This window comes from Agilicoccus flavus, assembly GCF_014857905.1.
Lineage (GTDB): Bacteria > Actinomycetota > Actinomycetes > Actinomycetales > Dermatophilaceae > Agilicoccus > Agilicoccus flavus.
In genome coordinates this window covers 57203-114873 of the sequence record NZ_JACYXE010000001.1, presented here as the reverse complement: position 1 = coordinate 114873, position 57671 = coordinate 57203, and the positions used below count along the sequence as shown (strand labels likewise).

The following is a 57671-nucleotide window of genomic DNA, read 5'->3' as shown; positions in this document are numbered from 1 at the left end:
GCCCAGTGGTGGCGGGTCTTCTTGGAGTGGTGCCGTCGGCAGAGGCTTTGGAGGTTGTTCGCGCAGGTGGGTCCGCCGTGTCGGCGTTCGTTCACGTGGTCGAGGTCGGTGTCGTGGGCGGGTCGGTCGCAGCCGGGGGCGCGGCAGCGGCCGTCGCGGGCGCGGACGACGCGGGCCATGTCGGCCGGGGCCCGGTAGGTGTTGACGACCGCGTTCATCGCGTAGCCGGTGGCGGGGTCGGTGACGATGCGCCGCCAGCGGGAGTCGCGGCCGTGGGCGAGGGCGCGGATGGTCTCGGCGGCGACGGGGATGCCTTCGACGAGGCCGGGTTCGTCGTTCGCGCCGAGCAGGGCGGCGGCGGAGATGACGACGTCGACGACGGCGACCGGCCAGCCGGCGGCCGGGTGGTCGGGGTGGTCGGTGCTGGTGGGGGCGCCGGGGGCGGGGCGACCGAACAGGAGCAGGTCGAGGGCGATGTCGGAGCGCAGTTGGTCGAGGGTGCGCCGGTCGCCGCCGCCGCGCAGGGCGCGGGCGATGGCGTCGATGCGGCGGTAGGCGCCGGCGCAGCGGGCGTCGCCGCCGCGGATGCCGAGGGAGGCAGCGCCGTCGTGCTCGGTGCGGATCCACACGGCCCGCCGGGCCGCGGCGGCGGAGCGGCGGGTGCGGCTGCTCGCGTGCCTGATCGTCTGTCGACGCAGGCAGGCGCGGAACTCCCGCTGCCCCGCCGGGGCGCCGGTCCGACTCCGGCGACGGGCCGCGTACGCGGCGACCGCGGCAGCGATGGCCGCCCGCACCTCGGCCGGCACCTCCAGGGCGTCCACTTCCTCGACGACGGTGCACGCCTGCTCGAAGGTCAGCTCCCCGGCTGTCACGGCCGCGGTCAGCGGCTCGGCCACCGTCGGTGCCGCTTGGGCGAGGCCGGCGCGGCCCAGCCAGGGCCCCCGCCGACCCCCGCACGACGCGACCGCGGAATCCACGACCGCGGACCGCGCCTGCGCCGCGACCTCCCGCCGCCGTGCCGGCCCCGCCTCGGGCTCGCCCGCGAGGTCCGTCGCGGTCTGCGCCGCGATGAGTCGGCCCAGGACCTCCGCGCGGCGCAGCTCGATCCGCGCCGATTCCGCCTCCAGCTCCCGCAGCTCTTCGAACAGGCCGGCGACGCCTTTCTCGTGCCCGGGCGCGTGCTCGCACCCGGTGTCTCGAGGCGTGTCGTCGCGAGAGGCGGACTCCGCGGGCGCCTCGCACGCCTGGGGTGCGGTGGGTGCGGTGGGCGCACCCGACCCGCCGCGCTCCGGTTGCGCGGGGGCCGCCGCGTCCATCGGCGGCTCGGCCCGGCGCCGGACGCTCCTGCTCCTCGAGGCCGAGGAGGTCGCGCAGCCGCTCGACGTCGATGCCCAGAAGCTCGTAGTGGTCCGCGACCAAAGCCGACTCCCACGGTGCCCCGGCGGGGACGAGGGAGTCGGTGACATGTGGAACGTGCTCGGCGATGAGGAAAGGCGTCTCGATCGTGGGAGTCATGGTCTCTTCGCCCCGCGATGCCGCCTACCCGGCGCACGGTGGGACGAGTCATTCGCTACGCGTGGATCGCTCGTCGACGCCCGCGGCCCGGTGGCCCGAGGCCCCGCGCCAGGGATGCCGGACCCCAAGACCCGCCGTCCCGCGGCCAGACCCGCCCCCGTCGCGCACGGGTGGGAGCACATCTTGACCTTCTTCTCCTGCTCAGTACCGTTCTGTCGTGCCGGCGATCGACCGGCCGGCCCCGCGTGGCCGAGCTCGGTCGGACGCCACCGAGCGGCCCGACCACGGTCATGGCCGCCGACCGGTCGACGAATGCCCGGCTGATGTCGGCGCACATCCGCACCACTCCCAGCTGCACCTTCATCGGGAACTCGCGGCACGAAACGCCCCCTCGGACATTGAAGGACCCTTGAGGGCGGGGGATGGTTCCATCCTCCTCGGATCGCCGACCGGACGATGACTGCGTCGACGATCACGTCCCACGTACGTCGATGATTGTCCTGCGGCACGAATTTCCCGGCATCACGTCGTAGGAGAGCTATTGCGTGGTGTGTCGAAGTCGGGGGAGATCCTGGAATGCGCATGGGTCCGGAAACCGTGGAGGGGCGGGGCTGTGCATCCTCCGTGGTGAACGCCTCGCGACAGGCGTACCCGCGGGCAACCTGGCCGGTGCATACGTCGCCGTCCACGCGGGCCGGGCGTCCAGGGGTGCGCCGTTCGACCCCGACCGCCGCGATCGCGTGGTGGCCGGGGCTCGCCGGGCGTAGATTGTCCGCCGACGCACGGGGGAGGGGTGGTGGCGGTGGAGGAGATCGAGCGGCGCTCCGCGCTCGCGCACGCCGACCTCCTCGTCGACCTCGGCCGACCCGACGAGGCACTGGAGACGCTCGGTCCCCTCCTGGCCGCCGACCCCGACGACACCCGCGCCCTGTCCCTCGCCGCGCTCTGCCACCTCGGGCCGGACGGCGACGCGGTCGCGGCCCTGTCGCTCGCGCGCCGGGCCTGTGAGGTGGCCGGTGACGCCGAGCTACCGCGGCGCCTCGCCGCCCTCGCCTACCTGCGGCTCAACCAACCCGCCCGGGCGCAGGAGGCGGCGACGCGGGCGGTCGAGCTCGCCCCCGAGTCCTGGGGCGCCCACTTCGTCCTCGGCACGGCCCGCCTCGGGGACCGGCGCACCCGCCGCGGGGCCCGCGACGCCGCGCGCCGGGCCGTCGAGCTCGCCCCGCAGCGGTGGGAGTGTCACCAACTCCTCGCCCGCACCTACCTCGACGGGGGACTCGACCCGGCGTCGGCCGAGGTCGACGCCGCGCTCGCCGCCCTCGAGCGGGCCCGCCGGCTCAACCCCTACTCGACCGAGATCGCCCACGACCTCGCCCGGGCGCACCTGCTGCGCGGTCGGGCGGCGGCGGCCATCGGGGGCTTCTCGGCGGCGGCCGCCCGGGAGCCGGGGCGGGCGGCGTCGGTCCGGGCCGTGCACGCGGCCCTGGTCCTGCTCGTCCGGTACGCGGCCTACGCGTGCCTGCTCGCGCTCGCTCTGCTGTGGCTGCTCGTCCCGGGGGCCGTCGTCGGCACCGACCTGCCCGGCGACACCGCGCCTCATCCGCTCCTGCGCGTCGTCGGCCCCGGCTGGCCGGAGTGGGCGGCCGTCGTCGCCATCGCCCTGGTCGCGGCCCTCGGCCTCGGCGGGGCCTGGGTCGTCGGCGCCCTGCGGATGGGTCCGGCGGGGGCGCTGCGACGCTTCGTCCGCGCCGAGCCGCTCGCCGCGTCCTCCACCGTGATCCTCTTCGGCCAGGCCGCCGCGTCGGTGGCGGCGGTCCTCGCGCCCCCGCCGCTCGGCCGGCTCGTGCTCTGGGGGTGCCTCGGCGCGCAGGTCGCCGCGACGGCCTTGATCGCCGGGGGCCGGAAGCGCGGTGCACATCGCGCCCGGCGGCGCGGCGAGCGACGGGCGCACGCCGGCTGAGCGACCGGCCTCGCCGACTGGAACGACGGGGGCCCGTGCGCGGCTCACGACCGGCCCGCGCCGCCCGGAACGACGGGCCGTGCCGGCCCGCGACGGGCCCGCGCCCGGCTAGCGGCCGAGATCCCCCAGGCCCCCGGCGAGGACGTCGAAGCAGTGCTCGAACCGCTCGTGGGCCTCGTCCGCCGAGAGTCCGCCGCCCACGAGGACGGCGCGCACGGCCACGAGCGCCGTGCCCGCGAGCAGGACGGCGTCGGGGTCGTCGGCGTCGCGGCCCATCCGCGCCGCGACGGCGGCGCGCAACCGGCGTTCGAGTCCGGCCGTCGCGCCGAGGAGCGCGTCGGTCATCGACGGGTTCTGCTGGAGGACCGCGCGGCGGGTCGCGCGGAGCTCCGGGTCGGACAGCAGCGGGGTGAGCGTCTCGCGCAGCGCGGCCCGGAGGGAGGCCAGGGGCGGCTCGTCGGCCGGCCGGGTCGCGAGTCGGTCGATGATCCGGTCGACGCTCTCGGGCGTCGTCCCGAGGACGGCCGCCTCCTTGGTGGGGAAGTAGTTGAAGAACGTCCGGGGCGAGACGTCCGCCTCCGCCGCGATCCGCTCGACGGTCACGCCGGCGAGGCCCTCCTGGGCGACGAGCTGGAGCGCCGCCCGGTGCAGCAGTCCACGGGTCCGTCGCTTCTTCCGTTCCCGCAGGCCGCACGCGTCGGCGTCCTGCTCCTCGGTCAGGATCCCCCCGGTGGGGGCGCTCGCGTCGCTCATCGGCTCTCCGTCCTCTGCACGTATGCAGTCTACGCAACTTTGCAGGCACTGCAAAAAGGCGTACGCTGGTCGTCGATCCGCACGCGCCAGGGGTGTCGCGTGCGCCCCGCCCGACGCTCGGCTCGACGACTGCTCCACCCGAAAGAGGCCACATGACCGCCACCGACGACACCGTCTCGTCCGCTCCACCCACGTCCCGCACGGCGCGCCGTCGGCCCGCCCCGGCCGCGACGGCGCCCACCGGCCCTGACGGCGCGGACAGCGCCGCCCCGGTCGGCCTCGACCGCGACGGTCGCCGCGTCTTCATCGGCCTCATGCTCGGCATGTTCGTGGCGTCGGTGAGCCAGACGATCGTCTCGCCGGCCATGCCGCGGATCGTCGCCGAGCTCGGCGGGATGGAGCACTACTCCTGGATCGCCACGGCCGCGATGCTCGTCTCGGCCGTGTCCGTGCCGATCGTCGGCAAGCTCTCGGACCTGTACGGACGCCGGCCGTTCTACCTCGCCGGGCTGCTCGTGTTCATGCTCGGCTCCGTCCTCGCCGGCTTCGCGCAGGGCTTCTGGTTCCTCGTCGTGGCCCGCGCCGTGCAGGGCCTCGGCATGGGCACGCTCATGCCGCTGTCGCAGACGATCATCGGCGACATCATCCCGCCGCGGCAGCGCGGCAAGTACCAGGGCCTCATGGGCGGCGTCTTCGGCCTCACCTCGATCGCGGGCCCGCTGCTCGGCGGCTTCATCACCGACCACTTCGGGTGGCGCTGGCTGTTCTTCGTCAGCCTGCCCATCGGCATCGGCGCGTTCTTCGTCATCTACCGGTTCCTGCACCTGCAGCACACGCCGCGCAAGGCGAAGATCGACGTCCTCGGCATCATCACCCTGACGATCGCGCTCGTGTCGCTGCTCCTCGCGACGTCGCTGGGCGGCACGACCTACGCCTGGGACTCCGCGCAGATCATCTCGATGTACGTCGTCGGCACCCTGTTCCTCGTCGCGTTCGTCGCGGCCGAGACGCGGGCGGAGGAGCCGGTCATCCCACTGCGCCTGTTCCGCAGCTCCATCGTCACGTTCTCGAACATCGCCAGCTTCGCCGTCGCGATGCTCATGTTCGGTGCGCTCATCTACATCCCCGTCTACGCGCAGGGCGTGCTCGGCGTCGACGCGACGAACTCCGGCCTCATCCTCATGCCGATGAGCGTGGCGATGATCGGCCTGAGCATCCTCTCCGGCCTGTTCATCACCCGGACCGGGCACTACAAGTCGCTCGTCGTCGTCGGCCCCGTGGTCATGGGGCTGGGCGTGTGGCTGCTCACGCGCCTCGACTACTCCGCCGGCCAGGCCGACCTGACCATCGCGATGATCGTCTTCGGCATCGGCCTCGGTATGTGCATGCAGGTGTACACCCTCGTCGTGCAGAACGTCGTGCCGCGCCGCGACCTGGGGGTCGCCACCGCCGCCTCCCAGTTCTTCCGCAACGTCGGCTCGACGGTCGGCATCGCGATCTTCGGCACGATCATGACGAGCCGGCTCGCGACCGCCATCCCGGAGCACCTGCCCGCGGCGGCCCGGGCGCGGATGCCCGCGGGCGGCATCGACGCGGGCGCGGTCCTCGACCCGGCCGCCCTCGCGACCCTGCCGCCGGTGGTCGCGACCGCGGTGCGCCAGGGCCTCGCCGACGCACTCCACGACGTGTTCGTCGCCGCCCTGCCGCTCGCGGGCGTCGCGCTGCTCTTCTCGCTGCTCATCAAGGTCGTCCCGCTGCGCGACACCGTGCACACCGCGGAGGAGGGGGGCCGCGAGATGCTCGACACGATGAGCCACAGCGCCCCCGCGGGCGACGACGTCGTGCCGCCGCTCGGGCGCGCCGGCGACAGCAGCCGGACCGAGGAGCGCCTGCTCGGCCTGCAGCTCTCGCTCCTGTGCGACCAGGCGGTGCGCCCCGACCGGCCCCTGCTGCGCCGGGCCGTCACGGGGGTCGGCGGCGGCGACTTCGACCGGGGCCTCGCGCTGCTCTCGCGTACCGCGGTCATGCTCACCACCGAGGACCACGCCGTCGCGGCGCGCTCCGAGAAGTACGCCGTGGAGGTCGCCGACGCCGGGCGCCGTTCGGGCGGGGCGCTCGACCCGGCCCTGCGCCTCGAGCTGGCCACGGCCGCCGCGGCGGTCGAGGAGTCGGTCGTGCTCTCGGTCGTCGAGCCGACCGTGACCGACCGGTACGCGGCCGTCGACCTCGCCGGGGTCCGCTCGGTGAGCGCCGACGTCACGTCCGCCCTCCTCGTCGACCTGCGCGGGCACGGCCCGGCCGACGGTCCGCGCGCCTCCGACGCGGTCCCGTCCGCCCGGTCCGCCGACGCCTGACCGGCAACCGCCCGCGACACCACCCGAGCCGGCCCCGCGAGTTCCCTTCTCGCGGGGACGGACCGCGTCCACCTGCCCGTACCCTTGACAGGGTGACCGACGCGGATCCCCTCATCTCGAGCATGCTGGCGGCCGTGCAGGCGGCGCCCGGGGACGTTCCGCTGCGCGTCCATCTCGCGGGTCTTCTCGCCGACGCCGGCCGTGACGTCGACGCCGTCCGGCACGCCGCCGCCGCTCTGCACGCCGCGCCCGACGACGAGCACGCCCGGGCGCTCATGGCCCGCCTTCTCGGCGCCGACCGCGGCGTCTCCTCGCCCGCGCGGCGCTCGTACGCCGACCCCGGGCTGCGGCCCCCGCCCGGTCTCGCGCGCCGGACGCCCGAACCGGGCCTCAGGTCGGGTTCCGCGCCGGGTCCAGCGTCGGCTCCCACGTCGGCTCCCACACCGGCTCCCACCGCGACTCCCGCCCGCGACGCCGGCGCGACGTCCCCGCTCGACCCGCCGGCCGCACCCGCCCCGCCGGCCACTCCGGCCCCGCCCAGCGCGTCGTCGGCGGCGGCTCCGAGCGCCACGTCGTTCGCGGCGGAGCCCACCGACGCCCCCGATCCGTGGCCGCACGAGCCCGGCACCACCCCCCGCAGTCGCCGCGAGCGCCGCGAGGCGCTGGAACGGCAGGCCGTCGCGGCCCAGGACGCGGCCCGCGCCGAGCGCATCGCGCGACTGCTCTCCCAGCCCGACGACGGCTCCGGCGGATGGGCGGGGCGGGCGCCGCAGAGCGGCGGCGACACCGCACCGCCCCGGGTCCACCCCCCGGCGCAGGCCGCGGACTTCGTCCCGTTCGCGGGGTCGCTCCCGGCGCGGCAGCCCCAGCCGCGGGTCCCGGTGCCGCAGGCGTCGCCCGCCCCCGCGGCCACCGCGAGTCCGGCCGAGGCGGTCACCCTCGCCGACGTCGCCGGGATGGAGTTCGCCAAGGAGCGGCTCGAGTCCACGGTCATCCGCCCGCTCCAGCACCCGGAGGTGCGGGGCCTGTACCGCCGCGGCGTCCAGGGCGGCGTGCTGTTCTACGGTCCGCCGGGGGCGGGGAAGAGCTTCCTCGCCGACGCGATCGCGGGTGAGCTCGACGCGGCGTTCCTCCCGATCGACCTCCGACGGCTCGTCCAGGACGGCGCGCCGGGGGCGCTCGCCGCGGCTCTGCATCTCGCCCGGTCGATCCAGCCTGTGCTCGTGTGCCTCGACGACATCGACGCCCTGGGCGCCGGATCTGGTCGGCGCGGGCGGGCGGCGCTCGAGGTTGTGGACCAGTTCCTCGCCGGACTGCACTCCGAGGGGGCGGACCGGCCGAGGGTCGAGGTCGTCGCGACGAGCTCCCGCCCGTGGGACGTCGACCCCGCGCTGCGCCGCCACGGCCGGTTCGAGCGGACGATGTTCGTCACGACCCCCGACCAGGCGGCGCGCGAGACGATCCTGCGCCGCCTCGCCCGCAGGGCGGGTGTCACCCCCGACGGCCTGCGCGAGCTCGCCATGCGCACGCCGGGTTTCACGGCCTCCGACCTCGCCGACGTCGTCGACCTCGCCGTGCGCCGCAAGGTCGAGAACGAGGGGGTCGAGCGGGCGCAGGCCGCGACCCGGGTCGGCACCGACGACCTCGACCGGGCCCGCACGGCCATCCGCCCGCGCTCCGACGCCTGGTTCACCGCGGCCCGCGAGATCGTCGGGGACGACGGCGACGACCCCACGTACGTCGGCCTGCGGGAGTATCTGCGCGGGCAGCGCTGAGCATCCGGCGAGGGCGCCGCTGAGCGTCCGGCGACGGTGCCGCGGCCGGGTTGCGGCCACAGCGCGGTGGGGCGGGAGTCGGGGCGGGAGCCCTCAGCTCGGACGCGGGGTGCCGAGCTCGTCGGCCAGGTGGTCGCGGAACATCGCGGCGATGTGGAGGCGCTGGTGGAGGTCGGCCCAGCGCTGGTCGACGTCCTCGCTGACGGACGCGAGCCGCCGGCGCGCCGCCGCGACGTCACCGACGTCGGCGACGCCCTCGCTGTCCTCGATGTCCTCGCCGTGCCGACCCGCTCGTTCCGAGGGGGACGGGTTCCCCGCGACGTCGAGGTCGGCGAGCACCTGGCGCATCTCGTCGAGCGCGAAGCCCAGCGGCTTCATCTGCATGATGAGCAGCAGCCGCTGGACGTCGAGCTCGGAGTAGAGCCGGAACCCGCCCGTCGTGCGGGCGCTGGGGGTGACGAGGCCGACGTCCTCGTAGTGCCGGATGCTGCGCAGGCTGAGCCCCAGCCGGTCCGAGACCTCGCCGATCCGCATCCGTACGGCGGGGTCGACGCGCTCCCGTTCCGCGCGCCGCAGGGCGCGCTCGGGTGGAGTTCGCAGCTGCGTGTTCGCGCCGCCCACCGCGCCGTCCGCGGCATCGACCACCGCGTCGCGGGCCGTCTCGTCGGTCGTGTCGGTGGCCCCGGCCGCCGGGTCGCCCGGGGCCTCGGAGGCCGGAGCGGCCTGACGGCCGGCGCCGGTCGGGTCGTCGGTCGCGGCGAGGTCGGACGTCACGGGGGCTGGCCTTTCGTCGCGGGCCGGGGGGCGGGATCGACCTTCGATGCTACGCCCGCCCACGGTGCCACCTGGGAACGCCATGAACGCCGGCCCACCGCGAGAGTCCGGATGCCGAGACCAGGCCGTCTCTGCGATCGGAACGGCCAGCGACCGAACGGCCGGTGGACTCCTGATGGCGGGTGGGCGGCGGGCCCGCCGACCGTGACCGGATCCGGCTGGCCCGGCGGTCGATTCGTGCGGCCGGGGAAGGGCGGCCCGTCGGCGCCGACGCGCGCAGACCCGCAGGTGCGGGCGGGCAGCGGGATCGCCGACCAGGACGAGCGTCCAGTTCTGGCCTAGGTTGACGGGGCGGTCCCGTCCGGTCGACCGCGGGTCGCCGATCCCCGGCTGTCCACGCCCTGTGCCACCGAAGAGGTCCCTCCATGCACATCGCGCGCCCTGCCGCGGCTGCTCGCCGCCGCGTCGCCCCCACTCTCGTCGCGGTCCTCACCGCCGCCACGCTCGTCGGCGCGGCCGTCCCCGCGTCCGCCTCGCCCGTCGCCGCGGCCCCCGCCGAGCCGGCGGCGTCGCCGGCGTCCCCCGGCGCGCTGCCGGCCGCGGGCGGCAAGCGCCGGTGGCTCTCGGGCGCGTGGACCGGCGGACGGTTGTCCGCGGCCCGCACCACCCGCTTCGGCACCTGGCGCGGCACCCCCACGAGCGTCGCGCAGACCTACCCCGAGCGGGGATCGTGGCGTGAGCTGCGGAACTCGACGTGGCACATCGACACCTACCGCGGGTTCCGCGGGCGCCTCATGTACGGCCTGCCCCTGCTGCCGTCGGACGGCTCGTCGTCGCTGCGGGACGTCGCCGCCGGGCGCCACGACGCCGACTTCCGCAAGGTCGCCCGCGACCTCGCCTCCCGAGGGCGCGGCGACGCCATCGTGCGCATCGGCTGGGAGGCCAACGGCGACTGGTACCCGTGGCAGACCACCGCCGACCGTGCGGGGGAGTACCGGGCCGCCTTCCGCCGGGTCGCGAAGATCTTCAAGGGCACGTCGCGGCGGTTCGTCGTCGAGTTCGACGTGAGCGCCGGCTTCCCGCTGCGTGGGCAGTCGAACCGGCTCGACGCGCTGACCAAGCTCTACCCGGGCGACGACGTCGTCGACGCGATCGGCGTCGACGTCTACGACTGGAACGCGACGAAGGCCCGCTCGAACGCCGATTGGCGGCGCGCGGTCGCCCCCGCGACGACCGTCGGCATCCACGACGTCGCCGGTTTCGCGCGGGCGCACCGCAAGAAGCTGACCGTGCCCGAGTGGGGCGTCGTCAAGACCGGCGCGGGCGGCTACGGCGACAACCCGTTCTTCGTCACGGCGATGCACCGCTTCTTCAGCGTCAACCGCGGCCTGCTCCTCGCCGAGAACTACTTCAACGAGCCCGCCGACTACCTGCGCAGCAGCCTGTGGTCCGAGGCCCCGCAGAACCCGAAGGCGGCCGCCGCGTACCGCCGCCTCTGGTGAGTCAGGCGGCCGCCCGCCACGCCGGGCGGCCGCGGCGGCCGATCGCCTCGGCGTAGATCGCCTCGAACTCGGCCAGCGTCGCGCCGAGGGCGTGCTCCCCGACGAGCTGGGCGCTGCGGGCTCCGAGGCGTTCGCGCAGCGCGGGGTCGCGCAACAGCGTGGCAAGGTGGTCGCGCAGGGCGGCGACGTCGCCCGGCGGGTAGAGGAACCCGTTCTCGCCGGGGTGGACGAGGTGGGGCAGGGCCATGGCGTCCGCCGCGACGACCGGGGTGTGCGCCGACATCGCCTCGAGGGTGACGAGGCTCTGCAGCTCCGCGATGCTCGGCATGACGAAGACGTCCGCGCGGCCGTAGGCCTGGGCCAGCTCCGCCTCGGAGACGAACCCCCGGAACGTCACGCGCTCGCCGACGCCGAGCCCGCGGGCCAGATCGCGCCACGTCGACCCCTGCATGCCGTCGCCGACGATCTCGAGGCGGGCGGCGCAGTCGGCCGGCAGGGCGGCGAAGGCCCGGATGAGGTCGCCCACCCGCTTCTCGGGGTCGAGCCGCCCGACGAAGAGCACGGTGGGCACGGGGGCCGGGTGGCGCCGGGCGCGGGCGGCCGCCCGCGCGTAGGGGGTCGGGTCGATCCCGCACGACACGGCGCGTGCGTGCGTGAGCCCGGCGCGGTCGACGAGCAGCTGGACCGCCCGCGGCGTCGGCGCGGTGACCACGTCGGCGCCGGAGACGACCCGGGCGAGGTCGCGCCACATCCACCGCGCCGCGGCCGGCCGGAGGGCGTGCGGGACGCGCCCCTGGTCGAGCAGGTTCTCGGGCATGAGGTGGTTCGTCGCGACGAACGGCAAGCCCGCCCGCGCCACCGGCCCGGCGAGGCAGCGGCCGAGCACGAGGTGCGCTTGGGTGTGGACGACGTCGGGCCCGACCCGGGTGACGATGCGCGCGACGTCGCGGGCGACGAGCGGGGGCAGACACACCCGGAACGTGTCGTGCCCCGGGAGGCGGTGCGACCGCAGCCGGTGGACCGTCACCCCGTCGAGGCGCTCCACGCGCGGGGCCCCGATCGGGGACGGTGCGACGACGTGGACGTCGTGCCCCCGCCAATGGAGCCCGGCCGCGAGCCGCTGCGTGAAGCGGGCCGCTCCGTTGACGTCGGGGGCATACGTGTCGGCGCCGATGAGGATCTTCACGAGGGCGGACCTTCCGGGACGAGGGGGAGGGCACGGGCGTCGGGGTGGTGGCGGGCGAGCAGGACCACCCCGAGGGCGGCTACCGCCCCGGCGGCGGCCATGACGGTCACGGCGACGGAGCCGTTGCGGTCACCCTCCCCGAGGAAGGTGAGCCCGAAGAGAACGGCGACGATCGGGTCGATGACGGTCAGGGCGCCGAGGATGACCTCCGGCGGCCCGTGGGCGAAGGCCTGCTGGATCATCCAGCCGCCCACCGCGATGCACGCGACCCCGCCGGCGAGCAGGCTCCACAGAGGGCCCTCGAAGCCGCGAGCGGCCGCGACGAGCAGCGTGATCGTACGGACGAGCGCCGACGCGAGACCGTAGAGGACGGCCCCGGCGGCGGCGTAGGCGACGCAGACGAGCCAGTCGGGCCCGCGGCCGGCCACGAGCGCCAGCGCCACCGCGCCGCCCATCAGGCCCAGCGTCGTCAGACCCACGTCCTGCGTGTGCACCTCGTTCGTGCTGTGGGCGCCGAACGCGGCGACGACGACGAACACGGCCACCCCGGTGACGGTCAGCGCCGCGGCGGCGAGGACGCGCCCGGCCGCCCGCCGGCCCGAGCGGCGGGCCTGGACGAGCACGCCGAACGGGACCGCGAGCACGCCGACGGGCTGGACGATCATGACCGGCGCCAGGGCGAGGGCCACCACGTGCAGCGCCGACCCGACGCCGCCGAGCCCGATCCCCGACAGCCACGCCCGGGAGGTCAGCAGCGTGCCCACCCGGCGCGGCCCCAGCAGGCGCGTGCCCCCGGCGGCGTGCGCGTCGTCGGCGTCCAGGGTGCCCTGCACCACCGCGTGCTGCTCGGACGCCGCGAACGCGAACACCACCGCCGCGGCGACGGCGAGGAGGATCGCGGCCGCGACGGTGGTGGGCGCCCCGGACGTCACGGCGTTCCCGCAGGCGCCGGCGGGGTGGGGTCCATGACCCCAGTCAAGCGGGCCGCCCGCGAAAAGACCTGGCGACAGGAACATCCGGCGGTGAAGTTCGGGTGAACGCGGCTGCGCCCGACCGGTCCCTCGCGGCACTGCCACGGCTCGGCAGGGCTCCGCCACGGCGCTGCCACGGCTCGTGCCGCCGCGCTGCGACGGCGTCCGGGCGGCGACGCGCGGGCGGCCCGGTCGACGTGTGGTGGGCCGGCGCTGCGGGAGAATGGGAGGGTCAGCCCCTCGCCGCTTCTGCCGAAAGGTCACGCATGGATCTGCTCGACGCGGCCGTCCAGCCGTACGCGTGGGGCTCTCACGAGGTCATCGCCCGTCTCCAGGGTCGCCCCGCTCCCACCCCGGAGCCGGAGGCCGAGCTGTGGATGGGGGCGCATCCGTCGGCGCCGTCGGGGCTGACCCGCGACGGCGCGGCCACCGACCTGCGGCGCGTCGTCGACGCCGACCCGGAGGGCGAGCTCGGGGCCGACTGCGCCCGCGCCCACGGCGGGCGGCTCCCGTTCCTGCTCAAGGTCCTCGCCGCGGACCAGGCGCTCTCGATCCAGGTCCACCCCGACGCCGACCGGGCCGCCGCCGGGTACGCCGCGGAACGCGCGGGAGGACTCGACGCCGGCGCCTCGCCCACGTACGCCGACGACTGGCCGAAGCCCGAGGTGCTGTGCGCGCTCACCGAGTTCGAGGTCCTCGCCGGCCTGCGCGACCCGGACGACGCCCGCGCCCTGCTCGACGCGCTCGACGTGCCGGCGCTCGCCGCGGTGCGCGCCGCGCTGACCACCGGCGAGGGCGCCGGCAGCCGCGACGTCGCGATGCTCGCGGCCCTGCGGGCGGTCCTCACGCATCCCGACCCCGCGCGCCTGGCCGCGGACGTCGTCGCCGCGTGCGCCCGGCTCGCGCAGGCGCCGGACGGTGCCTCCGCGGCGAGCACCGCGCACCGCGAGGCGGCCGAGGCCGTGACGTGCATCGCGCGCGATCACCCCGACGACATCGGGCTCGTGGCCGCCCTGCTGCTGCGCCACCGGGTGCTCGCACCGGGGGAGGCGATCTACATGGCGGCCGGGGGGCTGCACGCGTACGTGCGTGGCGCCGGCATCGAGATCCTCGCCAACTCCGACAACGTGCTGCGGGCGGGGTTGACCGGCAAGAAGATCGACGTCGAGGAGCTGCTGCGCATCGTCGACCCGGGCGTCGGCGTGCCCGACCTCACCCCGAGCGACGACGGTGACGGCGGGCAGACCTACGCGGCCCCCGTCCCGCACTTCCGGCTCCACCGGGTGATCCGGCCGGCCGGGGCCGGCCCGATCCCGCTGCCGGGCCGGGGCCCGCGGATCGTGCTGAGCGTCGAGGGCACCGCGACCCTGACCCGTCCGGACGGCGCCCGGCTCGACGTGGCCACCGGGGCCTCGGCGTTCGTGCCCGCCCGGGAGGACGACGTGCGTCTCGAGCCGGGGGGCTCCGGCGCCCTCGACGCGTTCGTGGCCTGCCCCGGGGCCTGAACCCGGGGCGGGGCGTCGCCCGCCGACGCTCCGGGCGGGCCATGATGGCGTCCATGAGACGCTGCGCCCCTCTGACAGCCGTCGCGGTGGGACTGGGTCTCGCGGGGTGCGGCAACGCCGTCACCACGGAGGTGACCGGTCGCGTCGGCCTGCAGCGGGACGACCGCGGAGACATCACCGTGGTGATCGACACGTGTCGGTCGAGGGTCAGCGAGATCATCGTCTCGGCGGGCCGCGACGGGTTGTCTGCCGACCAGCCGAACCCGACGCTCGGCGCGTTGAGGGCCGCGACACCGCAGTCGGGGCGTCTGTCCGTCTCGCTGGCGTCCCCGGCTCACCCGTGGTCCGTCACCCGGCCCCTCGCCCTCCTGCAGGATCCGAATGCCCTCGTGCTCGTCGACGCAGGCGACCGGGAGGACGACACGGCGACGTCGCCGGTGGGCACGACGGTCGCACGGATCGGCGAACTGACGAAGGATCAGGTCATCGTCGGGAACGACTCGGAGGTCGTGTCGGTGGACCGGTTCCATGCCGCCGCCTGCCCGTGATCCCGTCGGAAGCGGAGTGCCCACGTCGGAATGGTCGCGCGCGAGAGTGCGACCAGAAGCCCACCCGGAGAACGGAGACGCCATGCCCCTGCTGCTCGAGGACGAGCGCACCCAGATCGTCGACGTGTGCCGCCGCCTGACCCCCGACGGGCTCGTCATCGGCACCGCCGGGAACGTGTCGCTGCGGCGCGACGACCTGCTCGCGGTCACGCCCAGCGGACTGCCGTACGACGACCTCAGGCCCGACCTCGTGTGCGTCGTGCGGGTCGCCGACGGGGAGGTCGTCGACGGGCCCCTGGCGCCGGCGAGCGAGCTCGGCCTGCACCTGGCGGCGCTGCGGGCCACGCGAAAGGCGGGGGCGAACGCCGTCGTCCACACCCACTCCCGCGCGGCCACCGCCCTCGCGAGCCTGCAGGGCGTGGACGAGTTGCCGGCCATGCACTACTACGTGGCCATGTTCGGCGGGCCGGTGCGGGTGACGCCCTACCACCGGTACGGCACCCCGGAACTCGCCGCCGCCGTCGAGGCGGCCCTGGCGGGGCGCACCGCCGCCCTCATGGGCAACCACGGCGCGGTCGTCGTCGCCGCGGACCTGCCGACCGCCTACGAGAAGGCCCTCCAGCTCGAGGGGCTGTGCGACAGCTACCTGCGGGCGCTCGCGGCGGGCACGCCGCGGATCCTGACCCAGGACGATATCGCGCAGGTCGTGCAGGGGCTGAAGTCCTACGGTCAGAGCGCGCCGCCCGCGCAGGGCTGAGCCACGCCGGTCAGCGCCGGCGCCGGGCCGTCCCGAAGAGCGACCGGGTGATCTCGCGGCCGATCTGCGTGCCCGCGGACCGCAGCATCGACCGGAACGCCGACGATCGGACGACCTTCTCGATCATCCCGGGCTCCTCCTTCTCGGCCTTCCGCTCGGGCTTCTCGGGCGCCGGCGCGTCGCCGGTCGGCCCGGGATCGGCGGGCGGGGTCTGCCCCGCCGCCCCGGGGGCGGGCGCCTTCTCGAGCCGCGCGGTGAGCACCTCGTAGGCGGACTCGCGGTCGATCGCCTCGGCGTAGGTGGCCTTGAGCGGCGAGGCGTCGACGAGCGCGGTCATGGCCGCGGCGTCGATCGGCCCCATGAGCGACTGCGGCGCCCGCATCCGTGTCCAGGCCACGGGCGTCGGCGCGCCGCGCTCGGAGAGCACGGTGACGACGGCCTCGCCGGTGCCGAGGCCGGTGAGCAGCTCCTCGAGGTCGTACCCGCTCTTGGGGAACGTCTTCACCGTGGCGCTCAGGGCCTTCGCGTCCTCGGGGGTGAACGCGCGCAGCGCGTGCTGCACGCGGTTGCCGAGCTGCCCGAGCACGCCGCTCGGCACGTCGCGCGGGGTCTGGGTGACGAAGAAGACACCGACCCCCTTGGACCGGATGAGCCGGACCGTCTGCTCGATCTGGTCGAGGAACTCCTTGCTCGCGTCGTCGAAGAGGAGGTGGGCCTCGTCGAAGAAGAAGACGAGCTTCGGCTTCTCGACGTCGCCCACCTCGGGCAGGTCGTGGAAGAGGTCGGCGAGCAGCCACATGAGGAACGTCGAGAAGACGGCAGGCCGGTCCTGGACCGCGGGCAGCTCGAGGCACGAGATGATCCCCAGGCCCTCCGGCGAGGTGCGCAGCAGGTGGGCCGTGTCGAGCTCGGGCTCGCCGAAGAACACGTCGGCGCCCTGGTCTGAGAAGCCGATGAGCTCGCGCAGGATGACCCCCGCCGTCGCCGACGAGAGGCCGCCGAGCTCCTTGAGGTCGGCCTTGCCCTCGGCGGACGTGAGGTGCTGGACGACGGCCCGCAGGTCGGCGAGGTCGAGCAGGGCGAGGCCCCGCTTGTCGGCGTAGTGGAAGACGAGGCCGAGGCTGCTCTCCTGGGTGGCGTTGAGCCCCAACACCTTCGCGAGCAGCGTAGGCCCGAACGAGGTGATCGTCGCGCGCACGGGGATGCCCGTGCCCTGGCCGCCGAGGGAGTACAGCTCGACCGGGAAGCCCATGGCCTCCCAGCTCTGGCCGACGTCGCTCGCCCGGGCGCGCACCTTCTCGTTGTCGGCGCCCGGCGCCGACAGCCCCGACAGGTCGCCCTTGATGTCGGCGAGGAAGACGGGGACACCGTTCGCGGCGAGCTGCTCGGCCATGAGCTGCAGGGTCTTCGTCTTGCCCGTGCCGGTCGCGCCGGCCACGAGGCCGTGCCGGTTCATCACCGACAGGGGGAGGGCGACGGGGGCGTCGGCGTGCGCCTGCCCTCCGGGGGAGACGGCCGCGCCCAGTTGCATGGCGGGCCCGTCGAAGCGGTATCCGGTGCGGACGGCGTCGAGTTGCGCGGTGGGGTCGCTCACGCGGGCCAGCGTAGCCCGGCGGGCCCGCTTGGTCCGGGCCCGTGCAGCGGGCATGATCGGCGCTCATGGAGGACAACGACGAGGGGTACGTCCGCGTCGCCGGGCGCACCACGGAGCAGCGGCGGCGCCGCCGGGCGGCGCTCGTGCTCGGGTCGCTGGTCGCCTTCCTCGTGCTCGCGCTCGCCGTCGCCCTGCTGTGGAACCAGCGCTCCGGGGACGCCGGCCGCGCCCCCGCGGCACCGGCCGCCACGTGCACACCCCCGCCCGCCCCGGCGCGCGTGAGCGTGAACGTCTACAACGCCACGGACCGGGCCGGGCTCGCGGCGCGCGCCGCCACGGGCATGAAGGCCCAGGGCTTCGCGGTGGCCGCGGTGAAGAACGACCCCCTCGAACGCACGGTGAAGGGCCCCGCCGAGGTGCGCCACGGCCCGGCCGGCGCCGCCGCGGCCGCCGTCGTCGCCGCGCGGGTGCCCGGCGCGAAGCTCGTCGCCGACCGGCGCACCGACGCCGGCGTGGACCTCGTCCTCGGCTCGGCGTTCACGACCGTCTCGAAGACGCCCGCGACCCCCGCTCCCGTCTGCTGACCCTCGGGGCGGGCCGGTGGTCGCGCTCACTCCGGCTCGCGCGCTCGCGGGCGTTCGCCGCTCGGCGTCGTAGGGCGGGCCGGGACCTAGGGCACTGTGTGGACGGGCCGCCGCGGAACTAAGGTGTGTCTGTCCTACCCACCGGCCCGCCGCCCGCGGACCGTCCCGCGCCGCAGGGGGCCCGCCGTGTTCGCGAACTACCTCATCGGCCTGCGCGAGGGGCTCGAGGCGTCGCTCGTCGTCGTCATCCTCGTCGCCTACCTCGTCCGCACCGGCCGCACCCGGCACCTGCCCGCGATCTGGGGCGGCGTCGCCATCGCCGTCGCCGTCTCGCTCGGGTTCGGCGCGCTGCTCACGTACGGTCCCAAGGGACTGACGTTCGAGGCGCAGGAGGCGATCGGCGGCGGGCTGTCGATCGTCGCCGTCGGCTTCGTCACGTGGATGATCTTCTGGATGGCCCGCACGGCCCGGACGCTGTCCGGCCAGCTCAAGGGCCGGGTCGACGCGGCCGCGGAGGCCGGGTGGGGCGCGCTCGTCGGGGTCGCCGTGCTCGCGGTGGGCCGCGAGGGCCTCGAGACGGCCCTCTTCCTGTGGGCCGCCACCCAGGCCGCCGCGCGCGACAACGCCTCGACGACCGCCCCGCTCGTGGGCGCCCTCCTCGGCCTCGCCACCGCGGTCGCCCTCGGCGTCGGCGTCTACAAGGGCGCCGTCCGCCTCGACCTGGGCCGGTTCTTCACGTGGACCGGAGCCTTCCTCGTGCTCGTCGCCGCCGGCGTGCTCGCCTACGGCGTCCACGACTTGCAGGAGGCGGGCCTGCTGCCCGGCCTCGACACCCTCGCCTTCGACGTCAGCGGCGCCATCCCGCCGACCTCGGTGGTCGGCACCCTCGTCAAGGGCGTCTTCAACCTCTCGCCCGCCATGACCGTGCTCGAGGTGGCCGTCTGGTTCGCCTACGTCGTCCCGGTCATGGCCCTGTTCGTCCGCTCCGTCGCCCGGCCCCGCCGGACCGACGCCGGCGCCACCCCCACCTCCGGCGCGTCGGCGCGCCCGGCCCAGCAAGGAGCCTCGTCATGACGTCCCCCACCCGCGGCCTCGCCCTCACCGCCGCCGGCACGGCCGCGCTCATCGCCCTGGCCGGGTGCACCGACAACCCGCCGTCGTCGTCGTCCGGGGGCGGCGCCTCCTCCGGCGCGGCGGGCCCGATGACCGTGACGTCCACCGACGCCGAGTGCACGGTGTCGACGAACACCGCCGGTTCCGGCAACCTCGTCTTCGACGTGACGAACGGCGGCAGCAAGGTCACCGAGTTCTACCTGCTCGCCCAGGACGGCCTCCGGATCGTCGGGGAGGTCGAGAACATCGGCCCGGGCCTGTCGCGCGAGCTCGTCGTGCGGGCGGTGCCCGGGACGTACTACACCGCGTGCAAGCCGGGCATGGTCGGCTCCGGCATCCGTCACCCCTTCACGGTCACCGACTCGGGAGCGGACCTCGCCGCGACCGGCGCCGACGCCGAGCTGGTCAAGCAGGCCAACGCGCAGTACGCGTCGTACGTCAAGGACCAGACCGAGCAGCTCAAGGCCGAGACGGCCCGGTTCGTCGCCCTGTACAAGGCGGGTCAGGACGACCGCGCCCGCGCCCTCTACGCCCCGGCGCGCGTCCACTGGGAGCGCATCGAGCCCGTCGCCGAGAGCTTCGGCGACCTCGACCCCCGGATGGACCTGCGGGAGGCCGACCTCGAGCCGGGGCAGAAGTGGACCGGCTGGCACGCCATCGAGAAGGACCTGTGGCCGCCGAAGACGGGTTACACCGCCTTCACGCCCGCCCAGCGCGCGGCCATGGCCGACCAGCTCACGAAGGACACCGACGAGCTGTACCGCCGCACCCGGTCGATGACGTTCACCGTCGACCAGATCGGCAACGGCGCGAAGGGCCTGCTCGACGAGGTCGCCAAGGGCAAGGTCACCGGCGAGGAGGAGATCTGGAGCCACACCGACCTCTACGACTTCCAGGCCAACGTCGACGGCGCGCGCGTCGCGTGGGAGGGGCTGCGGCCCATCCTGTCGAAGCGGGACGCCGCCCTCGATGCGCAGCTGCAGCTCCGCTTCTCGGCGCTGCAGAAGCTGCTCGACACCCACAAGGAGGGCAAGGACGGCTTCGTCGGGTACACCGAGCTGTCCAAGGCCGAGGTCAAGGCGCTCTCCGACGCCGTCAACGCCCTGTCCGAGCCGCTGAGCAAGCTGACCGCCGCGGTGGTCTGAGAGCCGTGATCGCATGACCGAGTCCATCCCGCACGCCGTCTCCGACGACGCCGCCGCCTCGACGGCGCCCGTCGCCGACGGCTCCACCGGCTCCACCGGCCGCTCGGGGATGAGCCGGCGGGGTCTGCTCGGCTGGGCCGGGGCGGGCGCCGCCGCGATGGGGGTCGCGGGGTTCGCGGGTGGGCGGGCCAGCGCGCAGGAGCCGCCCCCGCCGCCGCCCGCGGCGCCCGACGCCTACCCGTTCCACGGCGAGCGGCAGGCCGGCATCGTCACGCCGGCGCAGGACCGGTTGCACTTCGCGAGCTTCGACCTGACGACGACCTCGCGGGAGGACGTCGTGGCCCTGCTCACGGCGTGGACGGCCGCGGCGGCCGAGCTGACCGCGGGCCGGCCGGTGGGCGGCGACCCGGCCTCCTACGATGCGCCGCCGAACGACACGGGCGAGGCGTCCGGGCTGGCCGCGTCCCGGCTCACGCTGACGTTCGGGTTCGGCCCCACCCTGTTCCGCGACGCGGCCGGGAAGGACCGGTTCGGGCTCGCGGCCCGGCAGCCGGCCGCCCTGCGCCGCCTGCCGCACTTCCCCGCCGACAACCTCGACCCCCGCCGCAGCGACGGAGACCTGTGCGTCCAGGCGTGCGCCGACGACCCGCAGGTCGCGGTCCACGCGATCCGGAACCTCTCGCGGATCGCCTTCGGGACGGCCGCGCTGCGCTGGAGCCAGCTCGGCTTCGGACGCACCAGCTCGACGTCGACGTCGCAGGCCACCCCGCGCAACCTCTTCGGGTTCAAGGACGGCACGGCCAACCTCAAGGCCGAGGACCCGGACGCCGTGTCGCGGCACGTCTGGGTGGGCGCCGGGGACGACCCCCGCGCCGGGTGGCTCGCCGGGGGCAGCTACCTCGTCGCCCGCCGCATCAACATGACGATCGAGACGTGGGACCGGACGTCGCTGAGCGAGCAGGAGTCGCTCGTCGGGCGCGACCGCAAGGAGGGGGCGCCGCTGTCGGGGGGCACGGAGTTCACCGAACCCGATTTCGCGCTCACCGGCCGCGGGGGAGCGCCCCTGGTGGCGATGAACTCCCACGTCCGTCTCGCGCACCCGAGCCAGAACGGCGGGGTGCAGATGCTGCGCCGCGGCTACAACTTCACCGACGGCAACGACGAGTTGGGCCGCCTCGACGCGGGCCTCTTCTTCATCGCTTACGTCCGCGACCCCCGCACGCAGTACGTGCCCATGCAGACCCGCATGTCGCGCCAGGACGGCCTCATGGAGTACCTGCAGCACCGCGGATCGGCCCTGTTCGCCGTCCCGCCGGGCGCCCGGCCGGGGGAGCACATCGGGCGTGCCCTCTTCGCCTGAACCGCGCCGAACATCGGCGTCGAGCAGTGGTGATCCAGGGCGAGTCTCACGCCGTGGACGCCGCCCGCTCCCGGGCTTCGCGTTCCACCTCGGCGAGGCGGTCCGCGCGCGCGATGTCGGCGTTGCGGCTCTCGCCGGCGCGATCGGCGGCCGCGTCCCGGCTCGGCCGGACGGACCGCGACACCCTCGCGTCGGGGGACGGTCCGGCCGGGGCTAGCGTGGATGTCGACGCACAGTCCACGCGAAAGGGACACCACATGCAGGTCAATGCCATTGCCGCCGTCGCCCCCGACCAGCCGCTCGAGCGCACGACGATCGAGCGCCGGGACGTCGGCGAGCACGAGGTGCGCATCGCCATCAAGTTCGCCGGCATCTGCCACTCCGACATCCACACCGTCCGCAGCGAATGGGGCCAGATCGAGTACCCCATGGTCGTCGGGCACGAGATCGCCGGCGTCGTCGACGAGGTCGGCTCGGGCGTGAGCCGGTACAAGGTCGGCGACCACGTCGGCGTCGGCTGCTTCGTCGACTCCTGCCGCGAGTGCGAGAACTGCAAGGCGGGCCTCGACAACTACTGCCTCAAGGGCAACGTCGGCACGTACAACGCGACGGGCCGCGACGGGAAGCCCACCGCGGGCGGGTACTCGACGCACATCGTCGTCGACGAGAACTACGTGCTGCGCATCCCCAAGAACCTCGGCCTCGACGTGGCCGCGCCGCTGCTGTGCGCGGGCATCACGACGTACTCCCCGCTCGCGCACTGGAACGCCGGCCCCGGCAAGAAGGTCGCCGTCATCGGCCTCGGCGGGCTCGGCCACATGGCGGTCAAGATCGCCCACGCGATGGGCGCCGAGGTCAGCGTGCTCTCGCAGTCGCTGAAGAAGAAGGAGGACGGCGAGCGGCTCGGCGCCGACCATTACTACGCCACCTCCGACGAGTCCACCTTCGAGGACCTCGCCGGCAGCTTCGACCTCATCGTCAACACGGTCTCGGCGAACCTCGACCTCGCGCAGTACCTCGGGCTGCTGCGGACCGACGGCGCGCTCGTGCAGGTCGGCGCCCCCGAGAAGCCGATAGAGATCCCGGCCTTCGCGCTCATCCCGGGCCGCAAGACCCTGGCCGGCTCGATGATCGGTTCGATCGCCGAGACGCAGGAGATGCTCGACTTCTGCGGGAAGCACGACCTCGGCGCCGAGGTCGAGGTCATCTCGGCCGACCAGGTCAACGAGGCCTACGACCGCGTCGTCAACTCCGACGTGCGCTACCGCTTCGTCATCGACACGGCGACGCTCGACTGATCCGTCCCGCGCCCCGACGGGCGCCCGTCCCGACCCGGGGCGGGCGCCCGTCGGGCGTTCGGAGGGCGCGTCGGGTCACCCGGTTGCTCAGCCCCGCAGTCGGATCGAGAGGCAGGTGACGCACCCCTCGAGCTTCTCGAACTCGGTCATGTCGACCGCGACGACCCGCAGCCCTCGCTCGCGCAGCAGGCGGGCGGTCCGGGGCGCGGAGGTCGACATGAGCACGGTGTCGTCGCCGAGCAGGACGACGTGGGCGCCGGCCTCCTCGGGCACCGCGAGGAAGGGGTCCCACAGGGAGGCGTCGTCGACGAGCGGTGCGTAGCCGACGACCGTGCCGTCGGGCAGGGCCGTCACCGCCGACTTGAGGTGGAGCACCGTGGTCAGGGGCACGGCCACGACACGGGCGCCGAGCGGTTCGAGCAGGGCCCGCAGCGAGGAGACGCCGGCTTTGTTCGTGCGGCCACCGAGCCCCACCCAGACCGTGCCGCCGTGCTTGAGGACGTCGCCGCCGTCGAGGGTGCCGGGCGCGGTGATCTCCGCGACGCGGTACCCCTGCCCCTGCAGGGCCTCGCGCATCCCGGCGGCCTCGGCCCGCCGCTCCGGTGCGCCGGAGCGGGCGAGGACCGCGAGGTCGCCGTAGACGACCGCGGTGTCCTCGACGAAGACGCCGTCGGGGCAGTCGGGCACCGGCGTGACCTCGACGGTCTCCCAGCCGTGTGCCGCCAGGGCGTCGACGTAGCCCTGCCACTGCCGCAGGGCGAGGTCGGGGTCGACGTCGTCGCTGCGCTCGATGTGCGTGACGAGACCGTCGGCGAGCCGGGGGCCGGGGCGGCGGACGAGCGCGAGGCGGCGGTGCATGCGTCCCACCCTGCCACGACCGCCCGCGCCGCCCGGCCCGTCGTCTCGGCCCGCGCTGCGGCGTCCCGTGCGGCGTCCCCGTGTGGCCTCACGTCGCGACACCCCGGGCCGATGGGCGGGGCAGGGCAGCACGTCGTCGCGCCGCCGCAGCGGGCACCGCGCTCCTGCGGGATCGGCGGGCGGCACGGGCCGCGACCGGTGCCGTCGGGCGGCGTCGGGCGCCGGCGAGGACGAGCGGGACGTGAGGGAGCGATGCACGGGATCGGGAGCGGGCCGGGCGCCGCGCCGAGCCCACCCGCACCCGGAGCCGGTCCACGACGCCTCCTCGCGCCCGGTCGGCTCCTGCGCCCCGGCGAGGCCGCCGCCGACGGCGAGGCCGTCCACCGCGGGCCGTACGCCGTCGTCTCGCTCGCGACGAGCGGGTTCACCCCGATGCGCGACCGGGTCGTCGAGATCGCCGTCGTGCGCCTCGACGCGAACGGGCGCCTCGTCGACGAGTGGGCCACCCTGCTCGACCCGGCCCCCGGCGACGTGGGGCCCCTGCTCCTGCACGGCCTCGTGGTCCCCGACGTCGCGGGCGCCCCGCGGTTCGGCGACGTCGGGCGCTCGCTGCTCGCCCGGCTCGAGGGCCACGTCGTCGCCGCCCACCGCGCCGACCTCACGCAGGCCTTCCTCGCGGCCGAGTTCCGGGCCGCGTCGCTGCTGCCGCCGACGTTTCCCGCCCTCGACACCTTCCGCCTCGCGCAGGCGAGCATCCCGACGCCCAACCACCGGCTGCCCACGCTCGCGGCGCACCTGAACCTGGCTCCGCCGACGGGAGCCGCGGCCGACGACGCGCGGCTCGTCACCGGCGTCGCGGCGGCCGTTCTCGGCCGGCACCGAGAGGCGATCGTCTATCCGGTGCCGGCGCCCCCGGCCCTCTCGGGGCCCGCTCCGGCGCCCGGGCCGGCGCGCAGCCGGTCCCACCGCCCGCCGGCCCCCGCGACCGACCCGTGGCTCGCCGAGCTCCTCGCCGGCCTGCGCATGGGCGCCAGGGAGGCGCACGACCCGCGCGTGGCCCTCTACGTGGAGACCGTCGTCGGGCTGCTCGCCCGCGGCCGCATCGTCGCCGACGAGGTGCGGGAGCTGGGCGGCGTGCTGGCGCGGTCGGGGTACTCCGCCGCCGACATCCGGGGTGTGCTCGAGCACCTGCTCGAGTCGATACGCGAGGCCGCGTTCGAGCGACCCCGGCTGGGGGCGGCCCGGTTGCGACACCTGCGGGCGGCCGCGGCCTCCCTGGGATCGCCCGGCTACTTCGACGACCTCGTGCCCCCGCCCGCGCCGCCCGCGCCCCCGCCGGGGTCGGGATCGTTCGCACGCCCGGTGCGCAAGCCGCCGCCGCCGCCCCGGCCGCCGGCGCGGCTCCCGCGGTGCGGGCACTGCCTGACGATCGGGCACTACACGTCGATGTGCCCGCGGCGGCGGCGGCCCGGGCCCGTGTCGCCCGTCGACCCCGTGGCGCCCATCTGAGCCGCGTGAGACGTGATCCCGCCCCCGGCAGGCCCGCCGCCGGGGTGGTCACTAGGCTGGCCGAGGTAAGGAGAAGCACCACCCTCGAGCTCTAGGAGCAATGCTGTGAGCGAGTACGTCCTTCCCGATCTGCCCTACGACTACGCCGCGCTCGAGCCGCACATCAGCGCCGAGATCATGCAGCTGCACCACGACAAGCACCACGCCACGTACGTCAAGGGCGCGAACGACGCCGCCGAGAAGCTGCAGGCGGCGAGCGAGTCCGGCGACACGGCGACGATCAACCTCATCGCCAAGAACTTCGCGTTCAACCTCGGTGGGCACGTCAACCACTCGATCTTCTGGCAGAACATGTCCCCGGACGGTGGCGACAAGCCCGTCGGCGAGACCTCCAACGTGCTCGAGCAGTACTTCGGCGGCTTCGACAAGTTCCGCGAGCTGTTCGCGGCCAACGCCGCGGGCATCCAGGGCTCCGGCTGGTCGATCCTCGCCTGGGACACCCTGGGCCAGCGCCCGATCCTCGCCCAGCTGTACGACCAGCAGGCGCAGCTCCCGGCCGCCCAGGTCCCGCTGCTCATGCTCGACATGTGGGAGCACGCGTTCTACCTGCAGTACAAGAACGTCAAGCCCGACTACGTCAAGGCCTGGTGGAACGTCGTCAACTGGGCCGACGTCGAGGCCCGCCTCGCCGCCGCCAAGGCGACGAAGATCGTCAACCTCTGACGCGTCACGCGCCACCGACGCCCCCGCCCGCCGATCCGGCGGGCGGGGGCGTCGCTCGTCGGGCGGTACCCCGAGAGGTCGCGGCGCGGACCGCTGCGTGAGGCCCCATGCGGACATGCCGTGACGCGGGTTTCAGAGGGTCTCCCGTCACGACATCCAGAGCCCATCAGAGCCGGCGGTCTCCGGAATCGCGAGCGGAACGGCCCGTTCGATACGTGATCTTGCGCCTAGTGTTCAGGCGGTTCTGCGGTTCCCTTCCTTTCGCTGAGGTAATTGGCCAGGCAGGCCGGCATGGCGCCGGTGAACCACAAGAGACACCACCCCCAGAGCGACCTGGCGGCGCTTGTCCCGAGAATGGCAGAGAACACGGGGATGGAAAGCCGGGAGGCGACGAGTGCTACTCGCATCCCCGGACTCAGGTGCAACCGCCTGATGGGCTTCACCGTTCGTCCTCCGCTCGGAACGGGTCGCGGGGTCTGACGTCGACAGGGTTCTTGCCCCGGTAGCGGTTGCCGACCTGCCTGGGAGCCCTGCGACTCTCGCCCAGCTGCGTCACGACGTCGCGATCGTACTCGGGGTCGAGATCGACGTACGGCGCCTCGGGGTGGAGATAGCTCACGAGCTGCACCGTCGAGGGTTCGGTTGCGATGTGCATGCCGAATCGTGCTGGAACGTCGGTGGGCCGTAGATCGAAACGATGCACGTCGGACTCTGTCGATTCCCGGACGACCGCGCGTCCCGCCAGATCCGACAGGAAGCCCGCAACGACGTTGTCCGCCTGTTCTTGACTGAAGTCACTCACCGAGAAACCAACCCCTTTCCCCCGACGTGGATGGCCGCGTCGTAGCCGAGTTTCACACAGTCGGCTCGACCGGTCGCGTTGTTCGTGCAGTTCAGGCACTCTTTGCCGATGGTGACGGGCTGATTCGTGGCGTCGAAGGTCACGGTGGGTTCGAGGGGCCGGCGTGTGACGGTTCGAGGCGTCGAGGTTCGCCGGGCGGGCGGTAGGGTCCGGGCGTCGGCACGCGGCAGCGGGAGGGCATGGGCGATGAGGGCGATCGAGTGGGACGAGGCGGTGCGCTGCGTGCGCCTGCTGGACCAGACGCAGCTGCCGGAGCGCGAGGAGTATCTCGACATCACGACCGTCGACGCCCTCGTCGACGCCATTCGCCGACTGGCCGTGCGCGGGGCGCCGGCCCTCGGGGCCGCGGGGGCGCTCGGGGTGGTCGTCGCGATGGACGAGGCGCGTCGCGACGGGTGGGATGCGGCCCGGCTCGAGCGTGAGGTCGACCGGATCCGGGACGCCCGCCCGACGGCGGTCAACCTGGCGTGGGGCGTCGACCGGGTCCGAGCGTTCATGGGGAGCGGCCCGGAGGCGGTGCTCGCCGAGGCGCGCCGGCTCGCCGCGGAGGACGAGGCCGCCAACCGGGAGCTCTCCCGCCTCGGCGCCGACTGGATCCTGGCGCGAACCGGCCGCGAGAAGGTCCGCGTCGTCACGCACTGCAACACCGGCGCCCTCGCGACGACCGCCTGGGGCACGGCCTACGGCATCATCCACGAGCTGCACGACCGCGGTGTCCTCGGCCTCGTCCACGCCGACGAGACCCGCCCCCTTCTCCAGGGCGCGCGCCTGACGAGCTGGGAGCTCACCCAGGACGGCATCGACCACGTCGTCCAGGCCGACGGCGCCGCGAGCAGCACGATCCTGCGCGGGCTCGTCGACGTCGCGATCATCGGCGCCGACCGCATCACGGCGAACGGCGACACCGCGAACAAGGTGGGCTCCGTCGCGCTGGCCCTCGCCTGCCGACGAGCCGGCATCCCGTTCGTCGTCGCCGCCCCGAGCTCCACCGTCGACCTCGCCACGGCGACCGGCGACGACATCGTCATCGAGGAGCGCGACGGGGACGAGGTGCTCTCCGTCGGCGGGGTCCGCAACGCCCCTGCGGGCGCGCGAGGCTTCAACCCGGCCTTCGACGTCACCCCGCACGACCTCGTCTCGGCGGTCGCCACCGAGCTCGGGGTCGTCGAACCGGCGCGCGAGGACGACCCGCGCATCATGGAGCGCGTCGCGGCCCCGTGAGGCCCCGCGGACGTGTGCCCTTCGTCCGATTCGGGTACTCACCCGGGGTGAACCACGACACCACCGGCCCGTTCGATCCCCGCGACCCCGGCCCCGACGCCGGTCGGCGCCCCGGCCCGCACGACGCCTACGGGCCCCAGGACGACGTGCCCGGCCGCGCCCCGGGGTACGGCGCCGGCCCGGGCTTCGAGCCGCGCCGCGGCGGCGGCCTGCGGGGATTCCCCTTCCCGCACTACTCGACCCGCACGAAGCGGGGGACGCAGGTCACCGTCGGCGGCTGCTGCCTGCCGCTGCCCATCGGATGCCTGATGCTCACCCTCACCGCCAGCGGCGTCGCCGTCTCCCGGCTCGTCCGTTCCCGGTCCTGACGCAGGGCCCGCCCCGGCCGAGGCCTGGACCCGTGCCGGCCCCGCGCAACGATGCCGACATGACGGCACGGGTGAGCACGGCCGGCATGGCCCGGCGATCGGACGGCCGGTTCAGGGGCGGAGCCTCCCTCCCGAGGGGTGCCCCGAGCCCGGCCGCGCCGTAACGTCGTCGCCATGGCCAACGACCCCGTCACCCTCGTCATCCTCGGCGCCTCCGGCGACCTCACGAAGCGCCTGCTCCTGCCCGGTCTCGGCACGCTGCTGCAGCACCAGCCGCAGCGTCGGGTCCGGCTCGTCGGCGCCGCGAACGAGCAGCTGAGCGAGTCGGACTGGCGGGCCCGCGTCACGAACGCCCTCGGGGAGGGCGGATGCCCCGACGACCGGGCCGAGCGGCTCGCGTCGACCGCGACGTACCGGCGGACCGACCTCCTCGACCCCGACGACCTCCGCGGCCTCATCGAGGGGCTGCCGGAGGGCCCGGCCGTCCTCTACTTTGCGTTGCCGCCGGCCGTCACCGCCAAGGCGTGCGACGTCCTCGCCGGCCTCGACCTCCCCGAGGGGCTGCGGTTCGGGCTCGAGAAGCCCTTCGGCCACGACCTCGCCAGCGCCCGCCGGCTCAACCGCCGGCTCCTCTCCTTCCTCGACGAGGACCAGATCTTCCGGGTCGACCACTTCCTCGGCAAGGGCGCCGTGCTCAACCTGCTCGGGTTCCGGTTCGCCAACCGGCTGTTCGAGCCGGTCTGGAACCAGGCGAACATCGAGTCGGTCGACATCGTCTTCGACGAGACGCTCGCGCTTGAGGGGCGGGCCGGCTACTACGACAAGGCCGGCGCGCTCGCCGACATGATCCAGAGCCACCTGCTGCTCGTGTGCGCCCTCGTGGCCATGGAGGACCCGGCGTCCATCGAGGCGACCGAGTTCCGCGACCTCGTCAGTCACGTCCTCTCCGCGATGTCGGTCCGGGACGGGGACGCCGTCGCGTCCTCGCGCCGGGCGCGCTACACCCGCGGCGCCGTGCAGGGCCAGGACGTCCCGAACTACGTCGACGAGCCCGGCGTGGACGCCGACCGGCACACCGAGACGCTCGCCGAGGTCACCGTCACCATCGACAACGCCCGCTGGGCGGGTGTGCCGTTCCGGCTGCGCAGCGGCAAGGCGCTCGGGGCGCCGCGACGTCAGATCGTCGTCACCTTCCGCCCCGTGGCGCACCTGCCGGGCGGCCTGAGCCCGCGCCCCAAGCCGAACCGGCTCGTCATCGACATGAACCCCGAGCGGGTGACCCTGGAGATCTCGACGAACGGCGAGGGCGACGTCTTCGGCCTCGAGCAGACGCTGCTGTCGGCCGAGATCGGCGCGAGCGCCGTCCGCCCCTACGGCGAGATCCTCGCCCACATCATGGACGGCGACCCCCTGCTGTCCGTACGCGGCGACATGGCCGAGAAGTGCTGGAAGGTCGTCTCGCCCGTCGTCGACGCCTGGCGCAAGAACAAGGTGCCGCTGGAGGAGTACCCCGCCGGCTCCTCCGGCCCGGACGGCTGGCCCGCCTGACGCGGCGTCGGCCCCCGTCGATGCCGGCCTCGGTGGGGCGGCACCGCCGCGCGGGTCGTCGAGGGCGGCCGCCGCACGAGCGGCGGGGCCACGCTGTCGGTGGCCGGGTCTACCGTGGATCGCGTCGACCCCGTCGACGCGGGCGGCGCGCTGCCTCCCGTCACTGCGATGAGCGAAGGTGCTCCATGAGCCAGAACGACGACAGCCAGGGCCAGGTCTCCGAGACGAGTGCGATGAGCCCGAGCGCGGGTGAGGGCGGCGTTCCCGGCACCGACGACGGCGTGCCCACCGCCGGCGCCGCCGGCCAGGAAGCGGACGGCGGCCCCCGCGACTACGACGCCGAGCGCGACGCCCCTCCCGCCGACGAGTGACCGGCCCGGCGGGTGGTCGGCGCGTGCCGATCGCCCGCCGCCCACTGGCGCGGGCTGCCGGCCCGCGCCCGCTCCACGCGTCTCGAAAGGCCCACCGTGTTCACCGCATCCCGTCGTCCCCTCGCCACGCTCGCCGCTGCCGGCGTGCTCCTGCCCGCGTGTGTCGCGGCGTCCGCCCCGGCCGAGGCCGCGCCGCCGCCGGCCTCGCGGGCGGGGAAGGCCGTTTCGGGTGAGGCGCGCACAGCGGTGGCTGCGCCCGACGTGCGGGCCCTCGTCGCGCGGATGACGGTGCGGCAGAAGGTCGGTCAGCTCTTCGTCCAGCAGGTGTACGGGTCGTCGGCCGCGGCGGCCGATCGCCGCAACCTGCCGCTCTACGGGGTCGCGACGCCGGCGCAGGTCGTCGCCAAGTACCACCTCGGCGGGATCGTGTACTTCGGCTGGGCCGGCCAGCTCTCCACGCCGGCGCGGACGGCGGCGCTGTCGAACGGCCTCCAGCGGGCCGCGCTCACCTCCGGGGCGCGGGTGCCGCTGCAGATCGCCACCGACCAGGAGCAAGGGCCGGTGCGCCGGCTGGGTCCGCCGGCCACCGAACTGCCCGGGGCCATGGCCCTCGGGGCGGGGCGAGGCACGGCCGACGCGCGGTCCGCCGCCGCGATCACCGGCTCCGACCTGCGGGCCGTCGGCATCGACACGAACTACGCGCCCGTCGCCGACGTCAACGTCAACCCCGCCAACCCCGTCATCGGCGTCCGCGCCTTCGGCGGGTCCACCGCGCTCGTCGCGTCGATGGTGGCGGCCCAGGTCGCCGGGTTCGAGAAGGACGCGAACGTGTCCACCGCCGTCAAGCACTTCCCCGGCCACGGCGACACCTCGGTCGACAGCCACACCGGCCTGCCCGTCATCTCCCACGGGCTCGCAACGTGGAACCGCGTGGACGCGCCCCCCTTCCGATCCGCCGTGGCCGCGGGCACCGACCTCGTCATGACCGGACACCTCGTCGTCCCCGCCCTCGACCCGAGCGGGGAACCGGCGACCCTGTCACGGCCCATCGTCACCGACACGTTGCGGGGGCGGCTCGGCTTCCGCGGCGTCGTCGTGTCCGACTCGCTCGCGATGGCGGGCGTCCGCAGCCGCCACAGCGACGGCGAGGTCGCGGTGCGGGCCGTGCTCGCCGGGGTCGACCAGCTCCTCATGCCGCCCAAGATGGACGAGGCCTACTCCGCCGTGCTCGGCGCGGTGGCCTCGGGCCGCATCAGCCGGGCCCGCCTCGACGCCTCGGTGACCCGCATCCTCACCCTCAAGCGGGCGCGCGGGCTGTTCGCGCGCCCATACGTCGACGTCGCCCGCGTCGCTCGTGTCGTGGGCACCCGCGCCCACGCCGCGCGTGCGGAGGCGATCGCGAACCGGGGGGTCACCCTGCTGCGCCGGGACCCGCGGGCGACGCCCTTCGCGCCGCGCGGTCGCCGCGTCGCCGTCGTCGGGTTCGGGGCCGACGTCACCGCCGGCCTCGCCACCGAACTGACCCGCCGCGGCGCGCGCACCACCCGACTCGTCACCGGCGCCACGCCCACCGCGGCGCAGCAGCGCGCCGCGGTCGCCGCCGCCCGCCGCGCCGACCGGGTCGTCGTCACGACGATGAACGCATCCCGGCCCGCCGGCGCCGCACAACGCCGGCTCGTCGCCGCCCTCCGGGCCACCGGCCGCCCCGTCGCCGTCGTCGCCGTCCGCGAGCCCTACGACCTCGCGGCCCTGCCGGCCACGCGCACCTACCTCGCCACCTACGGCTGGGGAGCGGTGTCGGGGCGCGCGGCCGCGCGGGTCCTGTCCGGCGCGATCCGCCCCCAGGGCCGCCTGCCCGTCTCCCTGCCCGCCGCCGGCGGCGGCACCCTCGCCCCGTACGGTTCCGGGCTGCGCTGAGCGGCCACCCCGCGTTCGGGTCCGGTGACTTCCGTTCTCGCCCGGGGATTCTCGGGAGCCAGGCGTCCTGGCGGACGGCATGGTCGCCGGCGTCGCCCAGGCGTGGCGGCGCGGGGGCGCGCAGGGCGGGCGCCCTATCGTGGGGTCATGCGTCTTCGTCTCGGCTCCGTCCTCGCCTGCGCCGTCCTGCTGCCCCTGTCGGGCTGCGGGTCGAACGCGCCTCAGACCTCGCCCGGCTCCACCGCGGCCCCGGCGACGTCGTCCGCCGCCTCCCCGAGCGCGTCGAGCGCCCCGACGCCGTCCGGGAGCGGCGCGTCGGGCGGCGCCGCGTGCCCGCCGGCCGGCGGCGCGGCCAAGCGCACCGTGACCTTCGACGCGCCGCCGCCGATGTGCATCGACCCGGCGAAGTCGTACACGGCCACGGTGACGACCGACGTCGGCGCCTTCACGGTCGCCCTCGACGCGAAGAAGGCGCCCAAGACCGTCAACAACTTCGTGTTCCTCGCCCGGAACCACTTCTACGACGGCGTGACCTTCCACCGCGTCATCCAGGGGTTCATGGCCCAGGGCGGCGACCCGCAGGGCACCGGGGCCGGCGGGCCGGGGTACGAGTTCGAGGACGAGTTGCCCCAGCCCGGGGAGTACCGCGTCGGGTCGGTCGCCATGGCCAACGCCGGACCGAACACCAACGGCAGCCAGTTCTTCGTCGTCACCGGCGAGGCGGGCGTCGGCCTCCCGCCGCACTACAGCCTCTTCGGCACGGTGACCGGCGGCATGGACGTCGTCAAGAAGATCGAGGCCGACGGGTCGCCCGCGGACGGTCCGCCCGCCAAGGTCCACACGATGAAGACCGTCACGGTCAAGGAGGGCTGACCGGCCCGGTCGGGCCGGTGGAGGCGGCCGGCCCGACCGAGCCAGCCACGCCCCGGCGGGGTCGACCTACGCTACGGGGATGAGCCGACGTGATTCCGGGGCCGCCGCGCGCTCGACGGCGAAGGGCGGCGACGCCTCGAGCGAGGCCCGGCTCGTGCTGCGGCTGCGGGGGCTGCGGCCGTCGCTGAGCCCCGCCGAGGAGCGGGTGGCGGCGCAGGTCCTGCGCGACCCGCGGGCCGCGGCGGCGCTGACGATCAGCGAGCTCGCGCGGGCCGCGAGCACGTCGGAGACGACGGTCCTCCGCTTCTGCCGGCGGCTCGGGCTCGCCGGCTACCCTCAACTGCGGCTCGCGCTCGCCGAAGAAGGGGCGCTGCCGCGGGACCGCCGCGCGCCCACGAGCGACATCAGCCCGAAGGACACCCTCGACGACGTCGTCGCGAAGGTCGCGTTCGCCGAGACCGCCGCCATCGAGGAGACGGCCGAGCAGCTCGACCGGGCCGTCCTCGACGCCGTCGCCGCCCGGGTGGCCGCCGCCCGGCGCGTCGAGATCTACGGGCACGGGGCGAGCGCCCTGGTGGCGGCCGACCTCCAGCAGAAGCTGCACCGCATCGGCCGGCTGGCGTCGGCGACGGCCGACCCGCACGTGGCCCTCGCCGGGGCGGCGATCCTCGGACCCGACGACGTGGCGATCGCCGTCTCGCATTCGGGGGAGACGCGCGAGACCATCGAGGAGCTCGAGGCCGCCCGCGCCGGCGGCGCGTACACGGTCGCGGTGACCAACCACCCCGTCGCTCCGCTGGCGCGGGCCGCCGACGCGGTCCTGACGACCTCCGCCCGCGAGCCGACGATCCGCGCCGGCGCGACCGCGAGCCGCATCGCGGCCCTGTTCGTCGTCGACTGCCTCTACCTCGCCGTCGCGCATCGCGACGTCCGCGCCTCCCGGCAGGCCGTCGCGACGACGCGACGAGCGGTCGCCACGCACCGCGTCCGCGAGGAGTGAGCGTCCCACCGCCAGGAGATCGTCATTCGTTCACGCTCTTGTCGATGCGCGCGAAAAAAAGTACCGTGGCGGCGTGCCCGAGCAACCGACGACCCCGCACCGTGGCGTCCTGATCGACGCCGACGACGCGCGCGTCGGCGCCGAGGCCGGGGGACCGGTCAGTGCCGTGGCCGCGGTGACCGAGGAACGCAACGACGCCACCCTCGACATCGACCGCCTGACGACCCGGGAGCTCCTCGCGGTCCTCAACGCCGAGGACGCCCGCGTGGCGCCGGCGGTCGCCCGCACCCTCACCCCGCTGGCCGACCTCGTGGACGCCGCGGTCGAGCGGATCCGCGCGGGCGGGCGCGTCCACTACGTCGGCGCGGGCACGTCGGGGCGCCTGGCCGTGCTCGACGCCGCCGAGCTGCGGCCGACGTTCAACGTCCCCGACGGTGTCGTCGTGGCCCATCACGCAGGTGGGCCGGAGGCGCTCTGGCGGGCCGTCGAGAACGTCGAGGACGACGAGACGGCGGGCCTGCGCGAGATGGCGGGCGTCACCGCGGCCGACGTCGTCATCGGCCTCACCGCGTCGGGGCGCACCCCGTTCGTCGGCGGGGCGCTGCGCCGGGCCCGCGAGCTGGGCGCGGTCACGGCCCTCGTCACGGCCGTGCCCGACGCCGGCCTGGCCGGGCTCGCCGATCACGTCGTCGCGCCCGACACCGGCCCCGAGGCGATCACCGGGTCCACCCGTCTCAAGGCGGGGACCGCGCAGAAGCTCGTGCTCAACACGTTCTCGACCGCCGTCATGGTCCGCCTGGGGCGGACGTGGTCCAACCTCATGGTCGACGTGGTCGCCACGAACGCCAAGCTGCGCGGGCGCGTCCTGCGGATCCTGCACGAGGCCACCGGGGGAGACGAGCGGGAGTGCCGGCGGGCCCTCGACGCGGCCGGGGGCGACCTCAAGACGGCGCTCGTGACGATGCTGGCCGGCGCCGATGTGACCGACGCCCGGCGCGCCCTGCACGACCGCGCCGGGATCGTCGCCGACGCCCTCGCCGACCTGGGCGGACCCGCGCGCCCGGCCGCGGCCGCCGACCCGGTTCGCTGACGACCGGCGGCGGTCAGGGGCGCTCACGGGCGACGGCCCCGTTCGTCTCGGGCGGGGCCGGGCGACGTGGCGGGGCAGAACGGTCATTGCGGGCGCGCACCGACGCGCCGCCGTACGCTGGCCCCGGGGGAGAGGGGACGACGTGGACACACCAGAGACGCTCGAACTGCTGGCGGTCGACCTGGGCCGGGCGGGGCTGAGCGCCCGCCGCGTGACGCTTCGGCGCGCCGACGAGTTCGGCCTCGCCGTCGATCCGGACGGCACCGTGGCCGCGCCCCGGCTACGCGCCGGTCGCCCCGTCGACGTCGAGGCGCTGACCGACCTCGTCGCCCCGCTCGCCGAGGCCGGCCCCGTCGACGCGTGCGTGTGGTCCGTGGCCGACCTCACGGCGACCCTCGACGCGCCCGCCCTCCTCGCGCGGGCCGCCGCGTTGTCCGGGACCGAGCGGACCGTCGTCGTCGACGGGTCCGTGGCCACGCTCGTCGGGGCCGTGGCCGAGGTCGGCCCGGGCGTCGTGCTCGACATGGGCGTGGGCGTCGTGGCCCTCGCCACGGACTTCGACCAGACGTGGCGTCGCCTCGATGGCTGGGGGTCGCTGCTCGGCGACCGCGGGTCCGCGGCCTGGGTGGGTCGGCAGGGCCTCGCGGCGGGCCTGCTGCACCGGGACGGCGTGCCCGGCGGGTCGGCGGCCCTGCTCGACGCCGGCCGACGCTCGTTCGGCGACGAGCGCGGGTGGGCGACTCTCGCCGCGGAGCACGGCCCGGGGCTGCTCGCCGACTTCGCGCCGGTCGTCGGCGACGTCGCGAGCCGAGACGACGTGGCCCGCGACATCTGTCGCCTGGCGGGGGAGCACCTGGCCGACACCCTCTGCGCCGGCGCGGCCGCACTGCCCGGCGCGCCCCTCAGCGCGACGGGTGGGCTCCTGCTCGTTGAGGCCGTGAAGGTCGCCTTCGCTAGCGCCCTGGGCAAGCGCCACGTCTTCCTCGTGCCCGCCCTCGGCAGCCCCCTCGACGGTGCGACCATCCTCGCCCGCCACCTCGCCACGGGCCATGACCTGACCCATCGCCCCGGGGCGCTGCACGTGTGGGGTGCCGCGAGCCTCCCGGCCGCACCGACGGGCGGCGAGCGGGCGAGCGACGACGTCACCGAAGATGCGGAGGCTGTCGAGGGCGTGGAGATCGTGGAGGGCGTCGAGGTCGTGGCGCGGCCCTAGGGGCGAGACCGGTGCGGACGAGGCCCGGGTAGAGACGAGAACAGGCGCGGCCCGCAGCGGGGACCGCGCCTGTTCCGGCGGCGGAGGATAGGGGATTTGAACCCCTGAGGGCTATTAACCCAACACGATTTCCAATCGTGCGCACTAGGCCACTATGCGAATCCTCCGTCGAGGATCGTACCTGACCTGCGAGGCCCGACCGAATCGGGACCGGGCGTTTGGGGGGCGCGGGGCGCCTCCACTACAGTGGTCGCCGGACCCCTCGTGCGGTGGTACCTCTCCGAACTCCCCCAGGGCAGGAATGCAGCAAGGGTAGGGGAGCTCTTCCAGGTGTGCGGGGGGTTCTTCGCGTCTCCGGGCTCCTTCGAGGCCCCCTCTGGGCCGGCTCGACCGTCGGCGATCGGCGCGGACGACCCCGGCATCCGGTTCGGGGCGCGACCCTGTCGGACGGGGCGGCTAGGGTCGGCGCAGAACGAGGATCGTCGTGATCCGGGCACGGCGCCGAGGGGCGTCGGCGGCCGCGGTATGCGTCACGGTCGCAGGGACACGTCGCAGGAAGCGTTGCTGGAACACAGGGGAGTCGCATGAGTACCGCGTTGTACCGGCGCTACCGGCCGCAGACGTTCGCGGACGTCATCGGTCAGGAGCACGTCACCGAGCCCCTGCAACAGGCCCTCCGGGCGGGGCGCATCGGTCACGCGTACTTGTTCAGCGGGCCGCGCGGCTGCGGCAAGACCACGAGCGCGCGCATCCTCGCCCGCTGCCTCAACTGCGAGCAGGGGCCCACCCCCACGCCGTGCGGGACCTGCGACTCGTGCGTCGCGCTGGCGCGCGGGGGGCCCGGGTCGGTCGACGTCATCGAGATCGACGCCGCGAGCCACGGCGGCGTCGACGACGCCCGCGACCTACGTGAGAAGGCGTCCTACGGCCCGGCCCAGTCGCGGTTCAAGGTGTACATCATCGACGAGGCGCACATGGTGACGCCGCAGGGCTTCAACGCCCTGCTCAAGATCGTGGAGGAGCCGCCCGAGCACGTGAAGTTCGTGTTCGCGACGACGGAACCCGAGAAGGTCATCGGCACGATCCGGTCGCGGACCCACCACTACCCGTTCCGCCTCGTGCCGCCGGCCCGGCTGCAGTCCTACCTCGAGGAGTTGTGCGAGCTCGAGGGCGTCGCGGTCGAGCCGGGCGTGCTGTCCTTCGTCATCCGCGCCGGCGGTGGGTCGGTGCGCGACTCGCTGTCGGTGCTCGACCAGCTCATGGCCGGGTCGGGGGAGGACGGGCTCACGTACGCCGGGGCCGCAGCCCTTCTCGGCTTCACCGAGGCCGAGCTGCTCGACGCGACGATCGACGCGGTCGCCGCGCAGGACGGGGCGTCGGTGTTCCGTCAGATCGACCGCGTCATCGAGACGGGGCAGGACCCGCGCCGCTTCGTCGAGGACCTCCTCGAGCGGCTGCGTGACCTCATCATCGTGTCCGCGGTCAACGCCTCCGGGGGCGAGGGGCTGCAGGCGCTCTTCCGGGGCCTCCCGAGCGACCAGCTCGACCGGATGAGCCAGCAGGCCGCCGCGTTCGGGCCGGGCGAGCTGTCGCACGCCGCCGACGTCGTCAACGCCGGGCTCACCGAGATGACGGGAGCCACGTCGCCGCGCCTGCAACTCGAACTCATCTGCGCCCGAGTGCTGCTGCCCACGTCGGCGGGGGAGGCCGGGTACGCCGCGCGCATCGACCGCATCGAGAAGCGCCTCGACATGGCCGGGCCGCAGCCCCCCGCGGCGCCCGTGCGGCGTGGCCGGGCGGCCGCGCCGGCGAGCGGCGAGTCGACCTCACGGGTCCCGGACGAACGTCCCGCCGAGGTCTCCGGCGACCCTGCCGGCGACGGATGGCCGGCCGAGCAGGGCGAGGCCCCCGGCGGCCCCCGTCCCGGGTCGGCAGCGTCTGCGGGCCGGACCGACGGCCCGGCCGACCGTGCCGCGGCGGGGAGCGCGGATGACGCGGCCCCGGCGGCTCGACGACCCGCCTCGTCCGCGGAGGGGCGCGACCCGGCCGACGCCTCCGGCCGCGGTTCGGACGGCACCGCCTCCCCCGGGGTCGCTCGCCGCGGTTCCTCGGCGGGGGAGCCGAGCCGTGACCGCACGTCCGGCGCTCCGGTGGACCCAACGTCGGGTCGCGCGGTGGGGGCGCCCGACCCGGAGCCGGGTCGACAGGCCCCCGCCGCCGGAGGGCCCACCTCGCCCGGGTCGGCGCCGTCCGCGGCACAGCCGGCGCGGGGCGGCCTCGACACCGACGCGCTCCGGCGGGCCTGGCCCGACGTGCTCGCCAAGGTGTTCGCGATCCGCCGGGTCACGTGGACCTTCCTCTCCGAGCACGCACAGGTCCTCGACTACGACGGCGACCGGCTGCTCATCGGCATCGCCACCGCCGGGCTCGCCCAGACCTTCCGCAACGGGCACCACGGTGAGGTCGTGCGCCAGGCCCTCATCGAGGCCCGCGGTGTCGACACGCGCGTGGAGGGTGTCCCCCTCGACGAGGCGCGGTCGGCCGCAGGAAGGACTGTCGATCCCGGCGGGCCCGGTGCCGGAGGCGGCCCGGCTGGGTCCGGCCCCGGTCGACCCGGTGGGCCGGGCGCCCCGGGCGGGCCCCGGGCCGGCGGATCCGGCGGCCCGGGTGGCGCCGGAGGCCCGGGTGGTTCCCGCGGTCAGGCCCGCGCCGAGGCGCCGACCCGTCCCGACGCGCAGGCCGGCCCCGGTGACGCCGGGCGCCCGACCGGGGCGGGGCCGCCCGATGGCGACGACTCGTCCGACCGCGCCACGGCCCCGGCGGCCGAGCGCGAGCGTCCCGCCCACCGGGCCGAGGGCGGGCGCCCGGGACGCCGGGGCGAGACCGCCTCCGGGCCCGACCGTGGCCGAGGCGCCACCGACTGGCAGGCCCGGTTCGCCGCGCGTACCTGCGGCGAGGGCGGGGCCGCCCGGGGTGACGACGTCGGCGGTGGAGCCTCGATGGACCCGAGCTCCCCGGCCTGGCAGGGCCTGCGCGCGAGCGCCGACGCCTCCCGCCACAACGACGACGCCCGCGGCTGGACCGGCGGCGGCGGTCCGCCCGACTGGGCCACGACGGGCCCGGCGGATCGGGACGCCGACGGCGTGGGCGCCAGGGGGCAGGACGAGGGCACGCCCGCGGGTGAGGCCGGCGAGGCTCGGCGCGGACCCGGAGCCTTCGACCCCGGGTCCGAGACGTCCCCGTCCGACGAAGCCGCCGAGGCCGACCGATCGGTCAGGGCCGGGACGGCGCAGGACGTCGAGGACGACACCGCCGCCGGCGGGGGCGCGACCGCGCCGGCCGCCGACGACGCGGCCGCCGGTGGATCGGGGTCGTTGCCCGAGGCGCTCGACGAGCCGCCCGGCGACGGTCCCACCACGGCGCCCGTGGGCACGCTCACCGGACGCGGTCCCGTCGACGACGGGAGCGGCCCCGACGGCTGGGGCGACGAGCCGCCGCCGGACGACGCCCCGCCGCCCCCGGAGGACGACGGTTTCCGGAGCCGGCGACCGGCGTCGTCGGCCGCCGCCCCGGCCGGGCGCGGGGCGTCGTCGCGCCCCGCCGCGGCCGGCGCGGCCACGACGAGCGCCGCGGCCACGACGGGCGCCGCGGCCACGACGACCTCGACGACCTCGACCACCAGGGCCGCTCGCGACGGAGCGGAGGACCGCGTCGCGGACGAGCGCCCGGCCGTCGCCCCGGAGCGGCCGGGCCCGGGCGCGCCGGCGCCGAGATCGTCGGCCGGCGCCGACCGCCCACGCCCGGCGTCGTCGCCGGGTTCCGCCTCGGGAACCGGCCGCCGCGGCATCGAGGCGTTCCGCGAGGCCCGACGGGCCGCCCGAACGCAGGCCACGGGGGAGGCGCCGACCGCGCCGCGCGCCGACGACGACGCGGCCGCCTTCGACGACGAGAACATCGACGACCTCGCCGCCGTGGGGCAGCCGGTCATCGCGAGCGTCCTCGGTGGGACGGTCATCACCGACCTCGAGTCCTGACCGGCCGGTCGGCTCTCGATCGGACGGTGATGGACCAGGCGGGAGGGGGCCGGCCGGACCCTGATCGGCGCAGGAGGTGGGCGCCGGTCTCCTCCGCTAGTGTTCGGATCCTGTCCTCTTCCCTCCGAGCCGCCGAGGTGTCGTCGTGGTGTTCGAGTTGGCCCGCCGAAGGCTCGGCCCGGTTCTGCGGGCCATGCTGCACCCCACCGTCACCGGCACCGAGAACATCCCGCGGACCGGCCCGGTCATCATCGCCAGCAACCACCTGTCGTTCTTCGACAGCATCGTCATCCCCATCACCTCCCCGCGGCACATCGCCTTCCTCGCCAAGAAGGAGTACTTCACAGGCACCGGCGTGCGGGGCGCGTTCAGCCGCACGTTCTTCACCGGCGTGGGCGCGATCCCCGTCGACCGCGACGACACCCGAGCCGGCCAGCGCTCGCTGGATCTCCAGCTCGAGGTCCTCCAGCGCGGCGGCGCCTGCGGCATCTACCCGGAGGGGACCCGGTCGCGCGACGGGCGCCTCTACCGCGGGCGCACCGGCGTCGGGCACCTCGTGCTCTCCTCCGGCGCCCCGGTCGTGCCCGTCGCCCTCAGCGGCACCGAGAACATGCAGCCCCCGGGCGCCCGGTTCGTGCGCCCCGCCAAGGTGACGATCCGCTTCGGCACGCCCCTGCACTTCACCGGCCGTTTCGACGACATGCCCGTCGGCCGCGCCCGCCGCGCCATCACCGACGAGATCATGACGGCCATCCAGGCGATGAGCGGCCAAGAGCTCGCGGGCGCCTACAACGAGCGCCCCGTCGGCGCCTGAGCAGGACCTCGACCGCTCCTCACCACCGCCACGGGAAGCGGGGCGTCCGCCGCTGCGTGAACGCGGCCACCCCCTCGGCGAGCTCGCCCGAGGCGATGGTCTCGACGTAGCGCCGCGCCGCGAGCGCCTCGGCGTCCTCACCGTCGCCGCCGACCTCGGCGCGGGTCAGGGCGCGGATCGACTCCTTCGCCGAGGCGATGGTGAGCTGCGAGCGGCCGGCGAGACCGGCGACGAAGGAAGCGACGGTGTCGTCCAGCTCGTCGGGGTCGGTGAGCACGTCGACGAGGCGGATCCGATGCGCCTCCGGGGCGTCGATCAGGCCGGCGCCGAACAGGAGCCGCGAGGCCGCGCCCGGGCCGACGAGGTCGACGAGACGCGCCACGGACGAGGGGGCGTAGACGACCCCGAGGCGCGCCGGCGTCACCCCGAATGTTGCCGTCGTGTCGGCGTAGCGCAGGTCGCAGGCGGCCGCGATCTCGAGACCGCCGCCGATGCAGTGGCCCCGCACGAGCGCGACGGTCGGCTTGCGGACCGCGGCGAACGCGGCGTGCGTCCCGAGGTTGGCGGCGCGCAGGTCGGCCATCGGGTCCTGCGGATCAGACCCCGCGAGCAGGTCGCCGATGTCGGCGCCCGCGCAGAAGTGCGACCCCGACCCGCGCACGACGATGGCGCGCACGTCCGGGTCGGCGTCGAGGCCCGCGAGCACGCCCGGGAGGGCCCGCCACATCGCCAGGCCGACGGCGTTGTGCTTCTCCGGCCGGTCGAGGACGAGTTGCGCGACCCCGTCCGCGACCTCCACCCGCAGCCCGAGGTGACCCCGGCCGCCGACGGTGTGGCCCGTGTCGCCGTCGTCTCCGCCCCGTTGCGCGTCCATGTCCCCATCCCATCACGCCCGGCCCGGCGGACCCCCCGTCGATGTCGGGGCGCGGGAGCCCGGGGACTCGGAGTCCGAGACGTCGGGAAGTCGCCGGGTCCGCCTCGGACGCCCCGGCCCGGCGCCCCCCGTCCACCCCCGCGCGACGTACGCTGGCAGCGTGTACGAAGGCGCGGTCCAGGACCTGATCGACGAGCTGGGGCATCTGCCCGGCGTTGGTCCCAAGAGCGCGCAACGCATCGCGTTCCACCTGCTCGTCGCGGACGAGGACGAGGTCAAGCGCCTCGTCGACGCCCTCGTGCAGGTGAAGTCGAGGGTGCGGTTCTGCGCCGTCTGCGGCAACGTCGCCGAGGCCGAGACGTGCCGCATCTGCTCCGACGACCGCCGCGACGCCTCCCTCATCTGCGTCGTCGAGGAACCCAAGGACGTCGTCGCCGTCGAGCGCACCCGCGAGTTCCGCGGCCGCTACCACGTGCTGGGCGGCGCGATCAGCCCGATGGAGGGCGTCGGCCCCGACGACCTGTCGATCGCGCAGCTGTTCACGCGCCTCGCCGACGGCAGCGTCACCGAGGTCATCATCGCGACCGACCCCAACCTCGAGGGGGAGGCCACGGCCACCTACCTCGCCCGGGCGCTCGGCACCATGGGCGTGCGGGTCAGCCGGCTCGCCTCCGGTCTTCCCGTGGGCGGCGACCTCGAATACGCCGACGAGATCACCCTCGGCCGGGCCTTCGAAGGGAGACGATTGATCCATGCATGACGACTCCGATGCCATCGACCGCGGCGACGAGCCGGCGGAGCGCTCCCTGAACGCCGTCGTCGAGGCGACGCCCGCCGACGTCCGGGCCGACGTGCCCGCCGACCTCGTCGTCCTCGGCGACGAGACCGCCGTGGAGGCCCGCGCGTTCCTCACCGTCGTCCGCCAGGTCGCGGCGGGGGAGCAGCCCGAGACGGCGATCCCGTTGCTGCTGCTCGCCACGTCCCAGGTGCTCGTCACCGGCGCGCGGCTCGGGGCGATCACCGACGTCGTCCCGGCGCAGCGCTTCGAGCCCGACCTGGGCAGCGACGACGACGCCGAGCGGCTGCGCAACGACCTCGCCATCCTGTTCACCGGCCTCGACGACTACGCGGAGGTCGTCGACCCGCTGACGAGCACCGAGGTGAGCGGCGCCCAGGTCTCCGGCGACCTCGCCGAGATCGCCGCCGCCCTCGTCCACGGCCTGCGACACCACGCGGAGGGCCGCTACAGCGAGGCCCTGTGGTGGTGGCAGTTCAGCTACCTGTCGTCGTGGGGTGGCCGCGCCGCGAGCGCGGTGCGCGTCCTGCAGTCGGTCATCTCGCACATCCGCCTCGACGCCGACGACGACCTCGTCGCCGAGGCGCAGTTCGACGCGCTCCTGCCCTGAGGCGGCGGGGCGCGGCCCCGGCGGTGCCCGCCTGGCGGCGCCCCGCCCGGAACCCGGTGCTCAGGCGATGCGGACGTCGCGGGGCAGGCGGTGGACCGGGGTCCGCGTGCGGCGGATCGCCACCGCGGTGGAGCCGACGCCGAGCAGCACCAGCGCCCCGAGCCCGAGGGGCCACACCGGGCCGGCCTGGGCGACCCGAGTCGCGTCCTCGACGGCCTCGCCCTCGCGCAGGACGGGCAGTTCGCTCCAGCACTCGTCGAGGGCGCCCTCGGCCGGACCGATGCGGGCCAGGCGGACGCCGGTGCTGATGGCCTGCAGCGGGTCGAACGCCGTCTGGTTCTCGTTCGCCGGCAGCGCGGGCGCGGCGTCGGCGACGACGACGAACGGGTTGGGCGCGAGCAGCCACCAGACCCGCTCGGTGTGCAGGTCCTCCCGCCGCTGCGTCTGCAGGACGCACCGTTGGCCCTGGTCATCGGTCATGGTCCAGACCTGGCGGTCGGTCTCCACGGCGGTCCTCGGCAGGAGGAGCCCGAAGAGGATGACCGTGACGAGCCCGAGGCCCGCGACGGCGAGGTAGGTGAGGACGACGGAGGAGACGGTGCGCGCCGTCCACGCCGAGCACGCCAGCCCCACCGCGCAGAACACGGCGAGGCAGACCGCGAGGACGAGCAGCGCGCCGAGCGCCCGCAGCGGGCCGACCGCGCCCGTGACCAGCGTGAACACGTACACGGGGGCGGCGACGAGGAGGAAGAGGCCCGCCAGCGCCCAGGCGGCGAGGAGCTTGCCGAGGACGAGTTCGGCGGGCCCGAGCTGGGTCACCTGGAGGGTGGCGAGCACCCCGCGGTCACGGTCGCCGTTGATCGACGTGGCCGTGAGGGCCGGCACGACGAGGAGCCCGAAGCCGAGGACGACGAACGTCGTCATGCTGTAGAGGACGACCCCCCGTTCGTCCGACGTCGACTCGCTCGTCGCGAACCAGCCGAGGAGCACGACGCCGTACACGGCGATCACCCACACGGCGAGCACGAGGTACCACCGCGACGTGCGGATGCGTTGCCGTAGCTCCAGCCCCGCGACCAGGCGGATCGCCGCCCAGGACTGGGCGGGGCTCCGGCCCGAGCGCGTCGTCGGCGCGTCCGGCGCCCCGCTCGTCGGCCGCTCCCGCAGCCGCCCCCGATCGCCGCTCATGAGCGCTCCTCCCGGGTCGCGGACAGGTACATGGCCTCGAGGCGGCCGCCGGTCGTGGCGGGGCCGAAGGTGAAGACGGGGACGTCGTGGTCGACGAGCAGCCGCAGCAGTGCGTGGGCGTCGGCCTCGTCGGCCACGTCGACGTCGAGGGCGCCCCGGCGGCCCCAGTCGCCGTCGGGGGAGGGGACGTCGGTCGCCTCGATGCCGCGGGCCGCGAGCACGGCGCGCAGCGCCTCGACGTCGAGGGAACCCACCCGCCACCGCAGCAGGGCCGGGGCGGCGGTGAGGTCGTGCGAGGCGACGACCCGGCCGGCGTCCATGACGACGGCGCGGTCGCACATCTCCTCGAGCTCGTCGAGGATGTGGCTCGACACGAGGACCGTGACCCCGCCGGCCGCGAGCGCGCGCACCGTGTCGCGCAGTTCGAGGCGACTGCGCGGGTCGAGCCCGGAGGCCGGTTCGTCGAGGACGAGCACCTGCGGCGAGTGGACCATCGCCTGGGCGAGCCCGAGGCGCTGCTTCTGCCCCCGGGAGAGCACGCGGGCGGGACGGTCGGCGAGCGGGTCGAGGCGCAGTGTGTGCAGCAGCTCCTCGACGCGCGGGCGGGCCGCTCCCGCGCCGAGGCCGTGGGCGCCCGCCATGGTCCGCAGCACCTCCCGCACGGTCAGCGCCTCGAAGGTGCCGAACCCGTCGGGCATCCAGCCGAGCAGCCGCCGCACGCCCCGCGGGTCCTTCGCGGGGTCGACGCCGAGGACCCGCACGTGCCCCGTGTCGGGCGAGAGCAGCGACGCGAGCACGAGCATGAGGCTCGTCTTGCCGCAGCCGTTGGGTCCGACGAGGGCCGTCACGCCGCCGCGCGGCACGACGAGGTCGACGTGGTCGAGGGCGCGGACGTCGCCGAACGCGCGCGACAGGTCGTGGGCCTCCAGCCCGGGCGTCGGGTCGGCGGCGTGCGCCCCCCGGACCGTCGACACGCTCATCGGATCTCCCCTCCGCCGGCGAATTGCCCCTGGTGGCCAGGCTACTCGCGTCGAGCGCCGATCGCCCTGAAACCGCGCCGGACCCGGCCCGGACGGGCGTGGGTCCGGGATATGAGCGACACCGGCCCGGCCCGGCGGGACCACTACACTCGGCAGCGGCCTCGCCGGTGCCCCGGCCGGGCCGTGTCACCCGGCCATCACCCGGAATCAACGGAGTCGCTCGTGAGTCTCGTCGTCCAGAAGTACGGTGGTTCGTCGGTCGCCGACGCCGAGAGCGTCAAGCGCGTCGCGCGCCGGATCGTCGAGACGCGGCGCGCGGGCCACGAGGTCGTCGTCGTCGTCTCCGCGATGGGCGACACGACCGACGACCTCCTCGACCTCGCCGAGCAGGTCAGCCCGCTCCCGCCGGCCCGAGAGCTCGACATGCTCCTCACGGCCGGCGAGCGCATCTCGATGGCGGTGCTCGCCATGGCCATCGCCTCCCTCGGCCACACCGCCCAGTCCTTCACGGGCAGCCAGGCCGGCGTCATCACCGACGAGGTCCACGGCAAGGCCCGCATCATCGACGTCACCCCGGGCCGCATCCGCAGCGCGCTCGACGAGGGGCACATCGCGATCGTCGCCGGCTTCCAGGGCGTCTCGCAGACGACGAAGAACATCACGACCCTCGGCCGCGGGGGGTCGGACACGACCGCCGTCGCGCTCGCCGCCGCCCTGCACGCCGACGTGTGCGAGATCTACACCGACGTCGACGGCGTCTTCACGGCGGATCCGCGGATCGTGCCCACCGCGCGCCGCCTGGAGCGTCTCTCGACCGACGAGATGCTCGAGATGGCCGCCAACGGCGCGAAGATCCTCATGCTGCGCTGCGTCGAGTACGCGCGCCGCTTCGACATCCCGATCCACGTCCGGTCGTCGTTCTCCCACAAGAACGGCACGCTCATCACCGACCAGCCAGTAGAAGGAGTTGCCGTGGAGGCCCCCATCATCGCCGGCGTCGCGCACGACCGCAGCGAGGCCAAGGTCACGGTCGTCGGGGTCCCCGACAGCCCGGGCAAGGCGGCCGAGATCTTCCGCGTCGTCGCCGAGTCCGAGGCGAACATCGACATGATCGTGCAGAACGTCTCGGCGGCCGAGACCGGCCGCACCGACATCTCCTTCACGCTCTCGAGCACCGACGGCCAGCGGGTCGTCCAGGCCCTCGACCGGGTGCGCGAGGCCATCGGGTTCGAGTCGCTGCAGTACGACGACCACATCGGCAAGCTGTCGCTCGTCGGCGCCGGCATGCGCTCCAACCCGGGCGTGAGCGCGACGTTCTTCCGGGCGCTGTCCGAGGCGGGCGTCAACATCGAGATGATCTCGACGTCCGAGATCCGCATCTCCGTCGTCACCCGCGACGACCAGCTCGACGAGGCCGTGCGCGCGGTGCACACCGCGTTCGGGCTCGACACCTCCGAGGGCGAGGCGGTCGTCTACGGCGGCACCGGCCGCTGACGCGCGTCTCCGGCGGCCCTTCCGTGGTCGCGACTGGCGTGAAGCACCCCGGACCGGCGAGGATGCCCCCATGACCTCGACCGGCGACGTGGCCGTCGCCTCGGCCGTGCCCGTGTTCTTCCTCTCGGACAGCACGGGCATCAGCGCGGAGACGATGGGCAACGCCATGCTCATCCAGTTCCCGGACCTCGTCTTCGACCGGCAGCTCATCCCGTTCATCACGACCGCCGAGCACGCCCGCCGGGTGGTGGCGACCCTCGACGAGGCGATGGACGGGCCGGTCACCCCGCTCGTCTTCACGACGACGGTCAACGCCGAGATCCGCGACATCCTGCACAGGACGCGCGCCCCGGTCATCGACTTCTTCGACATGCACATGGGCCGGGTCGAGGAGGTCCTCGGCCGGCCGGGCGCCCACGTCACCGCCAAGCTCCACGGCGTGGGCGACGTCAAGCGGTACAACTCGCGCATGGCGGCCATCGAGTACGCCATCGAGCACGACGACGGGCAGAGCCTGCGCGCCCTCGACCGGGCCGACGTCATCCTCCTCGCGCCGTCACGGTGCGGGAAGACCCCGACGACGATGTACCTCGCGCTGCAGCACGGGCTTAACGTCGCCAACTACCCCCTCGTCCCCGAGGACCTCGACAGCACCGACCTGCCGCGCCCCGTCAAGGACCTGCGCGACCGGTGCTTCGGGATCCTGTCGACGCCCGCCCGCCTGAGCCAGGTGCGCCAGGAGCGGCGCCCCAACTCGACGTACGCGTCGATGGAGCAGTGCACCTACGAGCTCCGCCGGGCGGAGGCGATGTTCCGCACACACCGCATCCCGGCGATCAATTCGTCCGCGATGTCCGTGGAGGAGATGTCGACCGTCATCCTCCAGGGGCTGCACGGCGCCCGTACCGACAAGACGAAGGTTGGCAGATGAGCGAGACGCACGCGCACGACAACGTCCGGTGGTTCGCGGAGCTGGGGCTCGCCGACCTGGAGGCCGTGGGGGGCAAGAACTCCTCCCTCGGCGAGATGGTGAGCAACCTCGCCGGGCTCGGCGTGCGCGTCCCCGACGGCTTCGCGACGACGGCCGACGCGTACCGCCGGTTCATCGGCGAGACCGGCCTCGCCGAGCGGATCAGCGGCGAGCTCTCGGGCCTCGACACCGACGACGTCACCGAGCTCGCTCGCGTGGGCAAGAGCATCCGCGAGCTCGTCGTCGCGCAGGACTTCCCGCCCGACCTCGAGGCCGACATCCGCGCCGCCTACGACACCCTCGTGCAGGGCTACGACGGCGAGGGCGAGCCGTCGTTCGCGGTGCGCAGCTCGGCGACCGCCGAGGACCTGCCCGACGCGTCGTTCGCCGGCCAGCAGGAGACGTTCCTCAACGTTCGCGGCATCGACGCCGTGCTCACGGCCATCCGGGAGGTCTTCGCCTCCCTCTACAACGACCGCGCCATCGCCTACCGCGTGCACCACTCGTTCGAGCACGACGCCGTCGCCCTGTCCGCCGGCGTGCAGCGCATGGTCCGCTCCGACGTCGGCGCCTCCGGCGTCATGTTCACGATGGACACCGAGTCGGGCTTCACCGACGCGGTCTTCGTCACGTCGAGCTACGGCCTCGGGGAGGCCGTCGTCCAGGGCGCCGTCAACCCCGACGAGTTCTACGTCTACAAGCCCGCGTTGCGCGCGGGCCGCGCCGCCGTCCTCAAGCGGGGGCTCGGCGGCAAGGCGACGAAGATGGTCTACACCCAGGACCGCACCGTGGGCCGCACGACGGAGTTCGTCGACGTCCCCGAGGCCGACCGGACCGTGCTGTCCCTCACCGACGACGAAGTCACCGAGCTCGCGCGCCTCGCCGTCGTCATCGAGGACCACTACGGGCGCCCCATGGACATCGAGTGGGGCAAGGACGGCAACGACGGCCTCCTGTACATCCTCCAGGCCCGCCCCGAGACCGTGCAGTCGCGCGCGAGCGCCGGCCGCCTCGAGCGGTTCCGCATGACCGCGGCCGCCGGCGGCAAGGACGTCCTCATCGAGGGCCGGGCCATCGGGCAGAAGATCGGCGCGGGCAAGGTCCGGGTGCTGTCGTCGATCGACGACATGGCCTCGTTCACGCCCGGCGACGTCCTCGTGGCCGACATGACCGACCCCGACTGGGAGCCGATCATGAAGCGCGCGAGCGCGATCGTCACCAACCGGGGCGGCCGCACGTGCCACGCCGCGATCATCGCCCGTGAGCTGGGTATCCCCGCCGTCGTCGGCACGGGGCGCGCCACGCGCGAGCTCGCCGACGGCCGCGAGGTGACCGTCTCGTGCGCCGAGGGCGACACGGGCTTCGTCTACGAGGGCGTCCTCGACTTCGAGGTCGTGACGACCGAGCTCGACGCCATGCCCGAGGTGGGCGTGGGCCTGATGATGAACGTCGGCACCCCCGACCAGGCGTTCTCGTTCTCGAAGCTGCCCAACGCGGGCGTGGGCCTGGCCCGCCTGGAGTTCATCATCAACCGCCAGATCGGCATCCACCCGCGGGCCCTGCTCGAGTTCGACTCCCTCGAGGAGCCCCTCAAGTCACAGGTGGCCGAGGCGATCACCGCCTACGACGACCCCCGCTCGTTCTTCGTCCGCCGGGTCGCCGAGGGCGTCGCCACGATCGCGGCCGCGTTCGCGCCGAAGCCCGTCATCGTCCGCATGTCCGACTTCAAGTCGAACGAGTACGCCAACCTCCTCGGCGGCGAGGGCTACGAGCCGCACGAGGAGAACCCGATGCTCGGCTACCGCGGCGCGTCGCGGTACCTCTCGAGCGACTTCGAGGACTGCTTCGCGATGGAGTGCGAGGCGCTGCGGTACGTGCGCGACGAGATGGGCCTGACGAACGTCAAGATCATGATCCCGTTCGTGCGGACCGTCGCCGAGGCCGAGGGCGTCATCGACCTCCTCGCGAAGTACGGCCTGCGCCGCGGCGAGAACGACCTCCAGGTCGTCATGATGTGCGAGCTGCCGAGCAACGCGGTGCTCGCCGACGCGTTCCTCGACCACTTCGACGGGTTCTCGATCGGCAGCAACGACCTCACCCAGCTCACGCTCGGCCTCGACCGCGACTCCGGCCTCGTCGCCGCGTCGTTCGACGAGCGCGACCCGGCCGTGCGCGCGCTCATCGGCATGGCGATCTCGGCGTGCAAGGCCCGCGACAAGTACGTCGGGATCTGCGGGCAGGGCCCGAGCGACCACCCGGACCTGGCCGACTGGCTGCTCGACCAGGGCATCGACACGATGTCGCTCAACCCCGACACCGTCGTCGACACGTGGATGCGCCTGTCCCGGCGCTGACGCCTCACTCCTGCTGCGCCGGCCCCCGGAGGCGCACCTCCTCGGCGTCGAGCACCGACTGGACGCGCCGCAGCACCGTGTCGTCGATGGTGCGGTCGTCGCGCAGGCGCACCACGGCCTCGCGTTTCCGGGCGATGAGCCCAAGACGCAGGTCGCGGTACTGCGCCGAGAGCATCGTCGCCGGATCGTCGTCGGCGTCGGCCTCGATCGCGGCGAGGTGGTCGGTGTACTCGAGGCGCAGCCGATCGACGACCTCTCCGCTCGCGCCGTGCGCCTCGGCGAGCTCGGGCAGCGCGTCGAGCGCGGCCTGCGTCGCGCTCACCTGGGCGAGACGCAGCTCGCGGTCGACGGACGTGTCCGCGGGCAGTCGCGCCCAGCGGATGACGCGCGGCAGGGCGAACCCCTGCACGACGAGCGAGAGCACGACCACGCTGCCGGTGACGAAGACGATGAGGTCGCGGGCGGGGAAGTCGCCGCCCGCGCCGGGCAGGGTGGGCGGCACCGACAACGCCATGGCCAGCGAGATGCCGCCGCGGAACGCCGCGACCGTGCTGACGACCCGCCCGCGTGCGGTCGTGCGGAGCAGCCGCTGCCGGGGGCGGCGGTCGAGGAGCCGGATGAGGCCGATCGAGACGTTGAGGAACACGAACCGCACGACGTGCAGCGTCACGTACGTCGCGAGCACGAGCAGGGCGGCGTGCCCGATCGTGTCCGTCGACAGCTCGCGCACCGTCACCGGCAGTTGGAGACCGATGAGCACGAACAGGGCCCCGTTGAGCACGAACGTCACGAGGGTCCAGAAGGCCGAGCCCTGCACGCGGGCCTCCGCCGCGACCATGCGCGGCGCGACCTGTGACATGTACAGGCCGGCGGTGACGACCGCGAGCACCCCGGACGCCTCGATGGTCTCGGCCACGAGGTAGGCGACGAACGGCGTGAGCACCGACGCGAGGTTGAGGTGCTCGGGGGTGCTCAGGTGCCGGCGCAACTGGTAGGCGAACCACCCGACGCCGAGGCCGATGAGGATGCCGACGCCGAACGACACCGCGAACAGTCCGGCCGTGTGCGAGACGGTGATCGGTTCCGCTCCGGTCGCGAGGGTGAGCGCCAGGGCGAACACGACGAGGGCCGTGCCGTCGTTGATGAGGCTCTCGGCCTGCAGCGTGATGCTGTTCCGTCGCGCCAGGCCCCGGCCGAGCGCGGCGACCGCGGTGGCGTCGGTCGGCGCGAGGGCGGCGCCGACGATCCAGGCGGGGCCCCAGTCGACGCCGAGCGCGTGCAGGACGCACGCCACCGCGGCGGCGGTCACGACGACGAGCAACGTCCCGGTGAGGAGGATGCCGCGCAGGAAGCGCCGGATCTCGCGGGGCGAGGTCGTCAGGCTCTCCCAGTACAGCAGCAGCGGCAGGAAGATCAGCAGCGCCGTCTCCGGCGGCAGGCCGACGCCGCGAAGGTGCGGGATGAGCGTGAGCAGGGCGCCGGCGGCGACGAGGATCACCGGCGCCGGCAGGCCGAGGCGCTGCGCGACGACGCTGCCGAGCAGGATCGCGACGCACAGGGCGACGACGAGTTCGAGAGCCATCACGGAGAGGATTGTCACGGATCGGGGGCGGCGGGCCAGCCCGGGCCGCCCGCCGATCCGCGCGACGACGAAGGCCGCCTCCGATCCGGGGATCGGGGCGGCCTTCGGTGGGGGGCAGAGCGCGTCAGGCGATGACCCAGACGAGGGACGCGAGCAGGAAGACCGTCGTGCCGAGAGCGGTCTCGATGACCGTCCACGTCTTCAGGGTCGTCTTGACGTCCATGTTGAAGAACCGGCTCACGAGCCAGAAGCCGGAGTCGTTCACGTGGGCGAGGACGGTGGCGCCGCCGGCGATGGCGAACACGAGGCACGCGATGTGGACGGCGTCGAGGCCCTCGGCCGCGACCTGGGTGGCGATGAGCCCGGCCGTCGTCGTCAGCGCGACGGTGGCGGAGCCCTGCGCGACGCGCAGCGCGGCCGACACAAGGAACGCCTGCACGATGAGCGAGAGGCCGAGGCCCGACAGCGACGTCGTCAGCGACTCCCCGATACCGCTCGCGCGCAGGACGCCGCCGAACATGCCGCCGGCCCCCGTGATGAGGATGATCGAGCAGACCGGGCCGAGGCCCGACTCGGCGATGTCGCTCGCGCGTCCCACCGAGAAGCGGCCCGGGGCGAGCAGCGCGATGGCGACGATCGTCGTGATGAGCAGGGCGATGGGCGTCTGCCCGAGCAGGATGAGTGCGTCGCCCCAGCCCGTGTCCTCGGCCAGCGTGCCCGCCTTCTGCAACGTCGAGACGACGGTGTTGAGCGAGATGAGCAGCAGCGGCAGCAGCAGCAGGAGGAGGACCGTGCCGAAGCGGGGCGCGCGGCCGCGGGTCTCCTCCACGTCGCGGCCCCCGTTCTCCTCGCCGAAGATCGCGGTGGGCACGTCGATGTGCACCCGGCGGCCGAACATGATCGCCAGCGGGTAGGCGCCGATCGCCCAGGACAGGAGCGCCACCGGGACGCCGAGCAGGAGCGTCGTGCCGACGTTGCCGCCCATGAGCTCGACCGCCGCGACCGGGCCCGGGTGCGGCGGGATCACCGCGTGCATGACGGCGAACGCGCCCGCGGTCGGCAGCCCGTACAGCAGGATCGACCCGCCGAAGCGGCGCGCCACCGTGTAGATGATCGGCAGGAAGACGACGAGGCCCGCGTCGAAGAAGATCGGGAAGCCGAAGACGAGGGCGGCGACGCCGAGCGCGAGCGGGGCGCGCTTCTCGCCGAACCGGTTGATGAGCGTGTCGGCGAGCACCTGGGCGCCGCCGGTCACCTCGAGCAGGCGGCCGAGCATGACGCCGAACGCGACGAGCAACGCGACCGAACCGAGCGTGGTGTTGAACCCCGTCGTCAGCGCCTTCGGGACGTCCCCGAGCGGGATGCCCGCCGCGACGGCCGTGACGAGGCTGACGAGCACGAGGGCGATGAAGGCGTGGAGCTTCACCTTCATGATGAGGAAGAGCAGGGCCGCCACCGCCGCGGCGGCGATGAGCAGCAGGACCCCGGTGCTGTGTACCGGTTCGATCGCGTCCATGTCGGGTCTTTCGTCGGGGGCGGGACGCCGCGATCCTACGGCGCGCCCGGGGCCCACGCCGGGGTCCGCGCCGGGCGGGGTGGTGGCGAGCTACGGGCCGCCGGAGCGGCCCGTGGGCGCCGCGGCCGCCTCGGCGACCGCCTGCGACCGGCTCAGGCGGGCCACGCCCAGCAGCAGGAGGCCCAGACCGACCACCTCGAGGACGGTGGCCCCCGGCGTCGAGCGCAGCCGCTCGTCGAACACGAACCGGCCGATGACGACGCTGAACAACGGGTCCAGGGAGGCGATGACCGGCAGGGTGACGTGCAACGGCGCCATGGCGAAGGCCCGCTGGTTGAGCCACACCCCCAGCAGGGCGGAGGCGAGCAGCGTCCACAACTGCCACGACGCGAGCAGTTCGCCGGGACCGAATCGGTCGACGATCCGGGTCGAGGACGTGATGAGGGCGGCGGTGCACGCGTAGATCGCGGCCACCCCGACGGCGAGCACCCGGGCCCGGACGGCGCGCCGCGCCCGGCGGGTGATCGCCAGCACCGGCAGCCAGAGGGCCGCGGCCGCGAGGGCGAGTCCGATGCCGATGTCGCGCCGTCCCACCTCGAGGCGCCCGCGCGGGTGGGCGGCGTCGGCGGCGACGAGGAAGAGCACGAGACCCGCGAGGAGCGTCGCCGCCCAGAGCGCCTCGCTGCGCCGGATGCGAGTGCGGGCGACGAGGTGGTCGAGCCCGAGGCTGATGACGAGGGCGAGCGTGAGGACGGGTTGCACCGTCGACAGGTCCCCGGCCCGGAGGGCGAACACCTGGAAGGTGACCGCGGCCGCGTCGACGACCAGGGCGAGCAGGAACAGCCGGTTCGGCAGCCGACGCAGCAGGCGGGAGCCGGCCCCGGGACCTACCGGCCGCGGGGGCCGGTTGGCGCTGAGGTGCTTGAGCACGGTGGAGACGGCCGCGGCGGTCGTCGAGGCGACCGCCAGCAGGATGACGACCCCCATCGGCCCTCCTCCGGGCGCGGCCCGCGGCGCCGACCGGACCGGCCGTGCGGGCGACACCGACGAGACCGGCCCTGATCGCCGTGTGGCGGATCAGGGCCGGTCCGGTGTGGTCGGGGTGACAGGATTTGAACCTGCGGCCTCTTCGTCCCGAACGAAGCGCGCTACCAAGCTGCGCCACACCCCGTGGCTGTCGATGTCACCGGCTCGAGAGAGCCCGTTCGTGCACCGGCGACCAACGATAACCGACGAGGTGGCCCGGGGCCGAATCGGCCTCGGGAGGCGGGATCCGGTGAGGTTGGGGCCGCGTCAGGAGGAGGCCTCCGGCGCCGGGACGAGAGTGAGCAGCGACGCCTCGGGGCGGCACGCGAACCGGAACGGGACGTACGGCGAGGTGCCGAGCCCGGCGCTGACGTTGAGCCACGCCGCGTCCTCCGGGGCGCGTGCGGAGGGGATGCCGTTGGCGCCCGGCCACCATCGGGAGACGCCCTTGACGCGGCCGGTGTCGAGGTCGCAGTTCGTCACGAGCGCCCCGTAGAACGGGATCGCGAGCTGCCCGCCGTGCGTGTGTCCGGCGATGACGAGGTCGGTCTCGTCGCGCGCCATCGCGTCGAGGACCCGCGTGTACGGCGCGTGGAGTACCCCGATCTTCACGTCGGTCCCGTCCGCGCGCGGACCGGCGACCCGGTCGTAGTCGTCGAGCCCGAGGTGCGGGTCGTCGACGCCGACGAGGTCGAGGCGGTGCCCGGCCACGTCGAGACGGCCGCGGGTGTTCGTCAGGTCGTGCCACCCGCCCTCGGCGAGCCCGGCGACGAGCTCGTCGGTCGGCAGCCGCGGGGTGCGAGGGCGGATCTTGCGATCCCGGCGGAAGTAACCGAGCGGGTTGCGCCGGCCCGGCTCGTAGTAGTCGTTCGACCCCAGCACGAACGCACCCGGCAGGCCGAGGAACGGCTCCATGGCGCGCAGCAGCGGCCCGACCGATTCTCGGTGGGCGATGTTGTCGCCGGTGTTGACGACGACGTCGGGCTGCCACCGGGCGAGGTCACGCACCCAGGCGATCTTGCGGCGCTGGTCCGGCATGAGGTGCAGGTCCGACAGGTGCAGCACGGCGATCGGCCGCGAGCCCGGCGGGAGGACCGGCACGGTGGCGTGCCGCAGGACGAACGCGTTGCGCTCGACGAGGCCCGCGTAGGCGAGGCCCGCCGCGCCGGCGCCCGCGGTGGCCGCGAGCGTCGTGGCGGCGGCCTTGAGCGGCCCGCGCATCAGCCGTTCCCGTTGCCGTTGCCGTCGTTGTTGTCCCCGTTGCCGTTGTTGCCGTTGGCGTTGTCGCCGCCCCCGTCGTTGCCGTTCCCGGAGCCGGAGTCGTTGCGGGAGCGGCCGTCGGACAGGCGGATCGTGACGGTCGTGCCCTCCGGGGCCTGCTCGCCGGCGGCGGGGGAGGTGCGGGCCACCCGGCCACGCTCGACGTCGTCGGAGGCGACCCGGTTTTCGGAGACGCGGACCTCGAAGCCGGCCTCGCGCAGGCGGCGCTCGGCCGACGTGGGGCCGCGGCCGGTGACGTCGGGGACGCTCACCTCCTTGGTCGCGTTGCCCTGGCTGTCGCGCATCCGGAAGCGCTCCACGGGCAGCCCCTCGCTGAGGATGTTCATCGACGACTGCCACAGGGGGCCGGCGATGGTGGCGCCGTAGACGGTGCCGTAGCTGCGCCCGGCGAGCCGCATGCCGCGCATCGGCCGCTGGCTCCACGGGGTGCCGACCCAGACCGCGGACGAGAGCTGCGGGGTGAATCCGGCGAACCACGTCTGCACGCTCGCGTCGGCCGTGCCCGTCTTGCCGGCCGCGGGCCGGCCGCCCTTCAGGCCCAGTTCGCGGCCCGTGCCCTCCCGCCCGAGCACGGACGTGAGGATCCGGGTCGCCTCGTACGCGACCTTGGGCTCGACGACCTGCTTGCAGCCCCCGTCGGCGACGGCGTAGCTCCTGCCGTCGAAGGACGTGATCTTGGTGACGGGGTAGGGCGCGCAGTACCGGCCGCCGGCCGCGAGGGTCGCGTACGACGCGGCGAGGGTGAGCGGCGAGGCGTTGTTCGCGCCGAGGATGACGCTGGCCGGGCCGGTGGGGTACTTCTCGCCGTCGGCGCGGTGCAGGCCCATCCGCGTCATCGTCTCGGCCTCCTTGCAGATGCCGACCCGGGCGGCGAGCTCGAGGAAGGCCGTGTTGACGGACTTCGCGGTGGCGTGCTCGAGGGTCATGCCACCGTGCTCGTCGCTCTCGGCGTTGAAGGGGGCGTAGCTGACGTCCATGCCGCACTTGTCGCCGCCGAGGCGGGCGGCCGAGTACCTGGTCCCGTCGGGCGGCGCCTGCAGGTACGAGCCGGCGCTCATGCCCTGCTCCAGCGCGGCCACGACCGCGAACATCTTCGCGGTGGACCCGATCTGGAACCCGCCGGAGGCGCCGTACTTGGAGTCCACCGACCAGTTGACGGTCGTGTTGGAGTGGCTCTCGGGATCGGACTTGCCCGTCGGGTAGTCGGTGGTCTGGGCGAGCGCGATGATGCGTCCGGTGCCGGGCTCGACGACCGCCGCGGCCGCACCCACGTCGCGGGAGTTGCCCACGGGGACCCGGGCCACGAGCGCCTTGCGCAGCGCCGCGTTCTTGGCGATGTCGTACGTCGTCTGGATCTTCAGGCCGCCGCGGTAGATGCGCTTCTCGCGCTCCTCCTTGGTGGCGCCGAGCGACGGCTGGTCGAGGAGCCACTTCTTGACGTAGTCGCAGAAGTAGGGGTCGCGCGAGGCCGGGCAGGAGGCCTGGCCCGTGGTCGGCTTGAGGACGATCGGGGTCCGCACGGCCGCGCGGTAGGCGGCGCGCGAGATGAACTGGTTGCTCCGCATCCGGGCGAGCACGTCGTTGCGCCGGGCCAGGGCCGCCTTGGGGTGCTCGAACGGGTCGGTGGCCGTGGGTCGTTGGGGCATGCCCGCGATGAGGGCGGCCTGCGGCAGCGTGAGCTGCGAGGCGTGGACACCGAAGTACCGCTTGGACGCCGCCTCGACCCCGTAGGCGCCGCTGCCGTAGTAGACGAGGTTGAGGTAGCCCTCGAGGATCTCGTCCTTGCTCAGGCGCTGCTCCAGCGCGACCGCGTACTTCGCCTCCTGCAGCTTGCGGACGACGCCCTTGATGCCGCCGCGGGCCTGGGCCGCCGCGGCCGCCTGCTCGTCCTCCTGCTTGAGCGCC

Annotated in this window: 46 protein-coding genes, 2 tRNA genes and 1 other RNA gene (2 of these 49 running past the window's edge); 31 read left to right on the top strand and 18 right to left on the bottom strand. The window is 74.6% G+C overall.

What is annotated here, in order from left to right; translation table 11 throughout:
- Positions 1-1316, bottom strand: partial view of an HNH endonuclease signature motif containing protein gene (locus ICW24_RS00500; RefSeq protein WP_226343757.1) — the 5' portion only. It extends 577 nt beyond the left edge of the window; 1316 of the gene's 1893 nt are visible here — the first part of the coding sequence; its start codon is at positions 1314-1316; the stop codon falls past the left edge of the window.
- A 1001-nt stretch (positions 1317-2317) separates the two neighbouring features.
- Between ICW24_RS00500 and ICW24_RS00495 the strand changes: the two genes are divergently transcribed.
- Positions 2318-3475, top strand: coding sequence for a tetratricopeptide repeat protein (locus ICW24_RS00495; RefSeq protein ID WP_226343756.1), 1158 nt, complete (start codon positions 2318-2320; stop codon positions 3473-3475).
- Between the two features lie 108 nt (positions 3476-3583).
- Here the strand turns inward: ICW24_RS00495 and ICW24_RS00490 are convergent, their stop codons facing one another.
- Positions 3584-4228, bottom strand: coding sequence for a TetR/AcrR family transcriptional regulator (locus ICW24_RS00490; RefSeq protein WP_226343755.1), 645 nt, complete (start codon positions 4226-4228; stop codon positions 3584-3586).
- A gap of 152 nt (positions 4229-4380) precedes the next feature.
- On the opposite strand from ICW24_RS00490, the gene ICW24_RS00485 reads away from it, so the two are divergent.
- Entirely contained in the window at positions 4381-6582 is a 2202-nt protein-coding gene (locus ICW24_RS00485; protein ID WP_226343754.1) for an MDR family MFS transporter, read from the top strand.
- 92 nt (positions 6583-6674) lie between these two features.
- On the top strand, positions 6675-8357 hold the full coding sequence (locus ICW24_RS19490) for an AAA family ATPase (protein ID WP_226343753.1): 1683 nt from the start codon (positions 6675-6677) through the stop codon (positions 8355-8357).
- A gap of 93 nt (positions 8358-8450) precedes the next feature.
- Here ICW24_RS19490 and ICW24_RS19485 read toward each other — a convergent pair whose 3' ends face one another.
- A complete protein-coding gene (locus tag ICW24_RS19485) occupies positions 8451-9131 on the bottom strand; it encodes a MerR family transcriptional regulator (protein ID WP_226343752.1) in 681 nt (226 codons plus the stop codon).
- A gap of 425 nt (positions 9132-9556) precedes the next feature.
- Here ICW24_RS19485 and ICW24_RS00470 point away from each other — a divergent pair, with 425 nt between their 5' ends.
- A complete protein-coding gene (locus ICW24_RS00470) occupies positions 9557-10633 on the top strand; it encodes a glycoside hydrolase family 26 protein (protein ID WP_226343751.1) in 1077 nt (358 codons plus the stop codon).
- A 1-nt stretch (position 10634) separates the two neighbouring features.
- On the opposite strand, the gene ICW24_RS00465 is transcribed toward ICW24_RS00470, so the two are convergent.
- Complete coding sequence (locus tag ICW24_RS00465; RefSeq protein WP_226343750.1) at positions 10635-11819, bottom strand: glycosyltransferase; 1185 nt, start codon at positions 11817-11819, stop codon at positions 10635-10637.
- Positions 11816-12751 (bottom strand): hypothetical protein, encoded by a 936-nt coding sequence (locus ICW24_RS00460; RefSeq protein WP_226343749.1) that lies wholly within the window; start codon positions 12749-12751, stop codon positions 11816-11818. The genes ICW24_RS00465 and ICW24_RS00460 overlap by 4 nt, the downstream gene beginning before the upstream one ends.
- 305 nt (positions 12752-13056) lie before the next feature.
- Here ICW24_RS00460 and manA point away from each other — a divergent pair, with 305 nt between their 5' ends.
- The 3 genes from manA (at position 13057) to ICW24_RS00445 (ending at position 15600) form a co-directional block, all read left to right on the top strand.
- Positions 13057-14295 (top strand): mannose-6-phosphate isomerase, class I, encoded by a 1239-nt coding sequence (manA, locus tag ICW24_RS00455; RefSeq protein ID WP_226343748.1) that lies wholly within the window; start codon positions 13057-13059, stop codon positions 14293-14295.
- A gap of 86 nt (positions 14296-14381) precedes the next feature.
- Positions 14382-14843 (top strand): hypothetical protein, encoded by a 462-nt coding sequence (locus ICW24_RS00450; protein WP_226343747.1) that lies wholly within the window; start codon positions 14382-14384, stop codon positions 14841-14843.
- Positions 14844-14925: 82 nt separating this feature from the next.
- A complete protein-coding gene (locus tag ICW24_RS00445; protein ID WP_226343746.1) occupies positions 14926-15600 on the top strand; it encodes a class II aldolase/adducin family protein in 675 nt (224 codons plus the stop codon).
- 10 nt (positions 15601-15610) lie between these two features.
- On the opposite strand, the gene ICW24_RS00440 is transcribed toward ICW24_RS00445, so the two are convergent.
- Positions 15611-17131 (bottom strand): helicase HerA-like domain-containing protein, encoded by a 1521-nt coding sequence (locus tag ICW24_RS00440; protein WP_226344320.1) that lies wholly within the window; start codon positions 17129-17131, stop codon positions 15611-15613.
- Positions 17132-17259: 128 nt separating this feature from the next.
- Between ICW24_RS00440 and ICW24_RS00435 the strand changes: the two genes are divergently transcribed.
- From ICW24_RS00435 to ICW24_RS00415, 5 genes are all read left to right on the top strand, one after another.
- Entirely contained in the window at positions 17260-17778 is a 519-nt protein-coding gene (locus tag ICW24_RS00435) for a LytR C-terminal domain-containing protein (RefSeq protein ID WP_226343745.1), read from the top strand.
- Between the two features lie 186 nt (positions 17779-17964).
- On the top strand, positions 17965-18852 hold the full coding sequence (efeU, locus tag ICW24_RS00430) for an iron uptake transporter permease EfeU (protein WP_226343744.1): 888 nt from the start codon (positions 17965-17967) through the stop codon (positions 18850-18852).
- Entirely contained in the window at positions 18849-20036 is a 1188-nt protein-coding gene (gene efeO, locus ICW24_RS00425; protein ID WP_226343743.1) for an iron uptake system protein EfeO, read from the top strand. Before efeU ends, efeO begins: the two co-directional genes overlap by 4 nt.
- 13 nt (positions 20037-20049) lie before the next feature.
- A complete protein-coding gene (efeB, locus tag ICW24_RS00420; protein ID WP_372360445.1) occupies positions 20050-21396 on the top strand; it encodes an iron uptake transporter deferrochelatase/peroxidase subunit in 1347 nt (448 codons plus the stop codon).
- Positions 21397-21653: 257 nt separating this feature from the next.
- Positions 21654-22694, top strand: a complete 1041-nt coding sequence (locus tag ICW24_RS00415; RefSeq protein WP_226343742.1) for an NAD(P)-dependent alcohol dehydrogenase — start codon at positions 21654-21656, stop codon at positions 22692-22694.
- Positions 22695-22781: 87 nt separating this feature from the next.
- Here ICW24_RS00415 and ddaH read toward each other — a convergent pair whose 3' ends face one another.
- Entirely contained in the window at positions 22782-23552 is a 771-nt protein-coding gene (gene ddaH / locus ICW24_RS00410) for a dimethylargininase (RefSeq protein WP_226343741.1), read from the bottom strand.
- Positions 23553-23804: 252 nt separating this feature from the next.
- Here ddaH and ICW24_RS00405 point away from each other — a divergent pair, with 252 nt between their 5' ends.
- Together ICW24_RS00405 and ICW24_RS00400 are read left to right on the top strand one after the other, a co-directional pair.
- Positions 23805-25061, top strand: a complete 1257-nt coding sequence (locus ICW24_RS00405) for a hypothetical protein (RefSeq protein ID WP_226343740.1) — start codon at positions 23805-23807, stop codon at positions 25059-25061.
- 105 nt (positions 25062-25166) lie between these two features.
- Positions 25167-25784: a superoxide dismutase gene (locus ICW24_RS00400; RefSeq protein WP_226343739.1), complete on the top strand. Its 618-nt coding sequence runs from the start codon at positions 25167-25169 to the stop codon at positions 25782-25784.
- 439 nt (positions 25785-26223) lie between these two features.
- Here ICW24_RS00400 and ICW24_RS00395 read toward each other — a convergent pair whose 3' ends face one another.
- The gene (locus ICW24_RS00395) at positions 26224-26586 is read right to left on the bottom strand and encodes a hypothetical protein (protein ID WP_226343738.1); all 363 of its coding nucleotides are present in this window, start codon (positions 26584-26586) and stop codon (positions 26224-26226) included.
- A gap of 246 nt (positions 26587-26832) precedes the next feature.
- Here ICW24_RS00395 and mtnA point away from each other — a divergent pair, with 246 nt between their 5' ends.
- The 9 genes from mtnA (at position 26833) to ICW24_RS00350 (ending at position 36247) form a co-directional block, all read left to right on the top strand.
- The gene (gene mtnA, locus ICW24_RS00390) at positions 26833-27867 is read left to right on the top strand and encodes an S-methyl-5-thioribose-1-phosphate isomerase (RefSeq protein ID WP_226343737.1); all 1035 of its coding nucleotides are present in this window, start codon (positions 26833-26835) and stop codon (positions 27865-27867) included.
- A gap of 47 nt (positions 27868-27914) precedes the next feature.
- Positions 27915-28235 carry a hypothetical protein gene (locus ICW24_RS00385; RefSeq protein WP_226343736.1) on the top strand — a complete coding sequence of 107 codons (321 nt, stop codon included), beginning with the start codon at positions 27915-27917 and terminating at the stop codon, positions 28233-28235.
- Between the two features lie 174 nt (positions 28236-28409).
- On the top strand, positions 28410-29783 hold the full coding sequence (locus ICW24_RS00380; RefSeq protein ID WP_226343735.1) for a glucose-6-phosphate dehydrogenase: 1374 nt from the start codon (positions 28410-28412) through the stop codon (positions 29781-29783).
- A 185-nt stretch (positions 29784-29968) separates the two neighbouring features.
- Positions 29969-30154 carry a hypothetical protein gene (locus ICW24_RS00375; protein ID WP_226343734.1) on the top strand — a complete coding sequence of 62 codons (186 nt, stop codon included), beginning with the start codon at positions 29969-29971 and terminating at the stop codon, positions 30152-30154.
- Positions 30155-30400: 246 nt separating this feature from the next.
- Entirely contained in the window at positions 30401-32071 is a 1671-nt protein-coding gene (locus ICW24_RS00370; protein ID WP_226343733.1) for a glycoside hydrolase family 3 protein, read from the top strand.
- 147 nt (positions 32072-32218) lie between these two features.
- Positions 32219-32944, top strand: coding sequence for a peptidylprolyl isomerase (locus ICW24_RS00365; RefSeq protein WP_307781265.1), 726 nt, complete (start codon positions 32219-32221; stop codon positions 32942-32944).
- Positions 32945-33023: 79 nt separating this feature from the next.
- Positions 33024-33944, top strand: coding sequence for a MurR/RpiR family transcriptional regulator (locus tag ICW24_RS00360; RefSeq protein WP_226343732.1), 921 nt, complete (start codon positions 33024-33026; stop codon positions 33942-33944).
- A 73-nt stretch (positions 33945-34017) separates the two neighbouring features.
- Complete coding sequence (locus ICW24_RS00355; RefSeq protein WP_226343731.1) at positions 34018-35034, top strand: N-acetylmuramic acid 6-phosphate etherase; 1017 nt, start codon at positions 34018-34020, stop codon at positions 35032-35034.
- 142 nt (positions 35035-35176) lie between these two features.
- Entirely contained in the window at positions 35177-36247 is a 1071-nt protein-coding gene (locus ICW24_RS00350) for a BadF/BadG/BcrA/BcrD ATPase family protein (RefSeq protein ID WP_226343730.1), read from the top strand.
- Between the two features lie 81 nt (positions 36248-36328).
- Here the strand turns inward: ICW24_RS00350 and ICW24_RS00345 are convergent.
- Positions 36329-36414, bottom strand: a tRNA-Ser gene (locus ICW24_RS00345).
- A gap of 86 nt (positions 36415-36500) precedes the next feature.
- Here ICW24_RS00345 and ffs point away from each other — a divergent pair.
- The 3 genes from ffs (at position 36501) to ICW24_RS00330 (ending at position 41095) form a co-directional block, all read left to right on the top strand.
- An RNA gene (gene ffs / locus ICW24_RS00340) (signal recognition particle sRNA small type) lies at positions 36501-36597 on the top strand.
- 234 nt (positions 36598-36831) lie between these two features.
- A complete protein-coding gene (locus tag ICW24_RS00335) occupies positions 36832-40281 on the top strand; it encodes a DNA polymerase III subunit gamma and tau (protein ID WP_226343729.1) in 3450 nt (1149 codons plus the stop codon).
- A 145-nt stretch (positions 40282-40426) separates the two neighbouring features.
- Positions 40427-41095: a lysophospholipid acyltransferase family protein gene (locus tag ICW24_RS00330; protein ID WP_226343728.1), complete on the top strand. Its 669-nt coding sequence runs from the start codon at positions 40427-40429 to the stop codon at positions 41093-41095.
- A 19-nt stretch (positions 41096-41114) separates the two neighbouring features.
- Here ICW24_RS00330 and ICW24_RS00325 read toward each other — a convergent pair whose 3' ends face one another.
- On the bottom strand, positions 41115-41969 hold the full coding sequence (locus tag ICW24_RS00325; protein ID WP_226343727.1) for an enoyl-CoA hydratase/isomerase family protein: 855 nt from the start codon (positions 41967-41969) through the stop codon (positions 41115-41117).
- A 160-nt stretch (positions 41970-42129) separates the two neighbouring features.
- Between ICW24_RS00325 and recR the strand changes: the two genes are divergently transcribed.
- Together recR and ICW24_RS00315 are read left to right on the top strand one after the other, a co-directional pair.
- Entirely contained in the window at positions 42130-42729 is a 600-nt protein-coding gene (recR, locus tag ICW24_RS00320) for a recombination mediator RecR (RefSeq protein ID WP_226343726.1), read from the top strand.
- Positions 42722-43375, top strand: a complete 654-nt coding sequence (locus tag ICW24_RS00315; RefSeq protein ID WP_226343725.1) for a DUF5063 domain-containing protein — start codon at positions 42722-42724, stop codon at positions 43373-43375. Before recR ends, ICW24_RS00315 begins: the two co-directional genes overlap by 8 nt.
- Before the next feature lie 60 nt (positions 43376-43435).
- Here ICW24_RS00315 and ICW24_RS00310 read toward each other — a convergent pair whose 3' ends face one another.
- Positions 43436-44563, bottom strand: coding sequence for an ABC transporter permease (locus ICW24_RS00310; RefSeq protein WP_226343724.1), 1128 nt, complete (start codon positions 44561-44563; stop codon positions 43436-43438).
- Positions 44560-45543 carry an ABC transporter ATP-binding protein gene (locus ICW24_RS00305; RefSeq protein ID WP_226343723.1) on the bottom strand — a complete coding sequence of 328 codons (984 nt, stop codon included), beginning with the start codon at positions 45541-45543 and terminating at the stop codon, positions 44560-44562. The genes ICW24_RS00310 and ICW24_RS00305 overlap by 4 nt, the downstream gene beginning before the upstream one ends.
- Before the next feature lie 222 nt (positions 45544-45765).
- Between ICW24_RS00305 and ICW24_RS00300 the strand changes: the two genes are divergently transcribed.
- The 3 genes from ICW24_RS00300 (at position 45766) to ppsA (ending at position 50361) form a co-directional block, all read left to right on the top strand.
- Positions 45766-47037, top strand: a complete 1272-nt coding sequence (locus tag ICW24_RS00300; RefSeq protein WP_226343722.1) for an aspartate kinase — start codon at positions 45766-45768, stop codon at positions 47035-47037.
- A 70-nt stretch (positions 47038-47107) separates the two neighbouring features.
- The gene (locus ICW24_RS00295) at positions 47108-47968 is read left to right on the top strand and encodes a pyruvate, water dikinase regulatory protein (RefSeq protein ID WP_226343721.1); all 861 of its coding nucleotides are present in this window, start codon (positions 47108-47110) and stop codon (positions 47966-47968) included.
- Positions 47965-50361 carry a phosphoenolpyruvate synthase gene (gene ppsA / locus ICW24_RS00290; RefSeq protein WP_226343720.1) on the top strand — a complete coding sequence of 799 codons (2397 nt, stop codon included), beginning with the start codon at positions 47965-47967 and terminating at the stop codon, positions 50359-50361. The genes ICW24_RS00295 and ppsA overlap by 4 nt, the downstream gene beginning before the upstream one ends.
- Before the next feature lie 4 nt (positions 50362-50365).
- Here ppsA and ICW24_RS00285 read toward each other — a convergent pair whose 3' ends face one another.
- The 6 genes from ICW24_RS00285 to ICW24_RS00260 all read right to left on the bottom strand — a co-directional run.
- Positions 50366-51943: a Na+/H+ antiporter gene (locus ICW24_RS00285; protein ID WP_226344317.1), complete on the bottom strand. Its 1578-nt coding sequence runs from the start codon at positions 51941-51943 to the stop codon at positions 50366-50368.
- 124 nt (positions 51944-52067) lie between these two features.
- A complete protein-coding gene (locus ICW24_RS00280) occupies positions 52068-53459 on the bottom strand; it encodes a GntP family permease (RefSeq protein ID WP_226343719.1) in 1392 nt (463 codons plus the stop codon).
- A 90-nt stretch (positions 53460-53549) separates the two neighbouring features.
- Entirely contained in the window at positions 53550-54446 is an 897-nt protein-coding gene (locus tag ICW24_RS00275; RefSeq protein ID WP_226343718.1) for a DMT family transporter, read from the bottom strand.
- A 107-nt stretch (positions 54447-54553) separates the two neighbouring features.
- Positions 54554-54630 (bottom strand) — tRNA-Pro (locus ICW24_RS00270).
- 122 nt (positions 54631-54752) lie between these two features.
- Positions 54753-55706 carry a metallophosphoesterase gene (locus ICW24_RS00265; RefSeq protein WP_226343717.1) on the bottom strand — a complete coding sequence of 318 codons (954 nt, stop codon included), beginning with the start codon at positions 55704-55706 and terminating at the stop codon, positions 54753-54755.
- Positions 55706-57671, bottom strand: the 3' portion of a protein-coding gene (locus ICW24_RS00260; RefSeq protein ID WP_226343716.1) for a penicillin-binding protein. 449 nt of this gene lie beyond the right edge of the window; only the last 1966 of its 2415 coding nucleotides appear in the window; its start codon lies off the right edge, out of view — the gene reads right to left on this strand; it ends in the stop codon at positions 55706-55708. The genes ICW24_RS00265 and ICW24_RS00260 overlap by 1 nt, the downstream gene beginning before the upstream one ends.

Excerpts from the sequence above, each read along its gene's own strand:
- ICW24_RS00265 (WP_226343717.1), bottom strand. The coding sequence starts at position 55,706 with ATGCGCGGGCCGCTCAAGGCCGCCGCCACGACGCTCGCGGCCACCGCG.
- ICW24_RS00445 (WP_226343746.1), top strand. The coding sequence starts at position 14,926 with ATGCCCCTGCTGCTCGAGGACGAGCGCACCCAGATCGTCGACGTGTGC.
- ICW24_RS00310 (WP_226343724.1), bottom strand. The coding sequence starts at position 44,563 with ATGAGCGGCGATCGGGGGCGGCTGCGGGAGCGGCCGACGAGCGGGGCG.
- mtnA (WP_226343737.1), top strand. The coding sequence starts at position 26,833 with ATGAGGGCGATCGAGTGGGACGAGGCGGTGCGCTGCGTGCGCCTGCTG.
- ICW24_RS00405 (WP_226343740.1), top strand. The coding sequence starts at position 23,805 with ATGCACGGGATCGGGAGCGGGCCGGGCGCCGCGCCGAGCCCACCCGCA.
- ddaH (WP_226343741.1), bottom strand. The coding sequence starts at position 23,552 with ATGCACCGCCGCCTCGCGCTCGTCCGCCGCCCCGGCCCCCGGCTCGCC.
- efeB (WP_372360445.1), top strand. The coding sequence starts at position 20,050 with ATGACCGAGTCCATCCCGCACGCCGTCTCCGACGACGCCGCCGCCTCG.
- ICW24_RS00490 (WP_226343755.1), bottom strand. The coding sequence starts at position 4,228 with ATGAGCGACGCGAGCGCCCCCACCGGGGGGATCCTGACCGAGGAGCAG.
- ICW24_RS00295 (WP_226343721.1), top strand. The coding sequence starts at position 47,108 with ATGACCTCGACCGGCGACGTGGCCGTCGCCTCGGCCGTGCCCGTGTTC.
- ICW24_RS00380 (WP_226343735.1), top strand. The coding sequence starts at position 28,410 with ATGGCCAACGACCCCGTCACCCTCGTCATCCTCGGCGCCTCCGGCGAC.
- ICW24_RS00360 (WP_226343732.1), top strand. The coding sequence starts at position 33,024 with ATGAGCCGACGTGATTCCGGGGCCGCCGCGCGCTCGACGGCGAAGGGC.
- ICW24_RS00470 (WP_226343751.1), top strand. The coding sequence starts at position 9,557 with ATGCACATCGCGCGCCCTGCCGCGGCTGCTCGCCGCCGCGTCGCCCCC.
- efeO (WP_226343743.1), top strand. The coding sequence starts at position 18,849 with ATGACGTCCCCCACCCGCGGCCTCGCCCTCACCGCCGCCGGCACGGCC.
- ICW24_RS00365 (WP_307781265.1), top strand. The coding sequence starts at position 32,219 with ATGCGTCTTCGTCTCGGCTCCGTCCTCGCCTGCGCCGTCCTGCTGCCC.
- ICW24_RS00440 (WP_226344320.1), bottom strand. The coding sequence starts at position 17,131 with ATGCAACTGGGCGCGGCCGTCTCCCCCGGAGGGCAGGCGCACGCCGAC.
- ICW24_RS00485 (WP_226343754.1), top strand. The coding sequence starts at position 4,381 with ATGACCGCCACCGACGACACCGTCTCGTCCGCTCCACCCACGTCCCGC.
- ICW24_RS00275 (WP_226343718.1), bottom strand. The coding sequence starts at position 54,446 with ATGGGGGTCGTCATCCTGCTGGCGGTCGCCTCGACGACCGCCGCGGCC.
- ICW24_RS00335 (WP_226343729.1), top strand. The coding sequence starts at position 36,832 with ATGAGTACCGCGTTGTACCGGCGCTACCGGCCGCAGACGTTCGCGGAC.
- ppsA (WP_226343720.1), top strand. The coding sequence starts at position 47,965 with ATGAGCGAGACGCACGCGCACGACAACGTCCGGTGGTTCGCGGAGCTG.
- ICW24_RS00305 (WP_226343723.1), bottom strand. The coding sequence starts at position 45,543 with ATGAGCGTGTCGACGGTCCGGGGGGCGCACGCCGCCGACCCGACGCCC.
- manA (WP_226343748.1), top strand. The coding sequence starts at position 13,057 with ATGGATCTGCTCGACGCGGCCGTCCAGCCGTACGCGTGGGGCTCTCAC.
- ICW24_RS00285 (WP_226344317.1), bottom strand. The coding sequence starts at position 51,943 with ATGGCTCTCGAACTCGTCGTCGCCCTGTGCGTCGCGATCCTGCTCGGC.
- ICW24_RS00435 (WP_226343745.1), top strand. The coding sequence starts at position 17,260 with ATGGAGGACAACGACGAGGGGTACGTCCGCGTCGCCGGGCGCACCACG.
- ICW24_RS00280 (WP_226343719.1), bottom strand. The coding sequence starts at position 53,459 with ATGGACGCGATCGAACCGGTACACAGCACCGGGGTCCTGCTGCTCATC.
- ICW24_RS00415 (WP_226343742.1), top strand. The coding sequence starts at position 21,654 with ATGCAGGTCAATGCCATTGCCGCCGTCGCCCCCGACCAGCCGCTCGAG.
- ICW24_RS00375 (WP_226343734.1), top strand. The coding sequence starts at position 29,969 with ATGAGCCAGAACGACGACAGCCAGGGCCAGGTCTCCGAGACGAGTGCG.
- ICW24_RS00315 (WP_226343725.1), top strand. The coding sequence starts at position 42,722 with ATGCATGACGACTCCGATGCCATCGACCGCGGCGACGAGCCGGCGGAG.
- ICW24_RS00325 (WP_226343727.1), bottom strand. The coding sequence starts at position 41,969 with ATGGACGCGCAACGGGGCGGAGACGACGGCGACACGGGCCACACCGTC.